Raw genomic sequence first — 57,671 nt, 5'->3', positions numbered from 1 at the left:
GGGCGTCCACCCCAGCGCTCGGAACCGCTGTTCCTGATGGGGCATTCACTCGGCGCGGCCACCGCGCTCGCGCTCGTCGCCGATATTCCGCTCGCGGGCCTGATCCTGTGTGGTACCCCGGCAGCCGTATTCGACGGCAGACCGCCGCGGTCGGCGCGCGGGGCCGGTGACGCGCCGCGTCCTCGTTCCGTGCGCGGTGGTGGCACGCCGTACGTCGGGCACGGTGTGAGACCGGCCGATGCGGGGGTGGCCGGTCGCGGTGCCGTCCCACTGCTGCCGGAGGGGCTTCCGGTGCTCGTGGTGCATGGTGTCGATGATCGGCGCGCACCGATCGACCGAGTGCGCGAGTGGGCGCGCACGGCTTCCGTCGACTTCCGCGCGTACCCCGATGCCGGGCACGACCTACTGCACGAGCCGGTGCACGCCGAGGTCACCGCGGATATCGCGGAATGGGTGTCCGCGCACTGCGGCACCGGTTGAGCATCGGATGCTCGACCGCGTCGGTGGCACTGTCCGTGTCGGTGCAGGCTGCTCCGGCCGTTGCCCGGGGGACGGCGGAACGATACTGTGCGGCCCGCTCCCCGCCGGTGTGGCCCGCGCCCGGCTGGTGTGGCGTGCGCCCCGCTTGTGCGGCCCGCGTTCCGACTGCGCGGTCCGCGCCCACGCTGTGCCGCCCGCGCTTCGACTGTGCCGCGCGCCCCGAACACCGCGAGCCGCAGGGATTTTCGATCCGGGCGGTCGGCTTTCTGGCGATGGGGTTACGTTGTACGACGTGCCACTCTTCGAATTCGAGGGAAAGCGGCCGGTGGTCGATCCGACCGCCTTCGTCGCGCCCACCGCGAGCCTCATCGGTGATGTGCGGGTCGAGGCGGGAGCCTCCATCTGGTACGGCGCGGTGCTGCGCGGGGACTGCGGCCCGATCATCGTGCGGGAGCGGGCGAATGTGCAGGACAATGCGGTCGTGCACGCCCCGCCGGAGGTGACCGTGGAGATCGGGGCGGGCGCGACCATCGCGCACAGCGTGGTGTTCCACGGCGCGACGGTGGGAGCGGAATCCATTGTCGGCAACGGCACCACCGTGCTGGATATGGCGACGATCGGCGCGGGGTCCATGATCGCCGCCCATTCGCTGGTCACCCCGGGCACCGAGATTCCCGACGGAGTGCTCGCCGCCGGGTCGCCCGCGCAGGTCAAGCGGCCCATCGCGGGTACCGCCGCCGAGGGCTGGGTCAAACTCAATCCGTCCTACTACGCGGAGCTGGCGCAGCGGCACCGCACCGGCGTCACCGAGATAGCCGCAGACTGAGCGCCGTCACCGTGCGGCCTTCGCCGGGCATCCTGGCCGCCCTCACCTCCCCGGCCGAGACCGCGGCCCGAGCAGCTCCACGACCTCCTCGTCGGTGAGCTGATGGAAATCCTCGTAGGCTCCGCCGACCCCGCCGAGGTGGCGCGGCACCAGCGGGCAGACCACGTCGTCGGCGCGGGCGCGGATGCGGTGCAGCGCCTCGGCGGACGACACCGGCACGGCCACGATCAGGCGGCGTGGACCGTGCAGTCCGGCGATCTCGCAGGCCACGGCCACCGTGGCGCCGGTCGCCATACCGTCGTCGACGATCACGACCACCCGGTCCCGCAACGGGAGGGGCGGATCCGCGCCGCGCAGCAGTTCACGGCGACGCTCCAGTTCCGCGCGCTCGACCCGCTCGACCTCGGCGATCTGCGCGTCGGTGACACCGGTGTGCCGCACCACGTCGTCATTGAGAACCCGCACCCCGTCCTCGCCGATCGCCCCCATGGCCAGCTCGGGCTGCCACGGCACCCCGAGCTTGCGGACCAGCAGCACATCGAGGTCCCCGCCGATCTCGTCGCGCACGGCGGCGGCCACCGGGACCCCGCCCCGGGGCAGCCCCAGCACCAGGGGATTCATCGCGCGCAGGTGCCGAAGCGATCCACCGAGCGTGCGACCGGCGGCGACTCGATCCGGATAGATCATCGCTCCCCAGTCTAGGCGTGCTCCCCGCCACCAGCAGGATTCCCGGTGACCGAATGGAATCGGCTCGGGCCGACGTGGGCCCGGCTCACCGGGTAAGCCGAATGCTGCGCAGCGATCGACCGGGCGCCGTGTCGTCAGCGTGGCGGGCGGCGCGGATCGTGAGTACTCGGCGCGGATCGCGCGACCGGAAGCCCGGAGCAGCCGGCACGGGTTCGGGAACCGGCGACGCGGACCGCTGGGTCGGTATGTGGGCTTGATGGGCACGGTTGGCTGGGGCGGTGCGGGGGTTGGTCGGTGCAGGTCGGCTGGTTCGGCGGGGGAGTCGTCGGCGTGCGGGGCGGGCGGCTCCGTGTGCCGAGGCGGGACGCGCTCCCGGCATTCAGGGGCGGTGGCGAATGCGGGTTCAGTCGGTGCCGATGGTGAACCTGCGCAGCGACAGGCTCGGGTTGGTGGCGCGCACGCTCTCCAGATATTCCACGTCGATGCGGGCCGTGGCGATGCCCGCGTGCTCGCCGAGTTCGGCGACCACGCCGCCGGTGGGGTCGATGATCATGGAGGAACCCGCGCCCTTGGGCGCGCACTGGTCGGCGGCGGCCACGTACAGGGTGTTCTCGATGGCGCGGGCGCGCAGCAGGGTGGTCCACTGATCGACCTTGCCCGGTCCGGGAATCCACTGCGCGGGGAGCAGCAGCACCTGCGCCCCGGCCGCGGCGATGCGGCGGCAGCCTTCGGGGAAACGCAGGTCGAAGCAGGTTTGCATGCCGAACACCACACCGTCGACCGTGAAGGTCCGCGGCGGGTCGAGCGGCCCGGGCAGCACCACCTCGGACTCGCGGAACCCGAAGGCGTCGTAGAGGTGCACCTTGCGGTAGATCGCGGCGAACTCCGCCTCGGGCGTGGCGGCGACCAGGGTGTTGAAGATGCGGTCGGCAGGCAGGTCACCGCCCGGCGCCTCCGCCACACCCGCCACCAGGTGGACCCCGAATTCCGCTGCGATACCCCGCAATCCGCTCACGAACGGTCCGGTCAGCGGTTCCGCTATCGCCACCACCCGCTCATCCAGCCGTTTCACCGAGTACATGGAGTACTCGGGCGCGACCACGAGCTTTGCCCCCAACTCCGCCGCCGCCCGCACCTCCTCCCGCAGCGCCGCGAGATTGGCCTCGACATCGGTGCCGGGCCCGAATTGGATCACCGCGATATCCACGGTGGTCCCGGCGGGGGATTCGTCGGCCGGGTGCACGGCGGCGGCCGGTTCGTGGGCGAAGGCGCTCATGCACACAGAAGTACCCGATTCCGGCGTCCAGCGACACCGGGAACGTACGCGCGGCACCGGCCCGACGCCCGAAAGGTCGCTGAACCCCCCCGCGGCACCGGAGGAGCGTGTGCGGGGGCGGTGGAACTCCGCGGCGTCTACGGACGGCCGGACGTGATGCTGCGGTGTGTACGGAGGTCGGCGATGCGGTGGGCGAGTCCGGTGGCGGCGGTGTCCCGGGTGATGTAGGCGGCGACCGACATCGCACTCAGCGCCGTGGAGGTGCCCGCCAGGCCGACACCTCGTCACGTGCGGGCTGAGGTGTGGCCGGATGCCGCGCGGGCCGCAGTGCGTGGAATGTCAGGGCGTGTCCGAGGTTCGTGGCGGGGCTGCCGCGAGGTGGGTAAGCGGCGGGGTGGTGGATGCCGCGGTGTGCTCGGGTGCGGCGGGTCGGTGGGGCGGCCGGGGTGGGGATTCGAGGTGGTGGTGGAAACGGCTGGCGGGGCTGGGGATTTCGATGGTGTCGAGGTATGCGATGCCGACCGTTCGGTTACCTGGGTCTCACCCGGTCGGCCCGATGGTCGGGGCGACCACTGCCAAGCAGTAAACTTGCGGCCAATGAGCACCTCACCGGCCGACAGCGTTTCGATCGACGACGAGAGGGACGCGACCGGCCCGTCCTTCGCCGATCTGGGCATCGATGACCGCATTCTGCGGGCCATCGCCGATGTCGGCTACGAGTCGCCGTCGCCCATCCAGGCGGCGACCATCCCGCCGCTGCTCGACGGCGCGGACGTGGTGGGGCTCGCGCAGACCGGCACCGGCAAGACGGCCGCGTTCGCGATTCCGATCCTCATGGGCCTGCAAGTCTCCGGCAAATCGCCGCGGGCGCTGGTCCTGGCCCCGACCCGCGAGCTGGCCATCCAGGTGGCCGAGGCGTTCGAGCGCTACTCCGCGCACATGCCCGACCTGCATGTGCTGCCCATCTACGGCGGCCAGAACTACGCCGTCCAGCTGTCCGGGCTGCGTCGCGGCGCGCAGGTCGTGGTCGGCACGCCCGGTCGCGTGATCGACCACCTGGAACGCGGCACCCTGGACCTGACCCAGCTCCAGTACCTCGTGCTCGACGAGGCCGACGAGATGCTGAAGATGGGCTTCCAGGACGACGTGGAGCGCATCCTGCGCGACACGCCCGAGTCCAAGCAGGTGGCGTTGTTCTCGGCGACCATGCCGACCGCCATCCGCAAGATCTCCAAGCAGTACCTGCACGACCCGGTGGAGATCACGGTCAAGGCCAAGACGGCCACCAACACCAACATCACCCAGCGCTGGGTGCAGGTGTCCTATCAGCGCAAGCTCGACGCGCTGACCCGTATCCTCGAGGTCGAGCCCTTCGAGGCCATGATCATCTTCGTGCGCACCAAGCAGGCCACCGAGGAGCTGGCCGAGAAGCTGCGCGCCCGCGGGTATTCCGCCGCCGCCATCAACGGCGACATCGTGCAGGCGCAGCGTGAGCGCACCATCGGACAGCTCAAGTCGGGCGCGCTCGACATCCTCGTCGCCACCGACGTCGCCGCCCGCGGCCTCGACGTGGAGCGCATCTCGCACGTCGTCAACTACGACATCCCGCACGACACCGAGTCCTACGTGCACCGCATCGGCCGCACCGGCCGCGCCGGCCGCAGCGGTGAGGCGCTGCTGTTCGTGGCGCCGCGCGAACGCCGCCTGCTCGACTCCATCGAACGCGCCACCCGCCAGCCGCTCACCGAGATGCAGCTGCCCAGCGTGGAGGATGTGAACGCGCAGCGCGTCGCCAAATTCGGCGACATGATCACCGAGAACCTGTCCGCCGCGAACCTGGCGCTGTTCCGCAAACTCATCGAGGACTACGAGCGCGAGCACAATATCCCGCTGGTGGATATCGCCGCCGCGCTGGCCGTCGGCTCGCACGACGGCGACAACTTCTTCATGGAGCCCGACCCGGAGCCCGAACGCCGCCCCCGCGAACGCGGCTCCCGCTCCTTCGAGGGCGACCGTCCGCGCCGTGAAGGCCCGTCCCGCCACCGCGCGACCGGTGCCGAAATGGCCACCTACCGCATCTCGGTCGGCAAGCGCCACAAGGTGGTGCCCGGCGCCATCGTCGGCGCCATCGCCAACGAGGGCGGCCTGCGTCGCAGCGACTTCGGCCACATCAGCATCCGCCCCGACCACAGCCTGGTCGAACTCCCCGCCGACCTGTCCTCGGAAACTCTGGACGCCCTGCGCCGCACCCGCATCAGCGGCCAGCTCATCCAGCTCCAGCTCGACTCCGGCCCGCCCGGACACCGGCCCCTGAGCCGCGCCCCCCGCCGCGACGGCGGCAAGCGCTTCGACCGCCGCAAACCCCGCGCCTGAGCTGGGTTCGATTTGCCCTCCGCTGCGCTCCGGGCGGATGCTGTGTTTGATTGCCTCCGCTTCGCTCCGGCGGATTCGCGGCGCTGGAGGTCCCGGTTCTTCCCTCCCTCCGCTCCCCCGCTTCGCTCCTCCGCTCCGGTCAGTCCAGAACCGGGACGCGCCGCGAATCAAGCGGGCGGATGGTCGTCAGTGGGTGTCCTGCATAGCGAGGGGGAATCTGTGGCGGCATTGTGCGAGAGCGGTCCGCCACCAGTTCCCCCTCGGCGAAAGAACGTGCGCCGCGGGGGCGGACGTAGGTGCGGGTGAGCGGAACGGTCCCGTACGGGGGTTGCGGACCGGGCGCGAGTCTGCCGGTTCGGGCGGGCGCGGGTGGTGTGGGGTGATGCCGTAGCGGGAGAGCCCGCCGGGTTGGGGCGGGCTCTGAGCTGGTTCGGTTGGGACCGTGGTTAGTTCGGCGCGGGGGTGTCGGCCGGGGCCGCGGGGGCGGGTTGTTCGGGGGCGCCCGCCGAGCCGGCGTCGGCCGGGGCCGGCGCTGCCGGGTCGGTGGGGGTTTCCGGGGCCGGGGGCGGGAGGTCGGGGACGGTGAAGAGGCCGACGGTGGGGGTGACCACGCAGCGGGCGCCGGGGTAGTCGATGGTGCCCCAGAGGGAGGCGATGATGTTGCCGGGGCCGGAGTCGACGGTCTTGGAGAGGCTGGGGAGGTTGTACTCGGAGACGTCGTCGAGCATGTTGATCCCGCTGCGGCCGTTGTTCACGTTCAGCCAGACCACGCTGAGGCCGGAGGCCAGCGGCATGCCGGAGTGCTGGGCGACGGCCTGGAAGCGGATGGTGCCGGGGGCGGCGCCGAGGCTGTCGGGGGTGCCGCCCGCGATGGCGGAGGCCGCGGTCAGGCTGAGCGGCATAGTGGTGCCGCAGCCGATGGTGGGGGCCATGTAGGCGAACGGCGCGAACGCCACATTGCCCAGCTTGGCGGCGGTGATGAGCTGTGCGGCCTTGGCGGTGGAGCGCACCGCGGCCTCGGCGTCGGCATTGCCGTCGGCGGTGTCGGTGAGCTGTTGGATGGCCGTGTCGACGGGTGAGGGCTGCGGCTCCGCGGGTTCGGCGTGGGCGACTGCGGTCGTGCCTAGCGCCACCGTGGCCGCGATGGCGGTCGCGGACGCGGCGCGGCGGAGGGTCCTGCCGTTCACTCGTATTGCTCCTCGAGATTCGATGGGCGCGGCCGCCGGATGCCTTTCCGGGGCGCGCTGATCCCTCCGCAAATTACCAGCCGTGTGCCCGGCGTGGGGGATGAGCCCGCGCCGCCGGTGTGATGCGAGTGACAGACCGACCATTACCCAGTGGTAGCTTTGAGACACCCACTTGGCCGTGTCTTTTAAGACCGAGACGCGGAACACATACGGCGAACGCCTGGAGACGCGATGAAGCTAGCTCTCTCACCCGATGAGGTGACATTCCGGGACGAACTGCGCGAGTTCTACCGGACCAAGATCCCGGCCGAGATCCGCGACCGCGTGAAGTACGGCCGCGAACTCTCCCGCGAGGACATCGTCACCACCCATCGGATCCTCAACGAGCACGGTCTCGCGGTGCCGAAGTGGCCGGTGCAGTGGGGCGGGCAGGACTGGTCGCCCATGCAGCTGCACATCTGGGAGGACGAGATGCAGTTGGCCTCGGTCCCCGAACCGCTCACCTTCAACGCCCAGATGATCGGCCCGGTGATCGCCCAATTCGGCTCCGAGGAGCTCAAGCAGCGCTTCCTGCCGCCGACCGCCAATCTCGACATCTGGTGGTGCCAGGGCTTCTCCGAACCCGACGCCGGCTCCGATCTGGCCTCGCTGCGCACCACCGCCGTGCGCGACGGCGACTCCTACATCGTCAACGGCCAGAAGATCTGGACCACCCTGGCGCAGTACGCCGACTGGATCTTCTGCCTGGTGCGCACCGACCCGAACGCCAAGAAGCAGGCGGGTATCTCGATGCTGCTGTTCGATGTGAACACCCCGGGCGTCACCATCCGCCCGATCAAGCTCATCGACGGCCACCACGAGGTGAACGAGGTCTTCTTCTCCAACGTCCGGGTGCCCGCCGATCAGCTCGTCGGCGAGGAGAACATGGGCTGGACCTACGCGAAGTTCCTGCTCGGCAACGAGCGCACCGGCATCACCGGCGTCGGCCGCACCAAGGTCAAGCTGGGTTTGGCGAAAGAGTATGCGGCCCAGACCAAGTCGGGTGGCGGCACGCTCATGGACGATCCGGTCTTCGCCGCCCGGGTCGCCGAACTGGAGAACGAACTGCTGGCGCTGGAGCTGACCCTCATGCGCGTGGTCTCCCAGCCGCTGGACGGCAAGCCGAATCCGGCGTCGTCGGTGCTCAAACTGCGCGGCACCGAATTGCAGCAGGCCGCCACCGAACTGCTCATGGATATCGCCGGACCCGACGCGCTGCCGGTGCACGCCGCCGACATCGCCTCCCCGGAGTGGGCGCAGATCACCGGCCCCACCTACCTCAACTACCGCAAGACCAGCATCTACGGAGGGTCGAACGAGGTGCAGCGCACCATCATCGCCTCCACCATCCTCGGATTGTGAGGCGCCGCCATGGATTTCGAACTCACCGATGAACAGATCATGCTGCGCGACACGGTGCGCGAGGTGCTGGCGCGCACTTACGATCCGGAGTCGCGACTGAAGATCACCGACACCGATCTGGGCTGGAGCCGCGACGTGTGGGGGCAGCTCGCCGAATTGGGCGTGCTGGGACTGGCTTTCAGTGAAGCGGACGGCGGTATGGACGCGGGCCCCGTCGAGACCATGGTGGTGCTCGAGGAGATCGGCCGCTGCCTCGCGCCCGAACCGCTGCTGGACGCGGTGCTGCTGCCCGGCTCGCTGGTGGCGAGCGTGGGCACCGCCGAACAGCGGCAGCGGGTGCTGCCCGAGGTGGTCGGCGGACAGCGGCTGCTGGCCTTCGCGCACGAGGAGCCCGGGCTGCGGTGGCCGTCCACGGAGCTGTCCACCACCGCTGTGGCACAGGGGGATTCGTATGTGCTGACCGGCGTGAAGAACCCGGTTCCGCACGGCGATTGCGCCGACACCCTGGTGGTCAGCGCAGCGCTGCCCGACGGCGGCACCGGACTGTTCCTGGTCGCCGCGGATACGGTGGCGCGCAAACCCTTCCGCACCTTCGACGGACGGCGCGGCGCACAGCTCGAATTCGATTCCACCCCCGCCGAAGTGCTCGGCACCGGCGGTGACGCCCGGTCCGCCATCGACGCGGCGCTGGTCCAGGCGCAGGCCGCCCTGTGCGCGGAATCCCTGGGCGCGATGGCGGAATCGCTGCGACTCACCACCGAATACTTGAAAACCCGCAAGCAGTTCGGGGTCACGCTGTCGAAGTTCCAGACCCTGTCGCAGCGGGCCGCGGATATGTACGTCTCGCTGGAACTGGCCCGCAGCATGAGCTACTACGCCACCGCCGCCCTCGCCGACGGCACCGTGGATCCGGTGATCGCCTCCCGCGCCCGCCTCCAGGTCGCGCGCGGGGCGCGGCACATCGGCCAGGAGGCCGTGCAGATGCACGGCGGCATCGGCATCACCACCGAATACCCGGTCAGCCACTACGTCGCCCGCCTGACCGCCATCGGCCGCACCCTCGGCGGCGACCTGGAACATCTCCGGGTCCTCACCGCCCGCGTCGCCGACTACGGCCTGGTCGAAATCTGACCGTATTCCCCGCGAACGCCGGTGGCCCCTCCGAAATCGGAGGGGCCACAGTCATTTCCGCCGGACCTCCACGCCCGCACCGCCGACCCGCGACGCGCCCCGCCCCTACCGCCGAGCGGGAACTGGTGGCGGACCGCTCTCGTACGATGCCGCCATGGATTCCCGCTCGCCCTGAGCGGATCCCTTCCGGGATCGCGGGGGTCGGTCGCGTGCGCCGCCGCACGCCCGCCGGGGACGGTCCGGGGGCTACTCCCCGCTCTCTTCGTCCGGGAAGGTCGGAACCACGCTGGTGGGCAGATCCTCGGTGGTGGTCGGCGGTTCTTCGGTGGGAGGTCGGGTGAGCGTCTCGGTGCGCTCGGTGGTGCTGGGGGTGGGGCGCGTTGTGCGCGGGGTGGTCGGGCGGGTGGTGCGGGTGGTGGTCTCGGTGTCGGAGTACTCGCGGTCCTCGTCGCGCTCGACCGCGACGGTGGTGGCCGTGGTCGTCGTGGTGCGGCGCGGGGGGCGGTCGGCGGCGACGCGCCAGGTGGGGGAGGGTGGGATGACGATGACCGGGGTGGTGGTGCTGGAGCGGGCGTAGCCGGTGGGTGCGGCTTGGAGGTCGGCGTTGAGGGGAGGGGGCGCGACGTAGGTGTCTTCGCCGTCGAGGCCGCAGGAGCCGATGAGGACGAGGCCGAGGGAGACCGCTCCGGCGGCGGCGACCGCGCCCATCATGGGGGCGGGCAGTCGTCGCGAGCGGTGCTCGTCGTGATCGTCCGCGCGGCTGTTGCTGCCGTCCATCGGTGAGCTCTCCTCATTCGTCTCGAGTGGGGCTCACCCTAATGGAGGCCGCCGGACGGGGCCAGGCGGGCGGTCGGTTCGAATCCCGTCCCGCGCGGTGGGTTCCGCCGTCACAAGACAATCTCAAACAGCAGTAATTCACATATCGAATTGGTCAACTCTGCGTGTTGCGTGTCCGTGTCGCATGGACATTCCGTTGCCTACCCGTAATGTGTGACCAAAGTTACATGTGATACGCCCGGAATTAGCTGAGGGACGCGCGCAGGTTCACGAAGTCGTGAGCGCCGAACTCAGGGGGCGTCATCTAGGAGTGGATGATGGGAGCTTCCTCGACATCCCCGCTGCGCACGGCCGCGCAGCCCGTGGAATCCCCGGATTCCGCGGCGGACCGGCCGCGGCGGGTGACCGAGATCCTGGCCCGGGCGCTCGCCTGGTTCATATTCCTCGGCGGCCTGGTGGGCGCCGGATTCGGAATCGCCGGACTACATGTCGAAATCACCGTCGCCGGATTGATTCTGGCGTGCACCGCGGGTTTGGTGCTGTTACGGCTACGCGCGGACTTCAGCCGCGGATAACCCATTCGAACGCCTGCGCTTTCGACCGCGCACCCTCGACTGTCCGGGACCGATTCGGCTCGCCGAGTTCGGTCAACAATGCTTCGGACATTCGCACCAGCTCACCGAGCACCGCCGGGGTGAACCAGTCCGGCCGGGTCGCGAACAGCAGATCCTCACTCGAGGTGTTGCCGCTCGCCCCCGGCGCGAACGGGCACCCGCCCAGCCCACCGAGCGACCCGTCCACCACATCGGCCCCGGCCGCGGCCGCCGCCAGGGAGTTCGCCACCCCCAGGCCCCAGGTGTCGTGGCCGTGGAAGACGATGCGCCGCTGCGGATTCCGGGCTCGGACGGCCGCGACCAGTGCGGCCACCTGCCCGGGATGCGCCTGGCCGAGCGTATCGGCGAGCACGACGTCGTCCGCGCCCGCGGTGCGGGGATCCGCGGCGATGGCCAGTACCCGCTCGGGATCCACCGGCCCGTCGAACGGACAGGTGAAAGCCGTGGCGAGACAGAGTTGAATACGCCCGCCCACCGCGCGCGCCAGTTCGACGGCGGCGGGCATGGCGGCCACACTGTCCTCCGTCGCACGGCCGATATTGGCCCGGTTGTGGGCATCGGAGACCGAGAAGCAGTACTGGAAATTGCGCGCTCCCGCCGCGGCGGCCTTCTCCACATGCCGCGGAGTGGCGACCCAGAGCCAGCACCGCCGCAACTCCTCCGGACTCAGCGCGGCCACCACCTCCAGGCTGTTGGCCATGGGCGGCACCAGGTCCGGCCGGGCGAGGGAGCCGATCTCCAACTCCGGCACGCCGAGTCCGAGCAGCCGCCGCACGATCTCCACCTTGTGTTCGGTGGGGAGGACTTTGCCGGTGAGTTGCAGACCGTCGCGCAGGGTCACATCGCGGAGCAGGGGCACCGCGCGGCGCGCAGTCGCGGCGCCGGTCAGCTGTGCGGCGTCAGCGAGCTGTCGTTCCGCGCTGCGGTGCGGTGTTGTGCCGCCGGGGTAGGGGGCCGCGTTGCGGTGGTCTGCCGAGGAGGCAGGCTGTTGCCCCGCACCAGCGGGCGGTGTCGCGCCGCCCGGAGCGGGCGCGCCGTCGTGCCGGTTCATCGGTCCGCCTCCAGCGCCTCGATCTCGTCGTCGCTCATGCCGAGCAGGCCCGACAGCACCTCGCGGGTGTGTTCACCCAGGTCGGGGCCGACCGACCGGATGGGCAACGACGCACCGCCGATCACGGGCACGATGCCGGTGAAGCCGACCTCCTTGGGTTCGGGCTCGCCGACGTCCACGCGGAAGGGTTGGATCATATTGCGTGCCTTCAACTGTTCGTCGGCGACCAGGTCGGCGGCGGTGTAGATCGGGCCGCACGGGATGGCCGCCTCCTCGAGCACCTTCAGCGCCTCGTCGCGGGTGTGTCGGCGCGTCCACTCGGCGATGGCGGCGTCGAGGCGTTCGCGATGCTGCCAGCGTCCCGCATTGTCCTGGAGTTCCGGGTCGGCGGCGAGGTCCGGCCGGTCGATGACTCGCATATAGCGCTGGAAGATGGCGTCCCCGTTGCCGCCGATGATGATGCTGGTGCCGTCGGCGCACGGGTAGGCATTGCTGGGCGCGATGCCCTCCATGCGTCCGCCGACGCGTTCGCGTGTGATGCCGTAGGCGAGATAGTCCGGCACCAGCGATTCCATCACCGACAGGATCGACTCGTTGAGCGCGACGTCGATGATGCGCTGCTCCAGGGGAACCCGCTCCACCCGCTCGCGCTGGAACAGCGCCATCACGGTGCCGAAGGCCGCGTAGATGCCCGCGATGGAATCGCCGATGGAGACGCCCACCCGCACCGGCGGACGATCCGGGTCGCCGACGAGTTCGCGCAGGCCGCCCACCGCCTCGGCGACGGCGGCGAAACCCGGGCGCTGCGCGAGCGGACCGGTCTGCCCGTAGGCCGAGATCCGCGTGATCACCAGCTTCGGATTGGCCGCCGACAGCACCTCCGGCCCCAGCCCCCACTTCTCCAGCATGCCGGGCCGGAAGTTCTCCAGCAGCACATCGCACCGCTCGATGAGCTCGAGCACGATCCGCCGCCCCGCCTCGGTGCGCAGATCCAACGTGATCGACTTCTTGTTCCGGTTGACGGTCCGGTACAGCATCGAGGTATCGCCGCCGTACAGCCGCCAATTCCGCAGCTCGTCCCCGGTCTTGGGGCGCTCGACCTTGATCACCTCGGCCCCGAAGTCCCCGAGGATCCGCCCGGCGGTCGGCGCCGCGACGTAGTTCCCCAACTCCAGCACCCGCACCCCGTCGAGCGGTCGAATCTCCATCGTCACACCGTGAACTCTAGAGCTCGCGACCCCCTGCCCGCCCCCGGTCGGCTGTGAGGCTGCCGCCCGCGCTCAGCTACCGACCTGTTCGCGCAGGTAGGCCAGGTCGTCGGCGACGCCTTCGGCCGGGGTTTCCAGCACGATCGGTGCGTCCACGGCCTTGCACACCTCCACCAGGAGTTGCGGGTCGATGGTGCCGTCGGCGAGGTTGGCGTGCCGGTCGGCTCCGGAGTCGAAGGCGTCGCGGGAGGAGTTGAGGTGTACCAGGTCGATGCGGCCGGTGATGGCCTTGATCCGGTCCACGATGCCGAGCAGTTCCTCACCGCCGGCCCAGGCGTGGCAGGTGTCCAGGCAGAAGCCCGCGTCGTAGTCGCCGACGGCCTCCCACAGCCGTGCGATATTGTCGAAATGTCGGGCCATGGCGTGATTGCCGCCCGCGGTGTTCTCGATGAGGATCGGCACGGCGAAGCCGCCCTTGTCCTCTTGGCGCTGGAACAGTTTGCGCCAGTTCACGATCCCCTCGGCCATCTCGGCATCGGAGCGCACGTGGCCGCCGTGCACCACCAGCCCGAACGCGCCGAGTTCCGCCGCCGCCTTCGCCTGCTGCGCCACCGCGTTGCGCGACGGCATGCGTAGCCGGTTGTTCACGCTGGCCACATTGATCTGGTACGAGGAGTGCACCACCACCTCGATCGGGCTGGCCTTGATCTCATCGGTGCGCGGATGCGGTGTCGGCTTCTCCCAGCTCTGCGGGTCGACCACGAACATCTGGATGACATCGGCCCCGAGCTTCTCCCCGAAGCCGATGGGGTCGCTGTCCATCCGCACGTGTGCTCCTAGACGCATGGTGGTCAGCGTATCGACCCCCACCGACAACCATGCCAAGCGATCCATAACTGTTGCGTAAGCGGTCCGAGCGAAGATAGGTCCGTAGACCTTTCGAACGCTCGGGAGATTCGCCGCTCCTGCTATGGTTTCGGTGATTTCGAATCGGCCGAGCGCGATCATGCCGATCGTTTGCGGTACGGCGCACACCGGTGGGTCCCGGTGGGTGCCGTGGGAAGTGGGATTAGCCATGCTGTCCAGCGGTGACGTTTTCGCCGGCTATGTCATCGAGCGCCAGCTGGGCCGCGGGGGCATGGGCTCGGTGTACCTGGCCAAACATCCGCGCCTGCCCCGGCTGACCGCGCTCAAGCTGTTGAACCGGGACATGGTGTTCGACAAGGAGATCCGTACTCGCTTCGAGCGCGAGGCCGATCTGGTCGCCCAGCTCGACCACCCCAATATCGTCACCGTCTACGACCGGGGTATGGAGGACGGTCAGCTCTGGATCTCCATGCAGTACATCGACGGCCCGGACGCCGCGAGCGTGGACGCCCGCACCCTGCCCCCGGAGCGGGCCGTGCAGATCGTGGCCGAGACCGCCGACGCGCTCGACTACGCGCACCGCAACGGCGTCCTGCACCGCGATGTGAAACCGGCGAACATCCTGCTCGCCCGCGCCACCGGCGGTAAGGGCGAGCGGGTCTACCTCACCGACTTCGGCATCGCCCGACTGCGCGACGACACCGGCCATCTCACGCAGACCGGAACATTCACCGCGACCCTGGCCTACGCGTCCCCGGAACAGCTGACCGGTTCCGCGCTGGACGGCCGTTCCGACCAGTACTCGCTGGCGTGCAGCCTGTTCTGGCTGCTCACCGGCGCGGGCCCGTTCGCGGCGACCAATCCCGCCGCCGTCATCCAGGGGCATCTGCAGAATTCGCCGCCGCCGCTGAGCACCGCGCGCCCCGGCCTGCCGCCCGCCCTGGACATGGTGCTGCACAAGGCCATGGCCAAGCGTCCCGAAGACCGCTTCGACAGCTGCGCCGAGTTCGCCACCGCCGCCCGCCGCGCCCTGGCCGCGCCGAGCGCGTCCGCGGTGCCGCTGGCGAATGCGAACACCGCGCCGCCGCAGCTGTTGCAGCAGTTGCGGCCGCCCACGCAACCACCCACCGCGACGGCCGCGCCCACGCCGTTCCAGCAGACCGGCACCGCGCCCACCCCGTACCAGCACACCGGTACCGCCGCGGGCACCCTGACCCCGCCGGCGCAGCCGAACTACACCGCGCCCCGCCAGACCAACCAGTTCACGCAGCCGGGGTACACCCCGCCGCCCTCCTTCCCCGCGCAGCAGTTCGCGGGTAGCGGGGCGCCGCCATCGGGACCGCCGCCCCAGGGTTTCCACGGGCATCCGCCGCCGGGCAAGTCCAATGCCGGGCTGATCATCGCCGCCATCGTGGGTGTGGTCCTGCTGCTGGTCGTCGCCGTGGTGGTGATCGTCGCGGCGAGCGACAGCGGCACGACCACCACCTCGGGCGGCACCACGACCACGACCGCGGCGACCACCACGGTGGTGGCCGACCGACCGGTCGACGCACAGTCCCTGATCGCCGAATTCCCGAGCATGGTGCCCGCCAGCACCTCCGCCGATGTGGGCTACAACGGGGCCAGCTGCTACCTGGCCGATCCGAGCAGCCCGCCGGACAAGACCGAGGGTGAACCCGACTTCAAGACGTGGGCGGTGCAGTGGCGCTGCTTCGGCGGCGCCGACAACGCCGACCCGTTCTACCGTCTCTACGCCTACTCGACGGCGGCCGAGGCGCAGGCCGTGGTCGCCGCGCTGGCGCCGGACCAGCGGACCACCGACACCAACGGCGGCAAGACCTACACCAACTACCAGTTCGGCGGCGACCGGCCGCGCATGGTCACGGTGTTCACCGGTGACGACAACCGCACCCAGTACCTCATGTACACCGACGGCATCGTGGGCACCTTGGACGAGGTGCTGACCTGGTGGCGGTCGGCCCCCCTGAACTGACGGCTTGCGCGAAAGCCCGCGATTCACCCGTTGTCGTGGGCTTTTGTGAATTTCCTGAGGGTGCGTGTTTCCGGGTGTTCCCCGATGGCGTCAGCTCGCGATCCTCGACACACTGGACACCATGACTTCAGACGCCTCGGCTTCCGTCGCCCTCGACAAGTCGGCCCCCGCCTCGGTCGCCGCCCGCGCGACCGATCTGGTGAAGCTCTACGGTTCCGGTGATACGCAGGTCAAGGCGCTCGACGGAGTGTCCGCGGAGTTCGCCAGGGGGGAATTCACAGCCATCATGGGACCGTCCGGTTCGGGCAAGTCCACCCTCATGCACTGCCTGGCCGGTCTCGACTCGGCCACGGCGGGCACCGTGCACATCGGTGACACCGACCTCACCACCCTGTCCGACAAACAGATGACCAGTCTGCGCCGCGACCGTATCGGCTTCGTCTTCCAGGCATTCAACCTGGTGCCCACCCTCACCGCCATGGAGAACATCACCCTGCCCCTGGATATCGCGGGCCGCAAGGGCGATGAGGAGTGGATCGCCACGGTGGTCAAGCGTCTCGGCCTCACCGATCGCCTCGGGCATCGGCCCGCCGAGCTGTCGGGCGGCCAGCAGCAGCGCGTGGCGTGTGCCCGCGCGCTGGCGGGCAAGCCGGACATCATCTTCGGCGACGAGCCGACCGGCAACCTGGACTCGCACTCCTCGGGTGAGGTGCTGTCGATCCTGCGGGCTGCGGTGGACGAATTCGACCAGACCGTCGTGATCGTCACCCACGATCCGCGCACCGCCTCCTTCGCCGACCGCGTGGTGTTCCTGGCCGACGGCCGGATCGTCGACGAATTGCGCGACCCCACCGCCGATTCCGTCCTCGACAAGATCAAGTCCCTGGAGACGATCTGATGTCCGGAAGCCCCATGCGCAAGGTCGCCTTGCGCAATCTCGCCGCGCACAAGGTGCGCCTGGTGCTCACCGTGCTGTCGGTGGTGCTCGGGACCGCCTTCATCGCGGGATCGTTCGTCTTCACCGACACGCTGCAGCGCACCTTCGACAATATCTTCGCCAACCAGGCCAGGGGCGTGGACGTCCGGATCAGCCCGGAGGAGCAGCAGTCCATCGGGGTACCGCTCACCCTGGTCGACCAGGTCACCGCCATGGACGGGGTGCGCACCGTGGCTCCGGGCGCCAACGGCCCGGTCACCCTGCTGAAGGACGGCAAGGTCGTCCAGACCGGCGGCGCGCCGACCATCGGCGAGGCGTACCTGCCACCGGAGCGTGCGGTGGCCGAACCGCAGCGGTTCGTCGAGGGGGCGCCGCCCTCCGAACCCGGGCAGGTCGCCATCAACCAGGGCGGCGCGGACCGGGCCGGACTCCGGGTCGGCGATCCGGTCACGGTGGTCACGCCCGCGAAAGGCAATGTGGCCGCCACCATCTCGGGTATCTACCAGCTCGACGGCGGCGGTGCGACCGGCGGCTTCATCGGCCTGCAATTCGACTACGACGAGGCCATGCGGCTGTTCACCGACGGCAAGCACGTCGCCTACCTGGACATCGCGGCACAGCCCGGCACCGACCCGGACCAACTGCGCTCCGAAATCGTCACGGCCTTACCGGATTACAAGGTGCAGAGCGGTGACGAGGTCCGCGAGGACATGAAGCAGCAGCTCGGTGACGCGCTCAAGTTCATCAACTACTTCCTGCTCGCCTTCGGAGCCATCGCACTGATCGTCGGCACCTTCATCATCTACAACACCTTCTCCATGCTCGTCGCCCAGCGGCTGCGGGAACTGGCGCTGCTGCGCGCGGTGGGCGCGAGCCGCGGACAGGTGGGCCGCTCGGTGGTCGGGGAGGCGCTGATCGTCGGATTGGTCGGCAGCGCACTGGGTCTCGCCGCCGGTATCGGTCTGGCCTACGGCCTGGCGGCGCTGCTCAACGCCTTCGACCTGGGGCTGCCCACCGGATCCATGGCCGTCCTGCCGCGCACGGTGGCGGTGGCGCTGGTGCTCGGCGTGGTCGTGACCGTGGTGAGCGCCTACGCGCCCGCCAGTCGCGCCGCCCGGGTGCCACCGGTGGAGGCCATGCGGGAGGAGTTCGCCTCGCACTCCGAATCGCTGCGGCTGCGCACCATCGCCGGTGCGGTGCTGGCCGTGATCGGTGTGGCGCTGGTGGTGCTGGGCGCGCAGAACACCGGCGGCAATGCCGCCGCCACCGTCGGAATCGGGGCGGCCGCACTGATTCTCGCGGTGCTGTTCGCCTCGCCCGCACTGTCGCGCCCGGTGCTGGCCGGGCTCGGTGTGCTGGTGCGGCCGTTCGGTCCCGTCGGCCGGATGGCGCGCAACAACGCCATCCGCAATCCGCGCCGCACCGCCGCCACCGCCTTCGCGCTCACCCTGGGACTCATGCTGGTGTCGGCCATCGGCATGCTCGGCGCCTCGGCCAAGGCCAGCGTCGGGGAACTCGTGGACAAGGGCGTGCGGGCCGACTACATGCTGTCGGGTCCGCCCGGCGCCCTCATCGGTGTTCCACTGCAGGCCACCGACGAGGTGAAGGCGGTGCCCGGTGTGGAGGAAGCCGTGGCCTTCCACGGTGTCGCCCTGAAGGTCGGCGGTGACCAGGTCTTCGGCACCGTGCCGGAGGGGCCGCTGGACCGCGTGCTGTCCTACGAGATCCGGCAGGGCAGCGGTTCGGTCGGGGACGATCAGATTCTCGCCTCGGAAACCCTTGCCTCCGACAATGGCTGGCAGGTCGGGCAGACCGTCGAGGTAGCCGGCGTGGACGGCAAGAAGTACCAGGTCGAGGTGGCGGGCATCTACGCGGACACCCAGCTGCTGCAAGCCCTCGTCGCCCCCATGTCGCTCTACGAGCAGACGGTGCCGACCAGCTTCCGGAGCAGTTTCATGGTGGCGGTCGATGCCGCGCCGGGCACCGATCTCGCCACGCTGCGCACCGATCTGGAGCAGGCCACCGAGAAGTACGGCAACGTCCAGGTGATGGACCGCGAGGACTTCAAGGGCGTGCAGGGGCGTCAGATCGACACCATGCTGGCCATCCTCTACGGGCTGCTGGCCCTGGCGGTGGTGATCGCCATTCTCGGCATCGTCAACACCCTGGCGCTGTCGGTGGTGGAACGCCGCCGCGAGATCGGCATGCTGCGCGCGGTGGGCATGCAGCGACCGCAGGTGCGGCGCTCCATCTACCTGGAGTCCATGCTGATCGCCATCTTCGGTGCGGTGGTCGGCGTCATCCTCGGCCTGGGACTCGGCATCGGATTCCTGCGCACCCTGCAGGATCTCGGCCTCGGGACCATCGCGGTGCCGTGGGGGCAGATCGTCGGCATGCTCATCGCCTCGGGCGTGGTCGGCGTGCTGGCGGCGCTGTGGCCCGCGGTGCGTGCCGCCCGCACCCCACCGCTGGCGGCCATCGCGGATCTGTAAGCGGTTCCGCGCGAATACCTTCCGCCCCCGCGCCGGTCGGCGCGGGGGCGAGAATCAGGCCAGGGCCACGATGACGATCACCGCGATGACCGCGATGATCACGGCCGCCACGATGCCGAGGATGATGCCGGTGTTGGAGCCGGAACCCTGTTGGGGCGGGGCGTAGTTCGGGGGCGGAGCCTGATATCCGTACGGCTGGGGTGGAGTGCCCTGCGGGGCGAACGGCGCGGACTGCGCGTGGGGAGCCGGGCGGGGCATGGACTGGCTCGGGTTGTACATCGACGGCGGGTTCGGTTGTCCCGCCAGTGGATTGTGCGGCGCGGACTGCGGGACCTGGCCCGCCTGCGGGGTGTAGGGCGCGGACTGCGGGCCGACCTGACCCGCCTGCGGGTGGTACGGCGTGGATTGCGGGTTCGGCTGGCCCGCTTGCGGATTGTGGGGCGTGGATTGGGGGCCGACCTGACCCGGTGGCGGACTGTGCGGTGCCGACTGCCCCATCGGCCCCTGCTGACCGACGAGCGGGCGCGGCGACGACGGGGTGTGCGGTACGACCGGCTGCGGCCGGGCCGGAGTCGGCGGGCGCGGCGGCTGTACCGGCTGCGGGGGTGCGGTGCGGGAGATGGCGAAGGCACGTTCGGCCGCGTTCGCGAACTCGGTGCAGGAGTGGTAGCGGTCCTGTGGGCGCTTGGACAGCGCGCGGGCCAGCACCCCGTCGACGGCGGGCGGTAGGTCCGCGCGCAGTGTGCTGGGCAGGCGGGGGCGCTCCTGCAGATGGCCGCGGATCACCGCCGCCGGACTGGTGCCCTCGAACGGCACACTGCCGGTGAGCAATTGGAACAGCGTGCAGGCCAGCGAGTACTGATCGGAGCGGCCGTCCAGCGTCGCGCCGGTCAACTGCTCCGGCGAGGCGTAGGCCAGGGTGGCGGTCACGGTGCCGGTCTGGGTGAGATGACCGGTGTCGTCGCGCAGCCGGGCGATGCCGAAATCGGTGAGATACACCCGTTCACCACCCGCCCCCGCACGACCCGAACGGGCCAGCAGGATATTGGCGGGCTTCACATCGCGGTGCAGGACGCCGATGCCGTGCGCGTAGTCGAGGGCCTTGGCGGTCTCGGTGATGATCTGCACCGCGCGCAGCGGCGGCAGCTTGCCCGGATCGACGGCGGCGGCGTTCACCCCGTCGATGTACTGCATGGAGATCCACAGCTGCTCGTCCACCGCGCCGCGGTCGTAAACCGTCACGATATTCGGATGATCGAGCTGGGCGACCAGATCGGCTTCCCGGATGAACCGGGCGCGGATCTCGTCATCGGAGAACATCTCCTGATTGAGCAGTTTCAAGGCCGTCATGCGCGGCAGCCGCGGATGCTTGGCCAGGTAGACCGAACCCATACCGCCGCGGCCCAGTTCGCGCTCGATGACGTAACCGGCGAAATCTTCACCAGAGTTCAGCAACCGAGAGCCCCCGTTTCCACGAGTCGAATCGCCAGGCAGCCTAGCAGTGTTTGCGTGCGCCAATTCCGCGCTCACCGCGGATATATCGCCTGAACTGGGCGTTTCCGTTATCCGACCGGAATCCGGCGATCCAGCCGGGCCGCCGGACGCGCCCCGCCGCGCACCCGGGTCAGGGGGCGGACCGCCCGGTGTGCAGCTCGGCCCACCGGCGCACATCGCCCCGGTCCAGTGCGACCGCCAGCAGCTCGGGGAAGCGGTCGGGGGTGCACGCGAAGGCGGGGATGCCGAGGGCGTCCAGGGCGGCGGCGTTCTCGCGGTCGTAGGCGGGCGCGCCGTCGTCGGACAGCGCCAGCAGCACCACGACCTGAACGCCTGCCTCGGTCATGGCGCGCACCCGCCGCAGCATATCGGCGCGGACTCCGCCCTCGTACAGGTCGGAGATGAGCACGAACAGGGAGTCGGCGGGGCGGGTGATGAGCGACTGCGCGTAGGCGAGGGCGCGATTGATATCGGTGCCACCGCCGAGTTGGGTGCCGAACAGTACGTCCACCGGATCGGCGAGCCGATCGGTGAGATCCACGACGGCGGTGTCGAACACGATCAGCGAGGTCCGCAGCGACCGCATGGTGGCCAGCACCGCCCCGAACACCGACGCGTACACCACGCTCGACGCCATGGAACCGGATTGGTCGATGGCCAGCACCACATCGCGCCGCACCGCCTGCGCCTTGCGGCCGTAGCCGACCAGCCGCTCCGGCACGACGGTGCGGTACTCGGGCAGATAGGTGCCGAGATTGCGGCGAATGGTGCGGTCCCAGTCGATATCCCGCGGTTTCGGCCGCGCCACCCGCGCCGCCCTGTTCAGCGCGCCGCCCACCGCGGCGACGGTGCGGGCGGCGATGCGCCGCTCGATCTCGCGCACCACCCGTTCCACCACCATGCGGGCGGTGGCCCTGGTGGTCTCCGGCATCACCTTGTTCAGGCCGAGCAGGGTGCCGACCAGATGGACGTCCGGTTCGACCGCGTCCAAGAGTTCCGGTTCCAACAGCAGTTCGGTGAGATTCAGCCGCCGCACCGCGTCGCGCTGCATCACCTCGACCACCGTGGTCGGAAAGTACGAGCGGATATCACCCAGCCAGCGCGCCACATTCGGCGCCGAACCGCCCAGCCCGCCGGAGCGCCGCCCACCCTGCCCGGTGCGGGCGTCGGAGTCGTACAGCGCCGACAGCGCCCGGTCCATGGCGGCGTCCTCGGCGCTGCCCACACCGCCCAGCTCCGCCTCGCCCGCCGCCCCCAATACCAATCGCCAACGTCGGGAACGGGTTTCGTCATCGTCGTGCATCGGCCAGCCTTGTGGTTCGAGTGGAGATTGCGGGTCGGCGTGGGCGTGCCGACGTGGGGCGGAAGTCGGCGACGGCTGCACCGCGCGGCTGGGTGGTCGCCGGACTTCCCGAAGCCACCCGGCCGCGGCCGGGCGCTGCCCCGAACGGTGAGCCGGTGTGCCCGCCGAATCCGCGCGGGAGGATCCTGGTGCTCGGGAGCGCGGTGCCGCGTAACGAGTCTCCTCGTCGGCCGTTCATGCGCCGACTCCCAGGATCTCGCGGGCGGCGCGCAGCGCGATCGCACCACGTGCCGGGTTGAAATCTACTGCGGTCCCGGCCGTGGTGACGGGCGCGCCGTGGCGGATCGCCGCGGCGATGGATCGTCGCTCGCCGCTGTCGAAATCGCCGAAGGTGCGGCGCAGCAGGGGCAGGACGGCGACGAAATCCGGCTCCGCGAGGCCGACCAGCCAGGAGTCGACGAGTGCCAGCAGGTTGCGGTCGTGGACGAGCAGCAGGCCGCGGCCGCCGAGGAAACCGTCGATCCAGGCGGCCTTGTCTGTGGCGGTGCGCCCCACCGACAGCGCGGCGGAGAAGCGCCGGGCCGACTCGGCGGCGTCGATGACCTCGGCGTCGCGGAGCAGCCGCACGGCGCGGCCGACGAGACCACCGTGCACATCGTCGCGGTCGGCCAGCCCGCGCAGGGTGGTGAGCCAGGCGTTCGTGGCCCAGTCGTCGGCGCGGGTGGCCAGTGCCAGATGGACGGCATCGAGCCGGGCACGCAGGTGTGCCGCGGCGTCGGCGCCCAGGCCGGTGACCGCGCTCGGCAGGCCCGCGCACACCCGCACCAGCAGGCCGTCGGCCACCCGGGCCAGCGCGGCGGTATCGGTGCCGCGCACATCGCCGTAGCGCAGGGTGCGCAGCAGTTCGGGCAGCGCGGCCAGCAGGTGGGTGATGTCGTGGTCCAGCGCGGCCACCGACTCCAGTCGGCTGACCAGTCCGTCGACGGCGTCGCCCAGATCGGCCAGCAGGGCGGCGTCGAGGGCGGCGGCCACCTCGGGCAGCCCGGTATCGGGCGCGTGCACGCGGTCGAGGATCCGCGCCGTGGCGGCCGTCGCCAGGGTGGTGCCCCAGCGTGACGCCTCCACCACCGCCATCACCAGTTCGGGCCGCCATTGCAGCGTCCAGGTCTCGCGGAAGGTGCCGGTGCCGCGCACCCCGTCGCGGGTGCGTCGCCCCCAGTCGATGCCGAGCAACTCCAGGCGGTGCAGCAGTTGGGATTTCGCCATATCGCGCTCGGTGCGCAGATCCAGCTCCACGGTGCGTTCCGTGGCCTCCTGCCGCAGCCGCAGGGTTCTGATTCGCGCCCGCAGATCCGCCTCCAGCGGGACGGTCGGCGTGTCCTCGGGCACGGTCCCCAACGCCTCGCCGATCACCAACTCGCGAGTGACCAGATCCAGCATGGTCTCGTCGCCGTCGCACAGCACCGACCGGGTGGCCTCGGTGACCTCGGACAAGCCGGCCAGCGGCCGTCCGCGCAGGGTGGCGAGGGTCTCCGCGAGCCGGACGGCCTCGATGATGTGCGCACTCGACACCGGCAGGTCGTGCCGCCGCAGCATCCCCGCCACCTGGGTCAGCCAGCGCGCGATCGGCTGCTCGGTCTCGGCGAACAGGTGCCGGTACCAGCCCGGCGAGGTGATGCCCGCGCCGTACCCGGATGAACTCGACAGTCGCGAATGCGTCCACGGCACCCAGGTGAGCGTGGTCTTCACCTTCGGCATGCCCTTCAGCAGCCGCGCGTCCGCCACCGCCGGCGGCAGCGTCCCGCTCAGTGCGGGCGCGTGCCAGGCACCGCACACCACGGCCAGCCGCCGCGCCCCGTCCTTCAATGCCTTGCGCATGACCTGCCGCATATGCGCCTCCCGGCGCAGGGTGTGCGCGTCGACCACGATCTCGGCCGCGACCCGCCGCCGCACCTCGATATCGGCGCTCGCCGCCTCCCCCGCCTCGCCCCCATCGGCCGGGGCCATTGGTGCCGCAGCGCTGTCGGCCGTCGGGGGTGGGGCGGCGTCTTCGTTGTTCGAGGTGGTGTTCGCGGGGACCGCGGCCTCGCGCAAGGCGGCCATGGCCTCGTGCACGGCATCGAAGATGTCCGCGTCCGAGCTGGATTCGATGACGGCGTCCCACCAGCGCTCGGCGTCGTCGTAACCACCGGCGGCGGCCAGCAGGCTCAGCGGGTCGGTGCGGTCGCCGGGTTCCGCCGCCGCCGCGAGCGCGTTGGCGGCGGGCAGATCGCAGAAACCCACCCGCACACCGTGTTCCACTCCGTACCGCAGCGCCTGCCATTCGGGGGAGAACTCGGCGTAGGGCCAGAATGCCGCCGTCGACGGCTCATCCGGTCGATAGGCGAGCAGCGCTACCGGCGGTGCCATCGCTTCGGCGGCCACGTAGCGGACCAGGCCGTCGGCGTCGGCCGGACCCTCGATGAGAATCACATCCGGCCGAAACCGCTCCAGGGCCGACCGCAGCGAGCGCGCCGATCCGGGCCCGTGGTGGCGGATGCCGAAGATCCTGGTCCGCGGCTCGGGGTCGGCCTCCGACGGCAGGGCGGGGGCGCTCATGTGTGCACCTCGCGGCAGGCGCGGTAGAAGTCGGCCCAGTCCTGGCGCCCGCGCACCACGGCTTCCAGATATTCGGTCCACACCACGGCGTCGGCGACCGGATCCTTGATGATCGCGCCCAGTACCGCACCCGCCACATCCTCGGCGCGCAGCACGCCGTCACCGAAATGTGCGGCCAGCGCCAGCCCACTGGTGATCACCGAGATGGCCTCGGCGGTGGACAGCGTGCCCGACGGCGACTTGAGTTTGGTGCGTCCGTCCACCGTCATCCCCGATCGCAGCTCCCGGAAGACCCGGACCACCCGCCGGATCTCCTCCGCGGCGGCGGGCACGGCGGGCAATTCCAGTGCCGCGCCGAGCTGTTCGACCCGCCGGGTCACAATGGCGACCTCGTCGTCCTCTCCGGCGGGCAGCGGCAGCACCACGGTATTGAAGCGTCGCCGCAGCGCCGAGGACAGCTCGTTGACGCCGCGGTCGCGGTCGTTGGCCGTCGCGATCACCGTGAAGCCCTTGGCCGCCTGCACCTCCATGCCCAGTTCCGGTATCGGCAGCGTCTTCTCCGACAGCACGGTGATCAGCGCGTCCTGCACGTCCGAGGGGATGCGGGTGAGTTCCTCGATGCGGGCGACGGACCCGGTCCGCATGGCCGTCATGACCGGCGAGGGCACCAGCGCCGCCGCGCTCGGCCCCTCCGCCAGCAGGCGGGCGTAGTTCCAGCCGTAGCGCACCGCCTCCTCCGTCGTCCCCGAGGTGCCCTGCACCAGCAGGGTCGACGCACCCGAGATGGCGGCCGAGAGATGTTCCGACACCCAGGTTTTGGCGGTGCCGGGCACGCCGATCAGCAGCAGTGCGCGATCGGTGGCCAGGGTGGCGACCGCGACTTCCATGAGCCGCCGCGGCCCCACGTACTTGGGTGTGATGACGGTGCCGTCGGTCAGTGTGCCGCCGAGCAGATAGGTGACCACCGCCCACGGTGAGAGCCGCCACGACGGTGGCCGCGGGCGGTCGTCGGCGGCGGCCAGGGCGGCCAATTCGTCGGCATAGGACTGTTCGGCGTGCGGGCGCAGCAGGGCGTCCCGATCCGCGGTGCTGGTCACTGCAACTCCTCGAGCATGGTCCGACGTTCCACGAGATCCGCGGCGAGCTGGTCGAAGGCCTGCTCCCAGTACGGTTCTCCGCAGTGTCGGGCGGTGGTGGTGACGGCGGGCGCGGTCGTCACCGGGAAATGGGTGGCGGCCGCCCGGAACAGCGTCCGGTACGACCCCGGCACCAGACTGGGCGCGCCCGGCCGGTTCGCGCTCAGCCGCGCCCGCTCCAGGAGTAGGCGCAGCACGTGCTCGGCCACCGGTTCCGGCCAGGGATGTGGGAGCGCCCGCAGCAGCGATTCGATCTCGGCCAGCCAACTGCTGTCCAGGCGGCGCAGATGCCGCACCTGATCGTCGAGCGGCTGCATGGCGAACAGTTCGCGCAGCTGCTCCATATCCGGATCGCCCGCCGCCGCCGCGGCGATGATCGCGAACAGCGCTCGCGCCCAGGCCGGATCACGTTGTGCCAGGGCGGCATCGGCCCAGCCGTGCAGCATCGGGCCGCGCAGCCCCTCGGCCATGGGCACCCGCACCGCCTCCTCGGGCGGGCCCAGCGGTTCCCAGTGCCGCAGCGGGGTCGCGGCCACCACCCGGTGCAGCCATTCGGCGGCCAGGTCCGGTGCGCCGTCGGCCCGGTAGGCGGTGAAGGGGAACGGATCCGCGATGCCGTCGCGGCGGGCGGCGTCGTCGAGCACACCCGGACCGGTGGTGGTCAGGCGCGGACCGTCGGGGTGCGCGCCCATGGTGAGCCATGCGCTCGCGCGCCGCGCCATCCGCCCGGCGAAAGCCGAATCGGGCAGGCGCGCCAGCAGATCCGCGGCGAGTCTGCGGACCTCTGCCCGGCGATCGTCCAGGCCGGATTCCAGTAGCGGTGCGTCGGCCGTCGACAGGCCGTCGGCCAGCACCGCCAGCAGCTCCACCTTGCCCGGTCCGGATTCGGTTGGCCAGGAGGCCGCGAGTGCGGTGCGCGCCGCGCCGGGATCGGTGCGCCGCAGCCGGGCCAGCCAGGCCCGGCGCTCTGCTGGACGGCCGTGCGACCACACCGAGTCGTCGTCCGCGGCGGCGCGGATCAGACCGCGCCAGCCGGGATGCCGCGCCGCCAGCCAGCGACCGCGCGCACCGGCCAGTCGCAGCAGGGCTTCCCGATGGACGGCAACCGATTTGGCGCGCTCCAGCAGCCGACTGCACATGGCGTCCGGGGCGCGGTAGTCGAACGGCTCGGCCGCCGCGAACCACTCCGCCAAAAAGGACGAGGTACCGGTCAGCAGGCTTGCCAGCCGTGCCGCGGCGACGGGCGGCAGCAGCGGGCGCGGATCGTCTTCGGCGGTATCGGACTTCTCCGCCGCACTAGGCGATACCGCCCCGCGCACGAAACAGTCCTGCAGGGCAATGGCTTCGAGCAGGGCGACGGCCGGATCCGCGCCGGACCGGGACGCCGCCGCGACGGGTGCCGGAAGCGCGGCGGTATCGACGGTGCGCCTGGCCGTTCCGACGAGGGCCGTGGAGACGAGCTCCGCGATACCCGGCTCGGCGTCGGCCGCGGTACCCGGCCGACCACCCAGGGCACTGGTGACCGGCGGCGTGGCGACCGAAATCCCGTCCGCCGCAACCGCATCCACGACCGTCCCCGCGGCGTGCACGGCGAGCGGCACCAGCCCGTCCGTGGTCCACTCGCCGACCACGGTCACCGGATGGCCGCCGGATACGCCCAGCATGCGCCACGGTTCGCCGTCCTCGACGGTGACCGGAAGCGAATCCCCCGTGGCTTCGACCACATACCAACCACTTTCGGACCGCACCGGCACCACATCGACCAGCATCATCGGCCACGAGCGCAGGAACGGATCCGCACCCACCGCCGCGGCATGCGCGCCCAGTGCGGCGAAAATGCCGAGTCCGGCCGCGTCGATGGAGTCCGGTGGCCCGGTGACCGAACCGCGCCCGGTAGTCGCGCTCGCGGCGGCCGGTGGTGTCGCAGAGGTTGCGAGTCCGGGTGCGGTGGTGGCCGACGATGGTGCGGAATCGCTGTCGAGCCCGGTCGCTGGGTGGACATCTGGCGTGGCGGGCGTTTCGGGTTCGGTCGTGGTGGCGGCCGACGATGGTGGGTCGCCGTTGTCGAGCGCGGTCGTTGTGGAGGCACCGGGCGCGGTGGCCGAGTCGGATTCGGTGGCCGTTGGTGCTGCCGTAGGGGTTTCGGCTCCGGCGTTGGTGGTGGCCGATGACGGCGCGCCGCTGTTGCCGAGCCCGGTCACGGTGGTGGCGGACGGAGCGGTGGCGGTGACGTCCGGCGCGGCCGCAGTGGTGGCCGAATGAGCGGTGGCGGCGGGGTCGGGCGGAGGTGCTGTGGTGCTGGTGAAGTCCGGAGTGGTGTTCGGATCGCGGTGTTCGACCGCTGTGGTGGTGCCGGGTTCGGGGGCGGGGAGTGGGCCGGGCGGTGGTGAGGCCGAGGAGATGTCGGCGTTCGGTCGTTCGGTGTGGGAGGCGGGTTCGCCGTAGCGCTCGCCCCAGATCGCGCGCAGTGGTGCGGCGGCGGGGTAGTAGTGCAGGTCGGCGTCGATGTGGACGCCGGGGGCGGGGGTGTCCTGGGGGAAGGTGGGGCTGCCGTAGTGGTGGTCGTGTAGGAGTGCCCAGCGGGCGGTCGTGGTGCCGCGCAACCAGGTTCGGCGGGAGTACAGGCCGTCTTCGACGGTGGTGCGGGTGGCGAGCACCTGCCAGATGTCGCGCACCGCGGGTTGTTCGCGCACCGAATCCACGGGGGTGGGGTAGCCGATGTGGGTTCGCACGCTGGCGCGGAGGGCGGGGGAGAGGTGGTCGAGTCGCTGGTGGGCGGCGATCAGCAGATGCAGGCGGCCGAATTCCCGCAGCAGTCGCTGCGGCCAGTCGGCCCACGTGCCGACGCGCGCGAGTTCACGCAGCGCCCGCGCCACACCGGGCGCCTGCGCGTCGACCATCCGCGCCGCCACCGCCTCGAACACCTGGTGTGACCGATCCATCTGAGCCAGGCCGGTCCGCACCTGATCGGCCAGCCATATATCCAGATCCGCCAACCCCGCGCTCACCCGCGCGTGCCGCTTGCCCGCCGCCGACCGCCGTCCGGCCACCGCTGACGGATCACCTGGCACCGCGGCGGTCTCTCGCGTAGGCATCGCTCCCCCTTCCACTGTTGCCCCGAGTTCTATCGCAGACCACCGACATGTGCGGTCGCCCGCACGATCGGCGTTCTGCCCCGGACCGGTAGGGTGCGCACCATGTCCCGCGTCGCGATCGAGTACTGCACGCAATGCCGCTGGCTGCTGCGCGCCGGCTGGATGGCGCAGGAACTGCTGAGCACCTTCGCCACCGACCTCTCCGAGGTGGCGCTCATCCCGGGTGAGGGTGGCATCTTCCGGATCAGCGTCGACGGCGATCAGATCTGGGAACGCAAGGCCGACGGCGGCTTTCCCGACATAGCCGTGCTCAAACAACGCGTCCGCGACAAGGTGGCCCCCGGCCGCTCCCTGGGCCACACCGACAAACGCCAGGAGAGCGCGGACTGACCGCGACCGTCCCACCGGCCCGCCGCTCGGGCCGTGGGCACGTCAGCCGCAGCGCGCTCTCGGAGGTCGCCGCCGCGTGCTCCGCCCGTCCATTACCGCGGCCTCAGCCGCAGCAGCCGCCTCCGCAGCACCCGCCACCGGCGGGGGCGCTGGGAGCGGCGGGGGCCGGGCTGCCGCCGCCGCGGGTGACCGCCGCGAAGGTGGTCAGCAGTTTCACGGTGTCGGCGTGCCCGTGCGGGCAGGTGGCCGGGGCGGACGCCTCGGCCATGGGGCGCGTCAGTTCGAAGGTGTCGCCGCAGCCGCGGCAACGGTACGCATAACTCGGCACGACGTCAGGGTAGACCAACGGCACGCTGGTCGGCGGTGTCGATAGCACGGTCGTATCAGCCAGTACCCTCGAATACGGAGTACGAGGAGGTCTGGTGTGAGCGCTGCGGAATCCTTCGATGCCCCCGAGGTGGACGTTCTCGCGAACGGCCCGGTGGCCGAGACCGAATTCGGAGCTGTGCGCGGCCGCCGCGAGGGCGATGTCCACGTCTGGCGCAGCATCCCCTACGCCGCCCCGGCGGCCGGAGCGCACCGGTTCGCGCCGCCGCGACCACCCGAGCCGTGGGAGGGCGTGCGCGACTGCCTGGAATACGGCGAGATCGCTCCGCAGACCCTCGGCGTCATGGTGCCGGTCGACTCCACCCTGCGCATGGGGGAGGACTGTCTCTGGGTGAACGTATGGGCCCCCGCCGCGCCCTCCGACGAACCCCGCCCGGTCATGGTGTGGGTGCACGGCGGCGCGTACTGCCTGGGCACCGCCGCCCAGGAGATCTACGACGGCCGCAAACTGGTGGAGACCGGCAAGGTGATCCTGGTGTCGGTGAACTACCGGATCGGGGTGCTCGGCTTCCTCGACCTGTCCTCGCTGGGTCCGCAGTTCACCCCCAACCTGGGCCTGCACGACCAGATCGCCGCCCTGGAATGGGTGCGCGACAACATCGCCGCCTTCGGTGGGGATCCGGGCAATGTCACCCTGTTCGGCGAATCCTCTGGCGCGGGCTGCGTCACCGCACTGCTGACCGCACCCCGCGCGGCGGGCCTGTTCCATCGCGCCATCGCCGAATCACCGCCCGCCACCACGGTTTTCGGTCAGGAGCGGACCGAGGCCGTGGCCCGGCGCTATCTGGAGATCCTGGACCTGCCCCGCGATCGCGTCGGCGACCTGCTGGAGTGCCCGATCGAGGTGCTGCTCCCCGCCGCCGGGGTGCTGCTGGACGAGGTGCCGCTCACCGAACCCGGCCGCCTGGCCGCCGCCCCCGTGGTGGACGGTGACCTGCTCCCGGCGTACCCCACCGAACGCTTCCGGGACGGACGCTCGCATCGGGTGCCACTCATCATCGGCACCAACAAGGACGAGGCGTCGCTGTTCCGGTTCTTCCGCTCGCCGATCATGCCGGTCACCCCGGACGCGGTGAACGCCATGCTGCGCAGCGTGGCCGAGGAGCATCCGGGGCTCTCACCCGCCCGGATCGCCGAGATCACCTCCGCCTACCCGGATCTCACCTCCACCCGTGGGGCGCTGGCCATGTCCACCGACGCCGCCTTCCGGATGCCCGCGCACTGGGTGGCCGACGCCCACTCCCGGCATTCGCCCACCTGGATGTATCGCTTCGACTACGCCACCCCCATGTTGCGCGCGGCTCGGGTCGGCGCCGGGCATGCCACCGAATTGCCGTACGTCTTCGGCAATTTCGGCTCCTTCAACTACGACCCGACCTTCTGGCTGGGCGGACGCAAAGTGGCGCAGGAGGTTTCGGGTCGCATCATGCGGCGCTGGCTGGCCTTCGCCGAACACGGGGTGCCCGCGGCGCTGGACGGGTCCAAACACTGGCCGCCCTACCACGAGAACACCCGCACCACCCTGGTCATCGACGCCAACGACCGGGTGGTGGACGATCCCGACCGGGACCGGAACGCGGTGTGGGGCAGCGAGGCCGTGGGTTTCTTCTAGTGCTGGACGGATGCGTGCGCTCGATTGCCCAGCGTCACCGGCATGCGCTGATATCCGTGCAGCGTGAACAGCTCTCGCAGTTGGGGTTCGCCCGCCAGTGACAGTTCCGGGAACTCCTCGAAGAGGGTGCGCAGGGCGTGCGTGGCCTCCATCCGCGCCAGGGCGGCCCCCAGGCAGGTGTGGATGCCGCTCGAAAAGGTGAGGTGCTCACGGGCATTGGAGCGGGTGATGTCGAAACGGTTGGGGTCGGCGAACATGCGAGGATCCCGATTGGCCCCCGCCAAGGACAGCACCACAACCGCACCCCGCCGCAGTCGCACGCCGTCGAGTTCCACATCGCACAGCGCCTGCCGGGCGGTGGTGCGCACCGGCGGATCGAACCGCAGCACCTCCTCCACCGCGCCCGCCCACAGGTCCGGTTCCGCGCGCAGCCGCGTCAACTGCTCCGGATGCGCCAGCAACTGCACCACCGCGTTGCCGATCAGGTTGACGGTGGTCTCGAAGCCCGCGCCCATGAGCAGGGTGGCGGTGGCCTTCAGCTCCCGTTCGTCGAGTTGACCGGCGGTGACCAGGCTGCTGAGGATGTCCTCGCCGGGCTCCCGGCGCAGCCGTGCGATATGTCCGTCGAGGTAGCGGTCCATCTGCGCGATGGCACCCGCCGCGACGCGCCAGCTGCGCCAGGTGAGCCCCAGATCGAGCATGGGCGTGGTGCGGTCGCCCCACTCCAGGAACTCCGCGCGCATCTCGTCCGGGAAGCCGAGCATCTCGGAGATGATGGCGATCGGCACCTGCGCGGCGAAGTCCGCGACCAGATCGGTCGATCCGTTCGCTCCGAGCGCGTCGATCAGTTCCGCGGTGACCGACTCCACCCGATCCCGGAGGCGGCCGACGGCGCGCGGGGTGAAGGCCGCGGACACCGATTTGCGAATGCGGGTGTGATCGGGCGGGTCGATGGTGAGCATGGACGGCGGCTCCACCGGATTGGCGGGCAGCGCGGCCCTGCGCACCACAGCGCGCAGCGGTGCGGGGGTGTTCACATTGTCGAGGACGAAGACGCCGAAGCGATTGTCGCGCAGCATACTTCGAGTGAGTTCGTAGTCGGTGGCGATCCACGCGTACGGGGTGCGCACCAGCCGCCCGCGCTCGCGCAGCTCCTCGATGAGCGGGTACGGGTCCCGCCGCGCCTCCGGTTCGGTGTGCAGCTTGCCGAACGGATCGCCGCGGCGGGCCTGCCAGCGCATCACCCACCGGGGCGCACCCTGCTCCACCATCCATCGAATCCAGTACCGAGGCATCATCGCCGCTGACTCCCGTCGTCGTCGGATGCTTAGACGGTACGGAAATCCGCTGCGGTCCGGAACGTTCCACGGCGGGAGCCGCAGGTCCTACCACGGTATGAGTGCGTACCGCGGTCCGAGGGCGCGGTCAGTCGCCGCGGCGCGCGGTGACCCGCTCGCTGGCCACCCGCTTCTCCTGTACCGCCGCATCCGGATTCGCCACCTGCACCAGCGACGCCCCCGCCGCCAGCACCGCCAGCAGGCCGTCGATCAATTCGGTCGGCGTCTCCCACGGCGTGGTCGACAGCACCCGGTCCTCGGCCGTGAAGCCCTGTCGCGCCGCGGATTTGCGGGCCTCGTCCAGGACCGCGCCCGCGGTCATGCCGTCCAGCGCCGCACCGACGCCGCCGGGCAGGAACTGATCGCCGTGCACGCGCACCGAGGTGGCGTAGTCCGTGACGCCGACCGGCAGGTCCCGCACCGGCATGCCCATCGGATCCAGTGACAGCGCGGCCACCTCGGCGATGCCGTCGGCCTCGTCGACGCGGTCGGCGGTCACCAGCGCCAGCTCGGCGTCCGGGTCGGCGCGCAGCACCACCTCGGTGCCCGCCCACCAGCAGCCCAGCAGTACCGCGGCGGTCTGCCAGTGCGCGGGCAGCAGCACGGCCACCCGTGCGCCGGGGGTGAGCCCGAATTCGTCGCGGATCATATTGGCGGTCTTGGCCGCCCAGTTGGCGAGGGTGAGCGCGGACAGTTCGATTCGCGCACCGGTGGCGTCGTCGTAGTAGGTGATGCGGGGGCCCGCGGGGTCGCGGGCCAGGATCGGGTCGAGCACCGCTTCGGTGAGGGTCTCGGTCAGTTCACGCATTTCGGTCCGTTCTGCCCGGCGTCGATGGGTGGGGCGGGCGGCACCGGCGTGGGGGTGGTCGACATTCCGGTGAAGTCGACGCCGCCGTCCGCCGACGAGCCCGGACCAGAGTAGTCACCCGCCAGCAGCACGCGCACCGCCCCCGCCGCCAGGCCCGCCTCGCTCATCACCGGCAGTCCGCCGAGGGCCTCGGCGACGGCGCGCGCTCCGGGGTCGGTGGCGCTGCTCGCCAGCACCCGGCTGCTCTGGATGGGGCCGCCGATCCAGTTGTCCACGGTGCCGGTGCCGAACCCCTTGCCCGCCAGTGCCTGTGACACCTGCCCGGCCAGGCCGCCGATGGAGCTGGCGTTGTACACATCGGCGGTGACGGTGGACGGGTCGACGCCGTCCTTCTTCTCCTGCGGTTTCTCCTCGCCCACCATGGCGGCCACGTACTTCTGGACGGCCTCCGGATCCACCTTCACCACCGAGACGCCGTCCTCGGTCATGCCGTTGAGGTCTTCGACCGGAACGGTCTCGAATTTCACCTGGCCGCCGGAGAGATCCTGGAGTTGGCCGAGGAAGTCCAGCACATTCCAGCCGTCGTCGATCACCACGGTGCGGCCCACGGCGTCGCTGAGCTGCTGCAGGCGGCCCGGATTGGTGAGCGTCTTGGCGCTCAGCACCTGATTCACCAGCTGTGCCATGTACACCTGCTGGCGCACGATCCGGTCCAGGTCGCCCCGGGGCAGGCCGTGGCGCTGGCGCACGAAGCTCAGCGCCTGCGCGCCGTCGAGCCGCTGCTCACCGGCGGGGAAGTCGGCACCCGAATACGGTTCGTAGACGGCGTCGTTCAGGCATACCTCGACCCCGCCCACGGCATCGGTGAGCAGGACGAAACCGAGCAGGCCCACCTCGGCGTAGTGGTCGACGGTGATACCGGTCAGGTTGGCGACCGATTTGATCAGCGCCTGCCGTCCGGCCTCGGTGGATTTCGCGTCGGCCTCGGACGCGTCCACCCCCTTGTCGAGCAGCTTCTGCTGTTCGGTGAACTTGGTGGTGCCGAAGGCCGAGTTGATCTTGCCCTTGCCCTGTCCCGGGATGTCCACGTACGAGTCGCGTGGGATGGAGATGGCCGTGGCCGAGCGGCCGTCGTTGGGCACCCGGATGAGCACGATGGTGTCGGTGTTGAGGCCCTCCTCGTCACCGGCGTGCAGCATGGCCCGCTCGGTGTCGGTGAGCGGATTGCCGTGTGCGTCGGTGCGGCTGTCGATGCCGACCATGAGGATGTCCACCGCGCCGTCGCGGCCCCCGCCCAGCCCGAGATTGCCGATGCGCTCGATGCTGGACACCAGCCCGTCCACCTGATGCCAGCCGAGACCGGTCAGGACCAGCACCGCCACCGCGGCGGCGGCCGACAGCGCGCGCATCGCGCCCAGCCGCCCGGCCCGCGTCCGCGCGGCCGGTCGTCGCGACGGTAGCGGCGTCGATACCCTCGTGCGTTCCGGCAAACCCCGTATCCTTTCCCGACCATGCCCACCGCCCGGCCCGGACAGCGTCCCGGTCGGTATCCGTGGACTACCCCCTGAGTGCAGGCTAGACGCGTGACGGAGCGGGACGGTGGAAGCCGCTACCCGTGCGTTGCGTGCCGCGCGCCCGGCACTGCGCGGCGGCTATGGCGACCGCGCGCCGGGGCCGCCGTCGTTCCGGCAGGTCGCACCGGGTCGCCGCCCGGTCTGCACGGCATGCCAGACTGACCGGCGTGACTCTCCCCTCCGTGACAGCTGTCACCGGGCGGCTGGTGGTGACCGGGGCGCGGGGTCAGTTGGGCCGTGCGCTGCTCGACCTCGCACCCGCCGCCCGCGGCTACACGCACGCCGACCTGGACATCACCGATCTGGACGCGGTGCGCGCCGCGCTGCGGTCCGGCGATGTGGTGATCAACTGCGCCGCCTACACGGCCGTGGACCGGGCCGAAACCGATATCGACGCGGCCTGCGCCGTCAATGCCCGCGGGCCGATGGCGCTGGCGGTGGCGTGCGGGGAGGTCGGGGCGCGGCTCATCCACGTCTCCACCGACTATGTGTTCCCGGGCACCGGGTCGCGGCCGTACGAGACCGCCGACCCCACCGGGCCGACCTCGGTGTACGGCAAATCCAAGCTGGCGGGGGAACGGGCGGTGGCGGATCTGCTCCCCGACACCGGACATATCGTGCGCACCGCCTGGGTGTACACCGGGGCGGGCAGCGATTTCGTCGCCACCATGCGCCGTCTGGAGCGGGAGCGGGAGACCGTCGACGTGGTGGACGATCAGATCGGTTCGCCCACCTACGCACCCGATCTCGCGGCGGCGCTCGTCGAACTCGCCGAACAACCCGACGCGCCGCGAATTCTGCACGCCGCCAACACGGGACAGGCCAGTTGGTTCGATCTGGCGCGGGCGGTGTTCGCGGGTATCGGAGCCGATCCGGACCGGGTCCGGCCCTGCTCGACCTCGGCTTTCCCGAGACCCGCTCCGCGCCCGGCATATTCGGTGCTGTCCACGGCGTCCTGGACCGCGGCCGGGCTGTCGCCACTGCGCCCCTGGCAGGATGCGCTGAACGACGCGCTCGCCGCCGCTTCCGACTAGGCTGGTCGCCCGTGAGCCCCTCGGATTCAGTCGGACGGCCGACACTGGCCGTCGTCACGGTGACCTACTCGCCCGGTGAGCACCTCGAGCACTTCATCAGTACCCTCGCCACCGCCACCAGCGAGAAGCCCCAGGTCATCCTGGCCGACAACGGATCGAACGACGGCGTGCCCGAACTGGTCGCCGACGCCAACGAACATGTGCGACTGCTACGCACCGGCGGCAATATCGGCTACGGCGGCGCCATCAACCGCGCCGTCGCCGAGATCGATCCGGAGATCGAGTTCATCGTCATCGCCAACCCGGATATCCGGTGGGGTACCGATTCCATCGACGAGCTGCTGGCCGTCGCCAAGCGCTGGCCGCGCGCCGGAGCGCTCGGACCCATGGTGCGCGAGCCCGACGGCAGCGTGTACCCGTCCGCGCGGCGGGTGCCCGGCCTGGCCGACGGCGCGGGTCACGCCATTCTCGGCACGCTGTGGCCGTCCAACCCGTGGACCCTGCGCTACCGGCAGGACAACGAGGAGATCTCCGAGCGGGCGGTGGGCTGGCTGTCCGGTTCGTGCCTGCTGGTGCGCCGCGCCGCCTTCGACGCCATCGACGGCTTCGACTCCCGGTACTTCATGTACATGGAGGACGTGGACTTCGGCGACCGCATGGGCAAGGCGGGCTGGCACAATGTATTCGTGCCATCGGCCGAGGTCACGCACGCCAAGGGCCACGCCGCCGGCAAGCACCCCGAGGCCATGCTGCCCGCCCACCACGCCAGCGCCTACCGATTCCAGGCCGACCGGCATCCACACTGGTGGCAGGCGCCGCTGCGGGGGGCGCTCAAGGCCGGACTTGCCATTCGGTGCAGGCTTGCGGTTCGATCCGCTCTGCGCGAGCGCGACCGCGCGGCCGGTACGAACTGAGCGGTCCGCTCAGGCACAATGACCCGGCCGCGCGGTGTGCGCGGCCGGACAGCTCGGCCTCGGCATGCGCCGACGCGACCGAAAGACGACCTGATACAGGGGAGAAGATGGCGAACGGAACGGATGCGGTGATCCTGGTCGGAGGCCAGGGGACGCGCTTGCGTCCGCTGACCCTGTCGGCACCCAAGCCGATGCTGCCCACGGCCGGTCTGCCGTTCCTCCAGCATCTGCTGGCCCGCATCGCGGACGCCGGAATCCACCACGTGGTACTCGGCACCTCCTACAAGGCCGAGGTCTTCGAGGAACATTTCGGTGACGGCTCCGACTTCGGGCTGGAGATCGAATACGTCACCGAGACCGAACCGCTCGGCACCGGCGGCGGCATTCGCAATGTGCTGCCCAAGCTGCGCGCCGACACCGTGATGGTGTTCAACGGTGACGTGCTGGGCGGCACCGATCTGGGCGCGGTGCTGGAGACCCACCACTCCACCAATGCCGATGTGACCCTGCACCTGGTCCGGGTCGGCGACCCGCGTGCCTTCGGCTGTGTGCCCACCGACGAGTCCGGCCGCGTCACGGCGTTCCTGGAGAAGACCCAGGATCCGCCGACCGACCAGATCAATGCCGGGTGCTACGTCTTCCGTCGCGAGTACATCGAGAAGATCCCCGCCGGCCGCCCGGTGTCGGTGGAGCGCGAGGTCTTCCCGTCCCTGCTCGCCGAGGGCGCGCACATCCAGGGGCATGTGGACACCTCCTACTGGCGCGATATGGGCACCCCGGAGGACTTCGTCCGCGGCTCGGCCGACCTGGTGCGCGGCATCGCGCCCTCCCCGGCCCTGCCCGGCCAGCGCGGTGAATCCCTGGTCCACGCGGGTGCGGGCGTAGCCCCCGGCGCCCTCCTCATCGGCGGCACCGTCGTCGGTCGCGGCGCCGAGGTCGGCGCGGGCGCCCGCCTGGACGGCGCGGTCCTCTTCGACGGCGCCTGCGTCGAGGCCGGGGCCACCGTCGAACGCTCCATCATCGGCTTCGGTGCCCGCATCGGTCCGCGCGCCCTCGTCCGCGATGCCGTCATCGGTGACGGCGCCAATGTCGGTGCCCGCTGCGAACTACTACGCGGTGCGCGCGTCTGGCCGGGTGTCGAACTCCCCGACGGCGGCATCCGCTTCTCCACAGACGTCTGATACCGGCGTCCGACATCCGACGGCGCGGGGCCGCTCACCCATGGTGAGCGGCCCCGCGCCATAGTCGATCCTCAGACCGCCCACTTCTCCGGATTGAGGTGGTACTGGACCACGGCCGTGGCGTGGCCGTGGCCCATCCCGTGTTCGGTCTTCAGCCAAGTCACCAGATCCTTGTGGCCGGTGTGGCCGGATTCGCGGACGGCGCTGAACCATTCGTCCATGGTGCGGCCGTACTTGGACTCGATGGAGGGGAAGTAGGATGCCGGTCCGTGGGGCTTGGCGGTCATGAGGGGGTCTCCTTCTCGGGGTTCGGAAGGTATGACGGACCGGCGGACGCGGATTAATCGCTGTGCGATGCTTTCGCCCGGCCGGCTCGCCGACCCGATTGATCGATTCCGTCAGATCAGGGTGATCCCGGACAGAATTCACCTTTCGGGCGGACGCTCACCACCGGGCCGGGGCCTAGAGTGTGATCATGGCTGACGCTGTAGTGGTCGGATCGGGGCCGAACGGGCTGGCGGCGGCCGTGATCCTGGCCCGCGCCGGACTGCATGTCCAGGTGTACGAGGCGGAGGAGACGATCGGCGGCGGCTGTCGTACGGCCGAACTCACCCTGCCGGGCTTCCACCACGATGTGTGCGCGGGCGCGCATCCCATGGCGGTCGCCTCACCCTTCTTCCGCGCCTTCGACCTACCCGCGCACGGCGTGGAACTGCTTGCGCCGCAAGTGTCCTACGCACACCCGCTGGACGGCGGGGTGGCGGGCCTGGCCTGGCACGACCTCGAGCAGACCGTCGACGGGCTGGGCCGCGACGGCAAGAGCTGGCGGCGGCTGTTCGGGCCGCTGGTGCGCAAGTGGGAAGACCTGGTCGGCTTGGCCATGTCGGATCTGCGGCATCCGCCGCTGGATCCGCTGGGCCTGCTGCGCCTGGATCCCGGTATCGAACTGCGATTCGCCAAACGCCTGCTGGAACAGGCGACTCCGCTGTGGAATCTGCGTTTCCGCGAACAGGTGGCTCCCGCCCTGCTGACCGGCGTCGCCGGGCACGCCATCATCCCCCCGCGCGCGATTCCGGCCGCCGGTGTCGCCATGCTGCTCGGCACCCTCGCCCACGTGGGCGGCTGGCCGGTGCCGCGCGGTGGCTCGCAGGCCATCATCGATGCCCTCGCCGACGACCTGAAAGCCCACGGCGGACAGATCTTCACCGGCCACCGCGTCGACTCCATCGACGAATTCGAGGACGTGCGCGCGGTCCTGCTCGACCTGGCCCCGGCCGAGGTGCGCCGCATCGCCGAACACCGCCTGCCCGGCCGCTACGACGCCGCGCTGCAACGCTTCCGGTACGGCGGCGCGGCCTGCAAGGTGGACTTCGCGCTCTCCGGCCCCGTCCCCTGGCAGGCCGTCGGCTGCGATCGCGCGGGCACCCTGCACCTGGCGGGCAGTCGCGCCGAACTGGTGGCGGCCGAGCAGGCGGTGGCGCGCGGCGACCATGCCGAACGCCCCTACGTGCTGGCCATCCAACCCGGCGTCGTCGACGAAACCCGCGCTCCCGCGGGGAAATACACGCTCTACACCTACGCGCACGTACCCAACGGATCGACCCGCGACCTCACCGAGGCCGTCACCGCCCAGGTGGAGCGCTTCGCCCCCGGCTTCCGTGATCTGATCCTCGCCTCGCATGTGCGCACCGCCGCCACCATGCCCGCGCACAATGCCAACTATGTCGGCGGGGATATCTCGGCGGGCGCGATGACGCTGCGCCAGACCGTCTTCCGGCCGGTGCCGCGCTGGAATCCGTATCGCACACCGCTTCCCGGCGTCTACCTGTGCTCGTCGGCCACCCCGCCCGGTCCGGGCGTGCACGGCATGAACGGCATGCTCGCCGTGCGGCATGTGCTGCGCCGCGAGTTCGGCTTGCACACCGATCCCATCGAACTGCTGGAATCCGAACGGCTGCACCGCAAACCGGTGTAGTCGAACCGGCGCGAACGAACCCGGCGCGCTCGAATTCGCCCGGATGTACTCAGAGCGACCGTGCGCGATACAGATCCGGCTCGATGTAGATATCGCGCGCAGTGGGCACCGCCGCTCGCACCCGCTCCTCGGCGTCGTCGATGGCCGCCGCCACTTCCGCGATCCCCAATCCCGGCACGATGGACACCTTGGTGGCGACCAGCAGATCATCCGGGGCCAGATACTGGGTCTTCAGATAGATCACCCGGTCGATGCGCGTCCCGTCCACCAGCCCGGCGCGAATCAGGCGATCCTCCTCCGGTGTCGCTCCCTCCCCGATGAGCAGACTCTTCATCTCCACGATCAGCACAATCGCGATGACCAGCAGCAGCCCTCCGATGAGCAGCGTGCCGATGCCGTCCCACACGGCGCTGCCGGTCAGCATGGTCAGCCCGACCCCGAGGAAGGCGAACAGCAGGCCGATGAGCGCACCGGTGTCCTCGAGCAGCACCACCGGCAGTTCGGGATTGCGGGTGGTGCGGATGAACTTCCACCAGCTGGTGCGCCCCTTGAGCGCCGCCGACTCGCGCCGCGCGGTGGCCAGGCTGTAGGACTCCAGTGCCAGCGCCACCAGCAGGATCACGATGGCGATGATCGGATCGTCCAGCCGCTCCGGATGCCGGATCTTGGTGATGCCCTCGTCGATCGCGTACAGCGCGCCGAGCAGGAAGATCACCAGCGCCACGATGAACGAGTAGAAGTAGCGGTTGCGCCCGTACCCGAACGGGTGCAGGTCGTCGGGAGCCTGCTCCGCACGCCGCCGCCCGAGCAGCAGCAACCCTTGATTGGCGGTATCGGCGGTCGAGTGCACCGCCTCGGCCAGCATGGACGCCGAACCGGTCAGGAACGCACCGATGTACTTCGCGACCGTGATCCCGGCATCCGCCGAGAACGCCGCCACAATCGCCTTCTTGCCGCCACCGGTGGACATGGGTTCCTACGCTACGACGTCCCCGGGCATCGGCGGGCGGACACACGCCGGGCGGGATGTCCGCCCGCCGACGATCAGACGGTCGTGTCGGCGGTGGCGCGGTACAGGTCCGGCTCCAGGTACATGATCTTCGCGATCGGCACCGCCGCGCGCACGCGTGCCTCGGCGTCGTCGATGGCGGCGGCGATATCGGCGATCTCCAGTCCGGGCACGATGGCGACCTTGGCGGCCACCAGCAGCTCCTCCGGGCCGAGGTACTGGGTCTTCAGGTGGATGACGCGGTCGATCCGGGTGCCGTCGACCAATCGCTCGCGAATCAGCTCGTCGTCCTTGGCGGTCGCGCCCTCACCGATGAGCAGGCTCTTCATCTCCACGATGAGGATGATGGCGATGACGCCCAGGAGCACACCGATGCACAGCGTGCCGATACCGTCCCAGACCGGATCGCCGGTGACCACGGTCATGCTGACCGCGCCGAAGGCCAGGATCAGACCGATCAGCGCGCCCGCGTCCTCGAGCAGCACCACCGGCAGTTCCGGATGCCGCGAGGTGCGGATGAACCGCCACCAGCTGGCATCGCCCTTGAGCGGCCGCGACTCCTTGACGGCGGTGATCATGCTGAAGGTCTCCAGCACGATCGCGATTCCCAGGATCACGATGGCCACCATCGGACTGGACAATTCCTCCGGATGCTGCACCTTGTGCACACCCTCGTAGAGCGCGTACAGCGAACCGAGCGCGAAGATCACCAGCGCGACCACGAACGAGTAGAAGTAGCGGTTGCGCCCGTACCCGAACTGATGCAGGTTGTCGGCCTCCTGCGCGGCCTTGCGCTGCCCGAACAGCAGCAGGCCCTGATTGCAGGTGTCGGCCACCGAGTGCACGGCCTCCGCCAGCATGGACGCCGACCCGGTGATCCCCGCGCCCACGAATTTCGCCACCGCGATACCGCCATTGGCGGTCATCGCCGCGATGATCGCCTTCCTACCGCCACCCGCAGCCACTGTTCGTCCCTTTCCGGAGCCTGTCGATTCCCTGACGAATCGCCCGGCTCAGAGTACCGCCGCGGTGATCAAACAGAAGCGCAGAACAGTTGTGCCGGACCGTCGATCGCCTGGGCGGTGATCGGACCGTCGGTGGCGGAGATCCAGGCCGCGCGGCCGCAGGGGACCTCCAGGTAGCGGCCGTGCTGGGTCAGGCGCACCGCGCCCAGGGTGCACAGCGCGATCTCGGGTCCGGAGGCGGGCAGCGGGAGCGGTGGTTCGCCCTCCGCCAATTCCACTCGCCGCAGGGTGAATTCCGCCGCGGGCGTGCGATACCGGAACACGCCCTCGGCCTCCGTCTCCGGCGCGACGATCGGGAGATCGAGGGGTTCGAAATCGAGGACGCGCAATAGCTCCGGCACGTCCACGTGCTTGGGGGTGAGTCCGCCGCGCAGCACATTGTCGGAGTTCGCCATGATCTCCACGCCGACGCCGCGCAGATAGGCGTGCAGATTCCCGGCCGCCAGGAACAGGCCCTCGCCGGGTTCGAGGGTGATGCGGTTGAGCAGCAGCGCCGCCAGCACCCCGGCATCGCCCGGATACGCCTCCGCCAGCTCCAGCGCGGTCTTCACCTCGGCGGTGAATTCCTTGCGCGCGCCGTTGTTCCCGGCGTCGCGGTCGGACAGGTAGTGCACGCAGCCGTCGAGCACCTTGGGCAGCAGGGTGGCCAGCGCGTTCTGCGGCAGCGCGATCCAGGTGGTGAACAGGGTGCGCAGGCCCGCCGAATCCGGCTGGGCGGCAAGCAGGTCCGCGTAGGGGGCGAGTTCGGGCACCGCCAGGGCCTGGAGCAGGCGCACCGTGGCGTTCGGGTCACGGAATCCGGCCAGGGCCTCGAAACGGTCCAGGGCCACCACGAGTTCGGGCTTGTGGTTCTCGTCGCGGTAGTTGCGCATGGGCGAATCGATGGGTACGCCCGTGTGGTTCTCCCGCGCGAATCCGGCGCGTGCCTGTTCGAGACTCGGATGCGCCTGGAGCGACAGCGGCTCCTCGGCGGCGAGGATCTTCAGCAGGAACGGCAGCCGCCCGTCGAATTCGCCCGCGACCGAGCCGAGTTCGCGTTGCGGGTCGGCGGCGAGCAGATCCAGGAGCGAGCGATCGTGACCGTTGACGCGCACGCGCGCCGGATCGGCGGGGTGTGCTCCGAACCAGAGTTCGGCTTCCGGATGCGCGGACGGGACCGGTCGGCCGCACAGCTGAGCGAGCGCGGTGCGCGAACCCCAAGCGTAGGAGCGCAGCGCACCAACGAGTTCGTGCACTAGTAGTGTCCCCCGTCGTAGTGTCCCGGCGTCGTTGCCGGACGGGAACCGAGTAGTCGTAGATACGCCGCGGCCATTTCCAGGCGCAGGGCCAATACCGCGAGCTGTTCCAATTCTCCGCCTCGTCCGGCGGGAGCGGCCTGGCCTTCGGCGGGGGCGGGCGATCCCGCGCCCATGATTTCCACATCGACATTGACCAGATCGGCGTCCACCAAACCCTGGCCCGCGCCGAAGACGGCCAGCCGTCGTCGCGCCGCCACCTGATCGGCATCCGCGGTCACCACGAACACTCGCACCTTGTCCACGGGGGCGGGACCGTCGAGCTGCTCGTCGTGGAACAGCGGGTCGTAGCCGGGGGCGTCCACCCCGGCGGCCTCCACCATGCGGGCGTGCGCGGCGACGGCCTCGGCGAGATCGGCCGAGGCCACGATCTGACCGGCGGTGGCCAGCAGCACCTCGGCGGCGTGCTCGGCCAGTTCGATGGCGGCGGGAGAATCACCCGCGAGCACGATGCGCCGCTCCCGCATCCGGGTGGCGAGGGTCTTGGCGGGGTTGTGGAAGGACTCGTTCTGCGGGCCGCCGCGCAGCGCCTCGGCGTCCAGCAGATCGGCGAGCGAATCCAGATCGGGAACCAGCGGGGCGATGCGACCGGGGTCCAGCGCCGTCAGCACGGCGGTGCCGACCGCCAGGAAGCGCAGCATCCGATTGTGGTCGAGGACGGGCACACGCGGGGGCAGCACGGTGGCCCGGCCCGCGGCGACGGCGCGCAGCGGACCCTCGTCCGGAGCCGCGACCACCACCTCGGCGCCGCGGCGCAGCGCCCGGTCCACCGCCTCGGCCAGCCGCGGATCACCCGCGTCGTCACCGGCCACCAGCACCACGTCGAGGGGGCCCACCCACGGCGGAATCGTGGTGGCGGGCACCACCGGCAGATTGGCGCGGTCGCCGAGCGCGGCGATCAGAATGCCTGCCGCCCGGGCCGCCCGGCCCGAACCGGACACCATGACCAGACTGCGTGGCCGCATACCGGTGAGGCGACGCAGGATGTCCTCGTCGATGGCCGCGGCGGTGGCGCGCACCTGCGCACCCGCCGACGCGGCGGAACGCAGTGTCCCTCCGGAGTCGGCCGCCTCCAGCGAGGCGACGTCATCGAGGTCCAGAACCGGTGTCCCAGCGATCATCGGGCGTTGCCACCTCCCCTCATCGGGTCACCCGCGGGCGAATCCACGCTCTGTGATTCCACTATTCCAGTCAGCCGCGCACGATGCTCAGAATCTCGGTTACGAGTGCGTCTACATCCTCCTGCGATCGGGCTTCGACGTTGAGGCGCAGCAGCGGTTCGGTATTGGAGGCCCGCAGGTTGAACCACGCACCCGCGGGCAACTGCACGGTCACGCCGTCGAGCCGGTCCACCGAGCCGGCCCGGTCGCGGAACGCCTCGACCACCGCCGTGGTCCGCTCCTTCGCATCCGCCACTGTGGAGTTGATCTCCCCGGAGGCCGCATATGTTGCATAGGCGGACGCGAGCTCGGACATCGGGCGGTCCTTCTCGCCCAGCGCGGCCAGTACGTGCAGGGCCGCCAGCATGCCGGAATCCGCGCCCCAGAAGTCGCGGAAGTAGTAGTGCGCGGAATGTTCGCCGCCGAAGATCGCGCCGGTGGCGGCCATCTGCTGCTTGATGAAGGAGTGGCCGACGCGGGTGCGCACCGGGGTGCCGCCGAGCTCGGCCACCAGCTCCGGCACCGCCTTGGAGGTGATCAGATTGTGGATGATGGTCGCGCCCGGTTCCTTGGCCAGCTCACGCTCGGCCACCAGCGCGGTCACCGCCGACGGGGAGACCGGCTCGCCCTTCTCGTCCACCACGAAGCAGCGGTCGGCGTCGCCGTCGAAGGCCAGCCCGATATCGGCCCCGGTCTTGCGGACGTACTCCTGCAGATCCACCAGATTCTTCGGATCCAGCGGATTGGCTTCGTGATTGGGGAAGGTGCCGTCGAGTTCGAAATAGAGCGGTTCGATGGTGAACTGCGGCAGCGTGCCCAGCACGGCGGGCACGGTGAAACCGCCCATGCCGTTGCCCGCGTCCACGGCGATGCGCAGCGGGCGGGACGCGCTCAGATCGACCAGTTCGTGCAGGTAGGCCGCGTAGGCGGAGAGCAGGTCCTGCTCGGAGGCGGTGCCCGGCGCGCCGTCGTAGGCGGGCACACCGTTGATCACCTCGTCGGTGATGGTGGCCAGGCCGGTGTCCTGTCCGACCGGCAGCGCCTTGGCGCGGCACAGTTTGATGCCGTTGTACCGGGCCGGGTTGTGCGAGGCGGTGAACATCGCGCCCGGGCAGTCGAGATGGCCGGAGGCGAAGTACAACTCGTCGGTGGAGGCCAGGCCGATGTGGATCACGTCGAGGCCCTGGGCCTGTACGCCCGCGGCGAAGGCGGCGGACAGCGCGGGGGAGGAATCGCGCATATCGTGACCGATCACGACCTGCCGCGCGCCCTCCTCGCGCATCAGCCGCGCGAACGACGCGCCGACATCCTTGACGAAATCCGCGTCGATCTGTTCGCCCACTACCCCGCGAACGTCGTACGCCTTGATCACTGCATGAACGGAATCGGCAGACCGGGCGACTGTCATAGCCAACACCCTAGTAGGAGAACCCCTGTGCTGGTCCGCCTGCCCGACTTCAGCGCCCGGTCGAGTGCGCATCGGGGGATCAGTTCGGTGGGTCGGGCAGGACCCGGAGGTGACCGCGGCGTCCCGTGCGGCCGGTGCGGGTGGTGCGCTGTGGGGGTGCGTAGTCGGAGTAGCCGGGCTGTTCCGGTTCCGGTGACCGCCGTCGTAGCCCCGCTTCGCGCACGGCCTCGGCCAGGGCGGTCAGGTCGTCGTCATCCGGTGTGCTGGACGAGAAGCCGCCCTCGTGCCGCACCATCTCCCACCCCTTCGGGGCGGTAATCCGGGACGCATGTGTTTCACACAGGTCCCAGGAGTGCGGCTCGGCCACCGTGGCCAGCGGCCCGACCACGGCCGTCGACTCGGAGTACACATAGGTCAGCGTCGCTACGGCCGGGTTCTTGCAGCCTGGACGGCAGCAACGACGCATGGGAATCACGCCAAGCAGGGTAACCCCCCTCACGCCTCGCCGGGGACAGACACGCTCAATGTTGCCGGTCTCACTACGGCGGGTCCCCCGCATACAGGGCCTTTCCTGCCAGCGATCCCCCCGCGCACCCGTTGCGGTGCGTTGTGTCCTCATCGGTGGCACGGCTGGCTCTACGTGCACTCTCCGATTCGCGGCGCGTCCCGGTTCTGGACTGACCGGAGCGGAGGAGCGAAGCGGGGGAGCGGAGGGAGGGAAGAACCGGGACCTTCAGCGCCGCGAATCCGCCCGGAGCGCAGCGGAGGGCAGATCGAACACAGCCGCGAATCCGCCGGAGCGAAGCGGAGGCAATAGACACAGTAGATTCATCGTATGACCCGTTCACGTAAGAGGCGACCGCCCACCGCGCGGTCGGTGATCCGCCGCGGGCGGGGTGTGCGCGGGCCGATGTTGCCGCCGACCGTTCCGGCTTGGCGCACTCGCGGCCAGCAGTTCGACCGTCTCGTGCTGGAGGCGTTCGCGCCCCTCGACGGCCGCTGGCACGACCGTCTCACGAAGCTCGACATCGCGGTCGACGACGTCCCGAAAATCCGTCCGCTGCATCCGGATTCGGTCACCTGGCCGGATGAGGTGGTGGCCGACGGCCCGGTGCCGCTGTCCCGGTTGATCCCCGCGGGCGTGGACCGCCACGGTGTGGCCACCCGCGCCCGCGTGGTGCTGTTCCGCAAACCCCTGGAGTTGCGCGCCAGCGACCCCGACGACCTGGTGGACCTGCTACGCGAGGTGCTGGTCCAGCAGATCGCCACCTATCTGGGCGTGGACCCGGACGTCATCGACCCGGCCCCGGAGTAGTCCGGGAGTTTTGGGGAGAGTTGGTCACCCGCAGTGCCGTGCGGGCTGGGGAGACGAGTGGGTTTGCCGCTCGGGATGATTGGTCACCCGTATGCCGCGGCGGGCTCGGGGGCCGCGCGGATCGTGTTGGGGTGCTGGGATCTTGGAGTGCTGGGGAGTGGCCCGCCCTCATCGGATCTCGTCGCGGTGGTCGCGACGGGACCGGGGGCCTACTCGTCCCGCTGTGCTACCTCGCCACCTCGGCGGCGGGGTGGAAACTCAGGTGATGCAACGGGTTCCGCTGCGATACTTCAGATGATGCCGCGCTTGAGGCGGCGGCGTTCCCGTTCGGAGAGCCCGCCCCAGATGCCGAAGCGCTCATCGTGGGCGAGGGCGTACTCGAGGCATTCGTCGCGGACCTCGCAGCCGGAGCAGATGCGCTTGGCCTCGCGGGTGGAACCACCCTTCTCCGGGAAGAACGCCTCGGGATCGGTTTGGGCGCACAGCGCCCGCTCCTGCCACTGTTCGGCGTCCATCTCCCGGCTCGAACGCGCGACGGCGTCGAGCATGTCGTCCATTCCGGTGACGATCAGGCTGAGCCGTGGCGCTTCCGGTTGGATCTGCGTGCGGGCCCACTGTCCCCCGTGGTGCCGTGTCGTCATGTCACCCCCCTCGTATCCGATTCGGTTGTCGGCGCAGAAGTCTGGTGCTGCGCCTGCTGTGGAATCGGTTTGCGATACACCGCCCGGAATGCCTGACGGGGCCAGCTCATCGGCCATCGCTCCGCCTCCTCACTGTGTGTTAGCGCAGAATGATTAATCCGTCGACAGCCGTTCCCACCGACGGCCCAACACCGCGACGTTGTCCCGCGGACATCCCCGAGCTAGCGCCATCCCGGTGCGAACATCTGTTCGAAAATCCGTCCGCGCCTTGCTCTCTCGCGCGAACCCGGAATGACATGCCTGTGATTAGACACGCCGGGCGTGGCGGTGGTCAAGCCGCCGAAGCTATTCCGTTACCATCCACGACCCCTTTACCCGAACCAGAGCGACTCAAACCAGCAAATGACCGGCAAATATGGCGTGCGGCGGGTTCGCGCGGCGACCGCATAGGCTGTGCGGATGTGACTGGAGAACAAGCGGAGAGCGCGCCCGGCGCCGGCCTGCGGATCGCGGTCCTGGTCGGTGGCGTCGGCGGCGCGCGGTTCCTGCAGGGCGTGCGTGAGCTGCTGCCCGGCGCGGACGTGACGGCCATCGTCAATGTCGGCGACGACGTCTGGATGCACGGTCTGCGCATCTGCCCTGACCTGGACACCTGCATGTACACCCTGGGTGGTGGCATCGACCCGGAGCGCGGCTGGGGGCACGCGAACGAGACCTGGAACGCCAAGGAGGAGCTCGCGAAATATCAGGCTCAGCCCGATTGGTTCGGGTTGGGGGATCGCGATATCGCCACCCATCTCATCCGCAGTGAAATGCTGCGCCAGGGATACCCGCTCTCGGCGGTCACCGAGGCCCTCTGCAATCGCTGGCAACCCGGCGTGACGCTGCTCCCGGCAACCGACGACAGGTGTGAAACGCACGTAGTAATCGATGACCCGGAGAACGCTGGCGAACGCCGCGCGATCCATTTCCAGGAGTGGTGGGTTCGCTACCGTGCCAACGTAGAGACCCATGGATTCGTGACTATTGGGGCGGATGTGGCGAAACCAGGTCCGGGTGTGACGGAAATCATAGAATCTGCGGATGCGGTGCTGCTGGCCCCCTCCAACCCCGTCGTGAGCATCGGCGCCATCCTGTCCGTGCCCGGCATTCGCGGCGCGCTGCGCACCACCACCGCCAAGGTAGTCGGTATCGCGCCGGTGATCGGTGGAAAACCGTTGCGCGGCATGGCCGATGCCTGCCTGTCGGTGATCGGCGTCTCGTCCGACGCCGAAGCCGTCGGCAACCACTACGGCGCGCGCTCGGCCACCGGCATCCTGGACGGTTGGCTGGTGCACAGCACCGATACCGCCGCGGTGCCGGGCGTCGAGGTGCGCAGCGTGCCGCTGCTCATGACCGATCCGGCCGCCACCGCCGAGATGGTGCGCGAGGCCCTGGACATCGCGGGAGTCAAGCCGTGAGCGCGGAGCCTGTGATCGACCACGCGGTGGGTGGCGAACTGCGCATCCTGCCCGTCCACGGCCTGCCCGAATTCCGCCCCGGCGACGATCTGGCCGATGCCCTCGCGGCCCGGGCGCCCTGGCTGGCGGACGGGGACGTCCTGGTAGTCACCAGCAAGATCATCGCCAAGGTCGAGGGCCGCATCGTGGCGGCCCCGACCGATCCGGAGGCGCGCGACGCCGCGCGCCGGGAACTGGTGGCGCGGGAGGCGGTGCGGGTGCTGGCCCGCAAGGGCCGCACCCTGATCACCGAGAACAAGCTCGGCATCGTGCAGGCCGCCTCCGGGGTGGACGGCTCCAATGTCGAACAGGGCGAACTGGTGCTGCTCCCGGTCGATCCCGACGCCAGCGCCAAAGCGCTGCGCACCGCACTGGCCGACCGGCTCGGCGTGCGGGTCGCCGTGGTGGTCACCGACACCATGGGCCGCGCCTGGCGCAACGGCCAGACCGATACCGCCATCGGCTCGTCGGGCCTGCGGGTGCTGCACGACTACAACGGGGCGGTCGACGGGCAGGGCAATGAACTGCACGTCACCCAGGTCGCCGTCGCCGACGAACTGGCCGCCGCCGCCGATCTGGTGAAGGGCAAACTCGCCGGTGTGCCCGTGGCCGTGGTGCGCGGATTCGAATACGGCGACGACGGCTCCACCGCCGCGGATCTGCTGCGCCGCGGCGCGGAGGATCTGTTCTGGCTGGGCACCGCCGAGGCCATCGACCAGGGTCGCCGGGAGGCGCTGCTGCTGCGCCGCTCGGTGCGGCAGTTCGCCGACACCCCGGTACCGCCGGAGCTCGTCCGCTCCGCCGTCGCGGACGCTCTCACCGCACCGGCTCCCCACCACACCCGTCCGGTGCGCTTCGTCTGGGTGCGCGAGCGCGGGCTGCGCACGCGCCTATTGGAGGCCATGGCGGAGAAGTGGCGCGCCGACCTCACCACCGACGGCCTGAGCCCCGAACGCGTGGAGCGGCGGGTCGCCCGGGGCCGCATCCTCTTCGACGCCCCCGAGGTGATCATTCCGTTCTGCGTGCCCGACGGCGCGCACGACTATCCCGACGCCACTCGCCGCGCGGCCGAGTCCACCATGTTCACCGTGGCGGTCGGCGCGGCCGTTCAGGGCCTGCTGGTCGCGCTGGCCACCCGGGGCGTCGGCAGCTGCTGGATCGGCTCGACCATCTTCGCGCCGGAGCTCACCCGCGATGTACTCGGCCTGAAGGACGACTGGAACCCCCTGGGGGCCATCGCGATCGGCTACCCGCCGGAGGAGTTGGCGCCCCGCGAACCCCGCGAGTCCGACGTCGGTCTGGTGGAACTGTGAGCCGTCGATCACTGCCGGGGGTGCCCGCGTGAGCGCGGAGTCACTGCACAAGTCGGCGGTCGAACTGCTCGAAACCTGGTCGCCGCCAACGGCGTCCGACGCATCCCTGCGCGAGGCCATGTTGGCGTTCCTGGGCTCGGCCCCGCGCGGCTGTCTGCGCGAGCACGCACCGGGCCACATCACCGCCTCGGCGGTGGTGTTCTCCCACGACGGCGGTGAGGTGCTGCTGACCCTGCATCCGAAGGTGGGCCGCTGGATTCAGCTGGGCGGCCACTGCGAGGAGGCCGACGACACGGTGTCGGCGGCCGCCTTCCGGGAGGCCACCGAGGAATCCGGCATTCCGGACCTGATCCTGGAGCCCGGCCTCTACGGCGCGCAGGCCCACCCCATCACCTGTTCGCTCGGCGTCCCCACCCGCCACCTGGATCTGCTCTTCCGCATCCGCGCCCCCGAGGGCGCCGTCCCGGTGCGCAGTGCGGAATCCACGGACCTGCGCTGGTGGCCGGTCGACGCCCTGCCCGACGACGCGGACGTCCTGCTGCGCTGACCGCGCCGCCGCATGGTGGAGGATCTCGAACCCGGCCGCGGGTGCTGGGCTCCCTCGTCACCCGTGCCGCACCCGGACCAGGCACCGCGGGCAGGTGGACCCGGCGAGCACCCGCCGTGCGGTGAAACCGGCGGGCACTGTCGCACGGGTGTGGGATTTCGGCGGTGCTCCCGCCCATCGGGCACGCCGGTTTCCGGGCGGCGGCACCCGTGTTATGTTCGGCGAGTACACGTTCTCAGGGCGGGGTGGAAGTCCCCACCGGCGGAAATGGCGTCCGGACCGATCCGGTGCGCACGAGCCCGCGAGCGCCGCACGGTCCACGGACCGGGCGGGTCCAGCAGATTCCGGTGTGATTCCGGAGCCGACGGTCACAGTCCGGATGGAAGAGAACGCGGCGCATCAGCCTTCCCGTCGAGCGCGGGTGGGCCTGTTCGCGTCGCCTTGCCCTGGGTGACAGCGAACAGGAGGAAACTCATGTCACCCACTCGTATCGCCCTCGTCGCCGCGCGCTGGCATGCCGACATCGTCGACCGGGCCGTCGAGGCCGCTCGGATCGCTCTGGCCGACCACGGCTTCACCGAGGTCGACGTGATCGAGGTGCCCGGCGCGTTCGAAATCCCGCTGCGGGTCCGGCGTTTGGCCGCCAGCGGCGAGTACGCCGGAATCGCCGGTGTGGCGCTCGTGGTGGACGGCGGCATCTACCGGCACGACTTCGTGGCCGCCACCGTCGTGGACGCGCTCATGCGGGTGCAGCTGGAGACCGATGTGCCGGTGTTCTCGGCCGTGCTCACCCCGCATCACTTCCACGAGCACGCCGAGCACCTGGAGTATTTCGCGCGCCACTTCACGGTCAAGGGAACGGAATTGGCGAATGCCATCGCGGCCACGGTGAGCGTGCCCGCCGCGGCGTCCTGACCCGGTAGACGCGGACGTCCCCGCACCGCTGCCGCGCCCGCTGTGGGCTGCGGGGGCATGGGGTGCGGGGACGTCGGCCGCCGATTCGCCAGGGGTGCGTCTCGGCGGCGACTGGTTTCGGCCCGGGAAGTGTTGGGCAGATCAGGCCGAAACCAGGGTCTTCTTCGCTTCCGGCTCGGGTGCGGGTGCCGGATGGTCGTCCACCATGGTGGTCTCGTCGAAGGGCAGCTTGCGGTCCAGCACGTCGCGCACCTGCCCGGCGTCGATGGTTCGGGTCCAGGTGCCGACCATCACGGTGGCGACGGCATTGCCCGAGAAGTTGGTCAGCGCACGGGCTTCGGACATGAAGCGGTCGATGCCGACGATGATGCCCACCCCGTCCAGCAGGTCGGGCCGGTGTGATTGGAGCCCGCCCGCGAGCGTCGCCAATCCCGCACCGGTCACCCCCGCCGCGCCCTTCGACGCCACGATCATGAACAGCAGCAGTCCCAGCTGTTCGCTCCACGCCAGCGGCTGGCCCATGGCGTCGGCGATGAACAGGGTCGCCATGGTCAGGTAGATGGCGGTGCCGTCCAGGTTGAACGAGTATCCGGTCGGCACCACCACGCCCACGGTGGTGCGTTCCACCCCGAGGTGCTCCATCTTGGCGATGAGCCGCGGCAGCGCGGACTCCGAGGAGGAGGTGGCCACGATCAGCAGGTACTCGCGCGCCAGATACCGCACCAGTTTGAAGATCGACACCTTGGCCACGGCCCACATCAGCACGCCGAGCACCCCGAACACGAACACCACGCAGGTGAGGTAGAAGGCGATCATCAGCACCGCCAACTGCTTGACCGCGTCGAGTCCGGTGCGGGCCACCACATTCGCGATGGCGCCGAACGCGCCGACCGGGGCCAGCCACAGGATCATGGTGAGAACCCGGAACACCAGCTTCTGCAGCAGCGCCACCCCGCGCAGCAGCGGTTCACCGGTCGGACCCATGGCCTGGATGGCGAAGCCCACCAGCAGGGCCACGAACAGCGCCTGCAGCACACTGCCGGCGGTCAGCGACGACACCAGCGTGGTGGGCACGATGCCGGAGATGAAATCCCAGGTGCCGCCGGCGCCGTGGGCGTCCTCGGCGTATTTGGCGGCGGCCCCGGCGTTCGCCGACAGGTCCAGGCCGGTGCCCGGCTGCAACAGATTGCCGACGACCAGGCCGATGGCCAGCGCGGCCGTCGACATGAGCAGGAAGTAGGCGACGGCCATGCCGCCCACCTTGCCGACCCGCGCGGCCGCGCGCACCGAACCGATGCCGAGCACGATGGTGCAGAAGATGACCGGCGCGATCATCATCTTGATCAGGCTCACGAACAGGGCGCCCAGCTCACCCACCGATTTGCCGACCCCGGGGGCCAGCCAGCCCACCACGATGCCCGCCAGCACCGCCACGATGACCGCCGAGTACAGCCAGTGGGTGCGGTCGCGGCGGGGTCGCCGCCCGGTCGTCTCGCCGTGCACTGCGGTTTCGCTCATCGGGATGTCCTTCGCCGGTCGCTGCGTGAGCGCACTCACACACTTTTCGGTCAGAATGATGGGCCGCGGCAGTGATGCCGGTCACTGTTTCGTTCATTACGTTCACGGAAGGGCCACCGGGTGAAGCGACGAGTCCAGCGCCGTCGGCGCAGTCTGGCCGGTCAGGTGTTCGTGGTGCAGCTGGTGGTGTTGGCGCTGGTCATCGGTGCGGGCACGGCCCTGGGCGTCTGGCAGACGCGGCGGGAGCGCGACGAGGCGACGCGGCGTCAGGTGATCGATGTGGCCGTGACGCTGGCGCAGGCCCCGTCCACCCTGGCGGCGCTGCGCAGCCCCGATCCACCCGCGCTGCTGCAACCGGTGACCGAACGGATTCGCACCAGCGTCGGCATGGATTTCATCGTGGTGATGGCTCCCGACCGCACCCGCTACACGCACACCGATCCGGGGCGGATCGGAAAACCGTTCAGCGGCACCATCGATCGGGCCCTGGCGGGGGAGACCTTCACCGAGACCTACGCCGGGAGCCTGGGTCCGTCCATGCGCGCGGTGACGCCGGTGCGCGACGGGGACGGCCGCATCGTGGCGCTGGTGTCGGCGGGTGTCACCCGGGCCCGGATCGGCGATCAGGTGGAGGATCAGTTACCCGGCATCCTCGGGATCGCGGCGGCGGGGTTGGTGCTGGCGACCATCGGCTCACTGCTGTTGCGGCGCAGGCTGCTTCGGCAGACCCACGGACTGGCCCCGGACGAACTGCGCGCCCTCTACGAGCACCACGAGGCCGTACTGCATTCGGTGCACGAGGGTCTGCTCGTCTTCGACGCCGAGGGCGAGGACGCGGTGGTGGCGAACGATGAGGCGCGGCGGCTGCTCGGGCTGCCGGAGGGGCGGGTGCGTCGGGCGGATCTGCCGCAGTCGTTGCGGCAGTTGGGATCCGACGCCGTGCGCGACGAGATGCATGTGACGCCGGACCACGTGCTGGTGGTGAACCAGGATGTGGTGGAGCGTGAGGGGCGGCGCATCGGCACCGTGGTCACCCTGCGTGACCATACCGAACTGCGGGATGTGCTGGGCGAACTCGATTCGGTGCGCGGTTTCGCCGACGCCCTGCGCGCCCAGGCGCACGAGGCGGCCAACCGGCTGCACACCGTCATCACCATGGTCGAACTCGGCCACACCCGCCAGGCCGTCGACTTCGCCACCGCCGAACTGGAGTTGACCCAATCGCTCATCGACCGCATGACCGGCGCGGTGGCCGAACCGGCCGTGGTGGCGCTGCTGCTGGGCAAGGTCGAACAGGCCGCCGAGTTCGGAATCGAACTCACGGTGAGCGGTGACACCGCGCTCGAGTCCACCGATCCGCTCACCCCGAACGAAATGGTCACGCTGCTGGGCAATCTCATCGACAACGCGCTCGATGCCGTCGGGCGCGACGACGACGCGTGGGTGGAGGTCACCGTGCGCAATGATCCGGAGGGACTGTTCGTGCGGGTGGCCGACAGCGGCGCGGGGATGTCCGAGGAGGTGTTCACCCGCGCCACCGAACGCGGGTATTCGACCAAGACCGACCATCACGGGCTCGGGCTCGCCCTGGTGCGCCGGTTGGTGACGCGGCACGGCGGTGAGCTGCGTGCGGTGCGCACGCCGGAATCGGCTGTGGTCGTGAGGTTCCAGCGATGACGGGGAAGCGCGGTAGCGCCGCGCGGGCGCGGTGGAACTCGGTGACGGGAAGGAACTCGGTGGGATGGATGTCGGCGGAATGGATGTCGGTGGTGGGTCGCGCGCCGGTGCCGCGGCGGCGCGCGCGGCCGCGGTGGCGGGTGGCGGGGTGCGTGCGATGATCAGGGTGCTCGTGGTCGAGGACGAACCCGCGATCGCCTCGGCGCACCGCTCGTATGTGGCGCGGGTGCCGGGTTTCGAGCCGGTGGCGGTGGCGCACAGCGGGCGCGCGGCGTTGGACGCGGTGGCCAAGGCCGCCCGCGCGGATGAGCCGATCGATCTGGTGCTCATGGATATCGGGCTGCCCGATATGAGCGGCTTGGAGGTGGCCGCGGTGCTGGCGCGGTCGCGGCGGCGACCCGATGTCATCGCCATCACCTCCGCGCGGGATCTCGAGGTGGTGCGGGCGGCGGTGGCGCACGGGGTGGTGCTGTATCTGCTGAAGCCGTTCACCTTCGCGGCTTTCCGCGACAAGCTGGAGCGCTACCTGGAGTTCCGGGCGGCGCTGCCCGACACCACCGACGCGGTGTCGCAGCAGGACATCGACCGGGCCTTCGGTGCGCTGCGCACCACCGATACCAGGGTGGGCACGCCCAAAGGTCTTGCGCCGCAGACCTTGCAGGAGATCACCCGGGTGCTGCGCGATGCCGACGCCGGGTTGACGGCCGGAGACGCGGGGCGGGCCATCGGGGTCTCGCGGGTCACCGCCTGGCGGTATCTGGAGCGGCTGGCCGATGACGGCGTGGTGCGGCGGCAAACCGACTATGGTCGCACCGGGCGGCCGCGCGTCCGCTATGTGTGGGGTCGGTGAGCGCGGCGAGCGAAAGTCGTTTCGCGCCTTCGCAGCTCCGTTGCGCCGGGCTGCGCTCACAACAATTTGGTATGAGAGGGTCGTACGGTTTGCTGCGTCCGGTGGATTACCGCAGTGCGGCTGCGAGTTCGCTCAGGGGGGTTACGCAGGTAGTGGAGTTCACCACGAGTTTGCCTGTGATGTGCGGTTATAGGCATCACAGTGGCGGTTCTCCCCCAACCAACTGCCTGGCATGTAACCGTTGCCACCTTTGCTCGGCTGCGTGTGACGTAACGGCGGTAGGGTCTGTACATATCTACCTGCGAAGTTCCAAAGGTATCTAATTAGCGGGGCAAACGTGCAAATGGTTGGCAAACGTTCGGGTTCTCCCGATCCGAAACGCCACCTGTGGGTGTTGGGGTTGATTGCCCCGGGGTGTGCGTTGCTGCCCTCGCAGCTGGTGTTGCACACCGGCTCCGAGGTGTTCTGGTGGATCGGTCCGATCATCGTGCTCATCGTCATTCCGGTGCTGGACTGGGTCGTCGGAGAGGACGGCACCAATCCGCGCGACGAGGACTACGAGCTATTGTCCAACGACCGCTACTACCGCTGGTGCACCTACCTGTTCCTGCCCATCCAACTCATCGGTCTGATCATCGCCTGCTATATGTGGGCCGGTGACGAACTGACGCTGACCGACAAACTGGGTTTGGCGGCCACACTCGGCTTCGTCAGCGGCATCGGCATCAATGCCGCGCACGAACTCGGGCATCGCGTCGAACACCTGGAGCGCTGGCTGTCCAAGATCGCGCTGGCGCAATCGGGCTACGGCCACTTCTTCGTGGAGCACAACCGTGGCCACCACGCTCGCGTGGCCACCCCCGACGATCCGGCCAGCGCGCGCATGGGCGAATCGCTGTGGGGATTCCTGCCGCGCAGCATATTCGGCGGCTTCCGGTCCGCCATCACCCTGGAACGCGACCGGCTGCGCCGAAAGGGACACGGCTGGTGGAGTATCCACAACCACATCCTGCAGGCGTGGTCCATGACGCTCGTGCTGTTCGGCGGGCTGCTCCTCGCCTTCGGCTGGGCGGTGCTGCCCTACCTGCTGCTGCAAGCGGTGATCGGGGCCGGGCTGCTCGAGACGGTCAACTACGTCGAGCACTACGGCCTGCTGCGCCGCCGCCGCGCCAACGGCCACTGGGCCCGCTGTTCACCCCGGGACAGCTGGAACTCCGACCGCCTGGTCACGAACATCTTCCTGTTCCACCTCCAGCGGCACAGCGACCACCACGCCAACCCCGGCCGCCGCTACCAAACCCTGCGCAGCTCCGACGAGGCTCCGCAACTCCCGGCGGGGTACGCGACCATGATCGTCCTGG

At 70.1% G+C, this 57,671-nt stretch carries 48 protein-coding genes and 1 riboswitch (1 of these 49 running past the window's edge); of the genes, 23 read left to right on the top strand and 25 right to left on the bottom strand.

What is annotated here, in order from left to right:
* Both ON31_RS38120 and ON31_RS23190 read left to right on the top strand, forming a co-directional pair.
* Positions 1 to 480: the 3' portion of an alpha/beta hydrolase gene (locus ON31_RS38120; protein ID WP_255222223.1), read on the top strand. 30 nt of this gene lie to the left of the window's left edge; the window shows 480 of its 510 coding nt (coding positions 31-510); its start codon lies beyond the left edge, outside the window; its stop codon occupies positions 478 to 480.
* A 292-nt stretch (positions 481 to 772) separates the two neighbouring features.
* Positions 773 to 1,306 (top strand): gamma carbonic anhydrase family protein, encoded by a 534-nt coding sequence (locus ON31_RS23190; RefSeq protein ID WP_039816817.1) that lies wholly within the window; start codon positions 773 to 775, stop codon positions 1,304 to 1,306.
* Positions 1,307 to 1,348: 42 nt separating this feature from the next.
* Here the strand turns inward: ON31_RS23190 and ON31_RS23185 are convergent, their stop codons facing one another.
* Together ON31_RS23185 and ON31_RS23180 are read right to left on the bottom strand one after the other, a co-directional pair.
* Positions 1,349 to 1,993 carry a phosphoribosyltransferase gene (locus ON31_RS23185; RefSeq protein WP_039816788.1) on the bottom strand — a complete coding sequence of 215 codons (645 nt, stop codon included), beginning with the start codon at positions 1,991 to 1,993 and terminating at the stop codon, positions 1,349 to 1,351.
* A gap of 403 nt (positions 1,994 to 2,396) precedes the next feature.
* Positions 2,397 to 3,269, bottom strand: a complete 873-nt coding sequence (locus ON31_RS23180) for a carbon-nitrogen hydrolase family protein (RefSeq protein ID WP_081592671.1) — start codon at positions 3,267 to 3,269, stop codon at positions 2,397 to 2,399.
* A 597-nt stretch (positions 3,270 to 3,866) separates the two neighbouring features.
* Here ON31_RS23180 and ON31_RS23175 point away from each other — a divergent pair.
* Positions 3,867 to 5,642, top strand: a complete 1,776-nt coding sequence (locus ON31_RS23175) for a DEAD/DEAH box helicase (RefSeq protein WP_029931532.1) — start codon at positions 3,867 to 3,869, stop codon at positions 5,640 to 5,642.
* A gap of 446 nt (positions 5,643 to 6,088) precedes the next feature.
* Here ON31_RS23175 and ON31_RS23170 read toward each other — a convergent pair whose 3' ends face one another.
* The gene (locus tag ON31_RS23170; RefSeq protein ID WP_039816785.1) at positions 6,089 to 6,829 is read right to left on the bottom strand and encodes a hypothetical protein; all 741 of its coding nucleotides are present in this window, start codon (positions 6,827 to 6,829) and stop codon (positions 6,089 to 6,091) included.
* 231 nt (positions 6,830 to 7,060) lie between these two features.
* Here ON31_RS23170 and ON31_RS23165 point away from each other — a divergent pair, with 231 nt between their 5' ends.
* Both ON31_RS23165 and ON31_RS23160 read left to right on the top strand, forming a co-directional pair.
* On the top strand, positions 7,061 to 8,230 hold the full coding sequence (locus tag ON31_RS23165) for an acyl-CoA dehydrogenase family protein (protein ID WP_039816783.1): 1,170 nt from the start codon (positions 7,061 to 7,063) through the stop codon (positions 8,228 to 8,230).
* Between the two features lie 9 nt (positions 8,231 to 8,239).
* Positions 8,240 to 9,361 carry an acyl-CoA dehydrogenase family protein gene (locus ON31_RS23160; RefSeq protein WP_039816781.1) on the top strand — a complete coding sequence of 374 codons (1,122 nt, stop codon included), beginning with the start codon at positions 8,240 to 8,242 and terminating at the stop codon, positions 9,359 to 9,361.
* A gap of 246 nt (positions 9,362 to 9,607) precedes the next feature.
* On the opposite strand, the gene ON31_RS34820 is transcribed toward ON31_RS23160, so the two are convergent.
* Positions 9,608 to 10,138: a hypothetical protein gene (locus ON31_RS34820; RefSeq protein WP_051037637.1), complete on the bottom strand. Its 531-nt coding sequence runs from the start codon at positions 10,136 to 10,138 to the stop codon at positions 9,608 to 9,610.
* 314 nt (positions 10,139 to 10,452) lie between these two features.
* Here ON31_RS34820 and ON31_RS23150 point away from each other — a divergent pair, with 314 nt between their 5' ends.
* Positions 10,453 to 10,713: a hypothetical protein gene (locus ON31_RS23150; protein WP_115061458.1), complete on the top strand. Its 261-nt coding sequence runs from the start codon at positions 10,453 to 10,455 to the stop codon at positions 10,711 to 10,713.
* On the opposite strand, the gene ON31_RS23145 is transcribed toward ON31_RS23150, so the two are convergent.
* From ON31_RS23145 to ON31_RS23135, 3 genes are all read right to left on the bottom strand, one after another.
* Positions 10,700 to 11,803 carry a hydroxymethylglutaryl-CoA lyase-like TIM-barrel protein gene (locus tag ON31_RS23145; protein WP_255222222.1) on the bottom strand — a complete coding sequence of 368 codons (1,104 nt, stop codon included), beginning with the start codon at positions 11,801 to 11,803 and terminating at the stop codon, positions 10,700 to 10,702. The two genes, ON31_RS23150 and ON31_RS23145, sit on opposite strands and share 14 nt — an antisense overlap.
* Positions 11,800 to 13,011, bottom strand: a complete 1,212-nt coding sequence (locus ON31_RS23140; protein WP_039816778.1) for a CaiB/BaiF CoA transferase family protein — start codon at positions 13,009 to 13,011, stop codon at positions 11,800 to 11,802. The genes ON31_RS23145 and ON31_RS23140 overlap by 4 nt, the downstream gene beginning before the upstream one ends.
* Positions 13,012 to 13,083: 72 nt before the next feature.
* Positions 13,084 to 13,857, bottom strand: a complete 774-nt coding sequence (locus ON31_RS23135) for a deoxyribonuclease IV (RefSeq protein WP_029931539.1) — start codon at positions 13,855 to 13,857, stop codon at positions 13,084 to 13,086.
* A 229-nt stretch (positions 13,858 to 14,086) separates the two neighbouring features.
* On the opposite strand from ON31_RS23135, the gene ON31_RS23130 reads away from it, so the two are divergent.
* From ON31_RS23130 to ON31_RS23120, 3 genes are all read left to right on the top strand, one after another.
* Positions 14,087 to 15,871, top strand: a complete 1,785-nt coding sequence (locus tag ON31_RS23130) for a serine/threonine-protein kinase (protein ID WP_039816811.1) — start codon at positions 14,087 to 14,089, stop codon at positions 15,869 to 15,871.
* Between the two features lie 121 nt (positions 15,872 to 15,992).
* Positions 15,993 to 16,769 (top strand): ABC transporter ATP-binding protein, encoded by a 777-nt coding sequence (locus ON31_RS23125; RefSeq protein ID WP_029931541.1) that lies wholly within the window; start codon positions 15,993 to 15,995, stop codon positions 16,767 to 16,769.
* Positions 16,770 to 16,783: 14 nt separating this feature from the next.
* Positions 16,784 to 19,300: an ABC transporter permease gene (locus ON31_RS23120; RefSeq protein WP_081592673.1), complete on the top strand. Its 2,517-nt coding sequence runs from the start codon at positions 16,784 to 16,786 to the stop codon at positions 19,298 to 19,300.
* A 54-nt stretch (positions 19,301 to 19,354) separates the two neighbouring features.
* On the opposite strand, the gene ON31_RS23115 is transcribed toward ON31_RS23120, so the two are convergent.
* The 5 genes from ON31_RS23115 to ON31_RS36905 form a co-directional block, all read right to left on the bottom strand.
* Positions 19,355 to 20,755: a serine/threonine-protein kinase gene (locus tag ON31_RS23115; protein ID WP_039816774.1), complete on the bottom strand. Its 1,401-nt coding sequence runs from the start codon at positions 20,753 to 20,755 to the stop codon at positions 19,355 to 19,357.
* 169 nt (positions 20,756 to 20,924) lie between these two features.
* Entirely contained in the window at positions 20,925 to 22,097 is a 1,173-nt protein-coding gene (locus ON31_RS23110; protein ID WP_039816772.1) for a vWA domain-containing protein, read from the bottom strand.
* Positions 22,098 to 22,331: 234 nt separating this feature from the next.
* Entirely contained in the window at positions 22,332 to 24,695 is a 2,364-nt protein-coding gene (locus ON31_RS23105) for a DUF5682 family protein (protein WP_039816770.1), read from the bottom strand.
* Positions 24,692 to 25,792, bottom strand: coding sequence for an ATP-binding protein (locus ON31_RS23100; RefSeq protein WP_039816768.1), 1,101 nt, complete (start codon positions 25,790 to 25,792; stop codon positions 24,692 to 24,694). The genes ON31_RS23105 and ON31_RS23100 overlap by 4 nt, the downstream gene beginning before the upstream one ends.
* Positions 25,789 to 28,926 (bottom strand): DUF5691 domain-containing protein, encoded by a 3,138-nt coding sequence (locus ON31_RS36905; RefSeq protein WP_147286991.1) that lies wholly within the window; start codon positions 28,924 to 28,926, stop codon positions 25,789 to 25,791. Before ON31_RS36905 ends, ON31_RS23100 begins: the two co-directional genes overlap by 4 nt.
* 102 nt (positions 28,927 to 29,028) lie before the next feature.
* Here ON31_RS36905 and ON31_RS23085 point away from each other — a divergent pair, with 102 nt between their 5' ends.
* Positions 29,029 to 29,316, top strand: coding sequence for an Rdx family protein (locus ON31_RS23085; RefSeq protein ID WP_039816807.1), 288 nt, complete (start codon positions 29,029 to 29,031; stop codon positions 29,314 to 29,316).
* Between the two features lie 103 nt (positions 29,317 to 29,419).
* On the opposite strand, the gene ON31_RS23080 is transcribed toward ON31_RS23085, so the two are convergent.
* Positions 29,420 to 29,644, bottom strand: coding sequence for an FmdB family zinc ribbon protein (locus ON31_RS23080; protein WP_029931549.1), 225 nt, complete (start codon positions 29,642 to 29,644; stop codon positions 29,420 to 29,422).
* Between the two features lie 129 nt (positions 29,645 to 29,773).
* On the opposite strand from ON31_RS23080, the gene ON31_RS23075 reads away from it, so the two are divergent.
* Entirely contained in the window at positions 29,774 to 31,315 is a 1,542-nt protein-coding gene (locus ON31_RS23075; protein ID WP_051037642.1) for a carboxylesterase/lipase family protein, read from the top strand.
* Here ON31_RS23075 and ON31_RS23070 read toward each other — a convergent pair.
* From ON31_RS23070 to ON31_RS23060, 3 genes are all read right to left on the bottom strand, one after another.
* The gene (locus ON31_RS23070) at positions 31,312 to 32,586 is read right to left on the bottom strand and encodes a cytochrome P450 (RefSeq protein WP_306306424.1); all 1,275 of its coding nucleotides are present in this window, start codon (positions 32,584 to 32,586) and stop codon (positions 31,312 to 31,314) included. The two genes, ON31_RS23075 and ON31_RS23070, sit on opposite strands and share 4 nt — an antisense overlap.
* A 154-nt stretch (positions 32,587 to 32,740) precedes the next feature.
* Positions 32,741 to 33,460, bottom strand: a complete 720-nt coding sequence (locus ON31_RS23065) for a TIGR03089 family protein (RefSeq protein WP_039816802.1) — start codon at positions 33,458 to 33,460, stop codon at positions 32,741 to 32,743.
* Complete coding sequence (locus tag ON31_RS23060; protein ID WP_039816764.1) at positions 33,448 to 34,869, bottom strand: LCP family protein; 1,422 nt, start codon at positions 34,867 to 34,869, stop codon at positions 33,448 to 33,450. Before ON31_RS23060 ends, ON31_RS23065 begins: the two co-directional genes overlap by 13 nt.
* A 347-nt stretch (positions 34,870 to 35,216) precedes the next feature.
* Between ON31_RS23060 and rfbD the strand changes: the two genes are divergently transcribed.
* From rfbD to manB, 3 genes are all read left to right on the top strand, one after another.
* Positions 35,217 to 36,068 (top strand): dTDP-4-dehydrorhamnose reductase, encoded by an 852-nt coding sequence (gene rfbD, locus ON31_RS23055; protein ID WP_039816762.1) that lies wholly within the window; start codon positions 35,217 to 35,219, stop codon positions 36,066 to 36,068.
* Between the two features lie 11 nt (positions 36,069 to 36,079).
* Entirely contained in the window at positions 36,080 to 36,982 is a 903-nt protein-coding gene (locus ON31_RS23050; RefSeq protein WP_029931555.1) for a glycosyltransferase family 2 protein, read from the top strand.
* A 107-nt stretch (positions 36,983 to 37,089) separates the two neighbouring features.
* Entirely contained in the window at positions 37,090 to 38,163 is a 1,074-nt protein-coding gene (gene manB, locus ON31_RS23045; RefSeq protein ID WP_039816760.1) for a mannose-1-phosphate guanylyltransferase, read from the top strand.
* A gap of 71 nt (positions 38,164 to 38,234) precedes the next feature.
* On the opposite strand, the gene ON31_RS23040 is transcribed toward manB, so the two are convergent.
* The gene (locus tag ON31_RS23040) at positions 38,235 to 38,450 is read right to left on the bottom strand and encodes a DUF4287 domain-containing protein (RefSeq protein ID WP_039816759.1); all 216 of its coding nucleotides are present in this window, start codon (positions 38,448 to 38,450) and stop codon (positions 38,235 to 38,237) included.
* Positions 38,451 to 38,638: 188 nt separating this feature from the next.
* Between ON31_RS23040 and ON31_RS23035 the strand changes: the two genes are divergently transcribed.
* A complete protein-coding gene (locus ON31_RS23035) occupies positions 38,639 to 40,138 on the top strand; it encodes a phytoene desaturase family protein (protein WP_039816797.1) in 1,500 nt (499 codons plus the stop codon).
* Between the two features lie 49 nt (positions 40,139 to 40,187).
* Here ON31_RS23035 and ON31_RS23030 read toward each other — a convergent pair whose 3' ends face one another.
* From ON31_RS23030 to ON31_RS23005, 6 genes are all read right to left on the bottom strand, one after another.
* Positions 40,188 to 41,108 carry a cation diffusion facilitator family transporter gene (locus tag ON31_RS23030; RefSeq protein WP_039816757.1) on the bottom strand — a complete coding sequence of 307 codons (921 nt, stop codon included), beginning with the start codon at positions 41,106 to 41,108 and terminating at the stop codon, positions 40,188 to 40,190.
* Positions 41,109 to 41,182: 74 nt separating this feature from the next.
* Positions 41,183 to 42,112 carry a cation diffusion facilitator family transporter gene (locus tag ON31_RS23025; protein WP_039816755.1) on the bottom strand — a complete coding sequence of 310 codons (930 nt, stop codon included), beginning with the start codon at positions 42,110 to 42,112 and terminating at the stop codon, positions 41,183 to 41,185.
* 68 nt (positions 42,113 to 42,180) lie between these two features.
* Complete coding sequence (gene manA / locus ON31_RS23020; RefSeq protein WP_029931561.1) at positions 42,181 to 43,407, bottom strand: mannose-6-phosphate isomerase, class I; 1,227 nt, start codon at positions 43,405 to 43,407, stop codon at positions 42,181 to 42,183.
* Positions 43,407 to 44,588, bottom strand: a complete 1,182-nt coding sequence (locus ON31_RS23015; protein WP_039816753.1) for an amino acid adenylation domain-containing protein — start codon at positions 44,586 to 44,588, stop codon at positions 43,407 to 43,409. Before ON31_RS23015 ends, manA begins: the two co-directional genes overlap by 1 nt.
* A gap of 70 nt (positions 44,589 to 44,658) precedes the next feature.
* The gene (locus ON31_RS23010) at positions 44,659 to 46,035 is read right to left on the bottom strand and encodes a phosphomannomutase/phosphoglucomutase (RefSeq protein WP_039816751.1); all 1,377 of its coding nucleotides are present in this window, start codon (positions 46,033 to 46,035) and stop codon (positions 44,659 to 44,661) included.
* Between the two features lie 79 nt (positions 46,036 to 46,114).
* Positions 46,115 to 46,501: a DUF3499 domain-containing protein gene (locus ON31_RS23005; RefSeq protein WP_029931564.1), complete on the bottom strand. Its 387-nt coding sequence runs from the start codon at positions 46,499 to 46,501 to the stop codon at positions 46,115 to 46,117.
* Positions 46,502 to 46,870: 369 nt separating this feature from the next.
* Here ON31_RS23005 and ON31_RS23000 point away from each other — a divergent pair, with 369 nt between their 5' ends.
* Positions 46,871 to 47,350, top strand: a complete 480-nt coding sequence (locus ON31_RS23000) for a metallopeptidase family protein (protein ID WP_162836498.1) — start codon at positions 46,871 to 46,873, stop codon at positions 47,348 to 47,350.
* 290 nt (positions 47,351 to 47,640) lie between these two features.
* Here the strand turns inward: ON31_RS23000 and ON31_RS22995 are convergent, their stop codons facing one another.
* Entirely contained in the window at positions 47,641 to 47,907 is a 267-nt protein-coding gene (locus ON31_RS22995) for a WhiB family transcriptional regulator (protein WP_169335033.1), read from the bottom strand.
* Between the two features lie 584 nt (positions 47,908 to 48,491).
* Between ON31_RS22995 and cofD the strand changes: the two genes are divergently transcribed.
* The 4 genes from cofD to ON31_RS22975 all read left to right on the top strand — a co-directional run bounded on the left by cofD (position 48,492) and on the right by ON31_RS22975 (position 52,265).
* Complete coding sequence (gene cofD, locus ON31_RS22990) at positions 48,492 to 49,451, top strand: 2-phospho-L-lactate transferase (RefSeq protein ID WP_039816793.1); 960 nt, start codon at positions 48,492 to 48,494, stop codon at positions 49,449 to 49,451.
* Positions 49,448 to 50,803 carry a coenzyme F420-0:L-glutamate ligase gene (locus tag ON31_RS22985; protein ID WP_039816748.1) on the top strand — a complete coding sequence of 452 codons (1,356 nt, stop codon included), beginning with the start codon at positions 49,448 to 49,450 and terminating at the stop codon, positions 50,801 to 50,803. The genes cofD and ON31_RS22985 overlap by 4 nt, the downstream gene beginning before the upstream one ends.
* A 28-nt stretch (positions 50,804 to 50,831) precedes the next feature.
* Positions 50,832 to 51,350, top strand: coding sequence for an NUDIX hydrolase (locus ON31_RS22980; protein WP_039816746.1), 519 nt, complete (start codon positions 50,832 to 50,834; stop codon positions 51,348 to 51,350).
* A gap of 227 nt (positions 51,351 to 51,577) precedes the next feature.
* Positions 51,578 to 51,745: riboswitch (FMN riboswitch) on the top strand.
* Between the two features lie 55 nt (positions 51,746 to 51,800).
* Positions 51,801 to 52,265: a 6,7-dimethyl-8-ribityllumazine synthase gene (locus ON31_RS22975; RefSeq protein ID WP_255222221.1), complete on the top strand. Its 465-nt coding sequence runs from the start codon at positions 51,801 to 51,803 to the stop codon at positions 52,263 to 52,265.
* Positions 52,266 to 52,406: 141 nt separating this feature from the next.
* On the opposite strand, the gene ON31_RS22970 is transcribed toward ON31_RS22975, so the two are convergent.
* Positions 52,407 to 53,783: a cation:dicarboxylate symporter family transporter gene (locus tag ON31_RS22970; RefSeq protein WP_039816792.1), complete on the bottom strand. Its 1,377-nt coding sequence runs from the start codon at positions 53,781 to 53,783 to the stop codon at positions 52,407 to 52,409.
* A gap of 120 nt (positions 53,784 to 53,903) precedes the next feature.
* Here ON31_RS22970 and ON31_RS22965 point away from each other — a divergent pair, with 120 nt between their 5' ends.
* The 3 genes from ON31_RS22965 to ON31_RS22955 form a co-directional block, all read left to right on the top strand.
* Positions 53,904 to 55,460 (top strand): sensor histidine kinase, encoded by a 1,557-nt coding sequence (locus ON31_RS22965; RefSeq protein ID WP_039816743.1) that lies wholly within the window; start codon positions 53,904 to 53,906, stop codon positions 55,458 to 55,460.
* Between the two features lie 157 nt (positions 55,461 to 55,617).
* Positions 55,618 to 56,310 carry a response regulator gene (locus ON31_RS22960; protein WP_029931573.1) on the top strand — a complete coding sequence of 231 codons (693 nt, stop codon included), beginning with the start codon at positions 55,618 to 55,620 and terminating at the stop codon, positions 56,308 to 56,310.
* Positions 56,311 to 56,653: 343 nt separating this feature from the next.
* Positions 56,654 to 57,671 (top strand): alkane 1-monooxygenase (locus tag ON31_RS22955; RefSeq protein ID WP_039816790.1); only part of this gene is annotated, 1,018 nt, incomplete at its 3' end.

The sequence above is a fragment of the Nocardia otitidiscaviarum NBRC 14405 genome (genome assembly GCF_000308635.1).
In the GTDB taxonomy this organism is placed as follows: Bacteria; Actinomycetota; Actinomycetes; order Mycobacteriales; family Mycobacteriaceae; genus Nocardia; species Nocardia otitidiscaviarum.
This window is presented reverse-complemented; position numbering and strand designations above follow the sequence as displayed.

What these genes read in the sequence shown, in the direction of transcription:
- ON31_RS23185 (WP_039816788.1), bottom strand. Translation starts at nt 1,993, where the DNA reads ATGATCTATCCGGATCGAGTCGCCGCCGGTCGCACGCTCGGTGGATCG.
- ON31_RS23180 (WP_081592671.1), bottom strand. Translation starts at nt 3,269, where the DNA reads ATGAGCGCCTTCGCCCACGAACCGGCCGCCGCCGTGCACCCGGCCGAC.
- ON31_RS23175 (WP_029931532.1), top strand. Translation starts at nt 3,867, where the DNA reads ATGAGCACCTCACCGGCCGACAGCGTTTCGATCGACGACGAGAGGGAC.
- ON31_RS23165 (WP_039816783.1), top strand. Translation starts at nt 7,061, where the DNA reads ATGAAGCTAGCTCTCTCACCCGATGAGGTGACATTCCGGGACGAACTG.
- ON31_RS23160 (WP_039816781.1), top strand. Translation starts at nt 8,240, where the DNA reads ATGGATTTCGAACTCACCGATGAACAGATCATGCTGCGCGACACGGTG.
- ON31_RS34820 (WP_051037637.1), bottom strand. Translation starts at nt 10,138, where the DNA reads ATGGACGGCAGCAACAGCCGCGCGGACGATCACGACGAGCACCGCTCG.
- ON31_RS23150 (WP_115061458.1), top strand. Translation starts at nt 10,453, where the DNA reads ATGATGGGAGCTTCCTCGACATCCCCGCTGCGCACGGCCGCGCAGCCC.
- ON31_RS23145 (WP_255222222.1), bottom strand. Translation starts at nt 11,803, where the DNA reads ATGAACCGGCACGACGGCGCGCCCGCTCCGGGCGGCGCGACACCGCCC.
- ON31_RS23140 (WP_039816778.1), bottom strand. Translation starts at nt 13,011, where the DNA reads ATGGAGATTCGACCGCTCGACGGGGTGCGGGTGCTGGAGTTGGGGAAC.
- ON31_RS23135 (WP_029931539.1), bottom strand. Translation starts at nt 13,857, where the DNA reads ATGCGTCTAGGAGCACACGTGCGGATGGACAGCGACCCCATCGGCTTC.
- ON31_RS23130 (WP_039816811.1), top strand. Translation starts at nt 14,087, where the DNA reads ATGCTGTCCAGCGGTGACGTTTTCGCCGGCTATGTCATCGAGCGCCAG.
- ON31_RS23125 (WP_029931541.1), top strand. Translation starts at nt 15,993, where the DNA reads ATGACTTCAGACGCCTCGGCTTCCGTCGCCCTCGACAAGTCGGCCCCC.
- ON31_RS23120 (WP_081592673.1), top strand. Translation starts at nt 16,784, where the DNA reads ATGCGCAAGGTCGCCTTGCGCAATCTCGCCGCGCACAAGGTGCGCCTG.
- ON31_RS23110 (WP_039816772.1), bottom strand. Translation starts at nt 22,097, where the DNA reads ATGCACGACGATGACGAAACCCGTTCCCGACGTTGGCGATTGGTATTG.
- ON31_RS23105 (WP_039816770.1), bottom strand. Translation starts at nt 24,695, where the DNA reads ATGAGCGCCCCCGCCCTGCCGTCGGAGGCCGACCCCGAGCCGCGGACC.
- ON31_RS36905 (WP_147286991.1), bottom strand. Translation starts at nt 28,926, where the DNA reads ATGCCTACGCGAGAGACCGCCGCGGTGCCAGGTGATCCGTCAGCGGTG.
- ON31_RS23085 (WP_039816807.1), top strand. Translation starts at nt 29,029, where the DNA reads ATGTCCCGCGTCGCGATCGAGTACTGCACGCAATGCCGCTGGCTGCTG.
- ON31_RS23070 (WP_306306424.1), bottom strand. Translation starts at nt 32,586, where the DNA reads ATGGTGGAGCAGGGTGCGCCCCGGTGGGTGATGCGCTGGCAGGCCCGC.
- ON31_RS23065 (WP_039816802.1), bottom strand. Translation starts at nt 33,460, where the DNA reads ATGCGTGAACTGACCGAGACCCTCACCGAAGCGGTGCTCGACCCGATC.
- ON31_RS23060 (WP_039816764.1), bottom strand. Translation starts at nt 34,869, where the DNA reads ATGCGCGCGCTGTCGGCCGCCGCCGCGGTGGCGGTGCTGGTCCTGACC.
- manB (WP_039816760.1), top strand. Translation starts at nt 37,090, where the DNA reads ATGGCGAACGGAACGGATGCGGTGATCCTGGTCGGAGGCCAGGGGACG.
- ON31_RS23040 (WP_039816759.1), bottom strand. Translation starts at nt 38,450, where the DNA reads ATGACCGCCAAGCCCCACGGACCGGCATCCTACTTCCCCTCCATCGAG.
- ON31_RS23035 (WP_039816797.1), top strand. Translation starts at nt 38,639, where the DNA reads ATGGCTGACGCTGTAGTGGTCGGATCGGGGCCGAACGGGCTGGCGGCG.
- ON31_RS23030 (WP_039816757.1), bottom strand. Translation starts at nt 41,108, where the DNA reads ATGTCCACCGGTGGCGGCAAGAAGGCGATTGTGGCGGCGTTCTCGGCG.
- ON31_RS23015 (WP_039816753.1), bottom strand. Translation starts at nt 44,588, where the DNA reads ATGATCGCTGGGACACCGGTTCTGGACCTCGATGACGTCGCCTCGCTG.
- ON31_RS23010 (WP_039816751.1), bottom strand. Translation starts at nt 46,035, where the DNA reads ATGACAGTCGCCCGGTCTGCCGATTCCGTTCATGCAGTGATCAAGGCG.
- ON31_RS23005 (WP_029931564.1), bottom strand. Translation starts at nt 46,501, where the DNA reads ATGCGTCGTTGCTGCCGTCCAGGCTGCAAGAACCCGGCCGTAGCGACG.
- ON31_RS23000 (WP_162836498.1), top strand. Translation starts at nt 46,871, where the DNA reads ATGACCCGTTCACGTAAGAGGCGACCGCCCACCGCGCGGTCGGTGATC.
- ON31_RS22995 (WP_169335033.1), bottom strand. Translation starts at nt 47,907, where the DNA reads ATGGACGACATGCTCGACGCCGTCGCGCGTTCGAGCCGGGAGATGGAC.
- ON31_RS22970 (WP_039816792.1), bottom strand. Translation starts at nt 53,783, where the DNA reads ATGAGCGAAACCGCAGTGCACGGCGAGACGACCGGGCGGCGACCCCGC.
- ON31_RS22960 (WP_029931573.1), top strand. Translation starts at nt 55,618, where the DNA reads ATGATCAGGGTGCTCGTGGTCGAGGACGAACCCGCGATCGCCTCGGCG.